We start from the raw sequence: 56,581 nt of genomic DNA, 5'->3' as shown, positions 1-56,581 counted from the left end.
GCAGGCCCACAGCATTTTCGGGGCGCGCACGGAGCCCATCGCGGTGCGCACGACCACGCGCTCGCCGTACTCGACGCTGAGCACGGGGCTGTTTTCGTAGATCCGCGCGCCGTGGCCCGTGAGTGCCTTGGCTTCGCCGAGCAGCAGGTTCAGCGAATGGACGTGGCCGCCGCCCATGTGCAGCAGCGCGCTGTCGTAGACGTCGGAGCCTACGACCTTCTGGACTTCCTTGCCCGTGTAGAGCTGGATGTCGGTATCGGGATCGACGGACTTGAAGCTCGCTTCCCAGGCGCGCAGCGTCTTTTCCTGGCGGCTGTTGAAGCCGAGATAGGCGTAGCCGTTGCGGAAGTCCGCATCGATGCCGTACTTCGCGATGCGGTCGCGGATGATGCCGGCGCCGAGGTTGCTGATCTTGAAGATCTCCTTGAGACCTTCCTCGCCGACGTGCTTGGCGATGGCGTCGAGATCGTGTCCGATGCCGGCCATGATCTGGCCGCCGTTGCGTCCCGTGCCGCCGTAGCCGAGGTGCTTCGCTTCGAGCACGACGATGTTCTTGATGCCGTGCTCGGCCAGCTCGAGCGAAGTGTTGATCCCCGAGAAGCCGCCGCCGATCACGACCACGTCGGCGTCGATGTCTTCGGTGAGCGTCGGGAAGCGCAAGTCGTATTTCTTCGTCGCCGCGTAGTAGGTGAGGGAGTCGAGCTTGTTCATCTTGCGAGAGTTTTTCGGAAAAAAGGCGCCCGGAGCGCCGGCGCCAATGCGCCGGTGCTCGCTGTCGTCATGCAGAAAGAAAGGGGTTAGACCTTCGAATTGCCGAGCTGGCTGAACATCAACGGGTTGCGCGTCCTGAGCCGGCCGGCGAGCAGCAGGCCCGCGATCGCAGCGATGGGCAGTGTGAGGGTCAGCGCATAGGAGACCGTCTTGCTCGCTCCCGTGAGCACCGAGAAGTTCGCGACGGCAAGCAGCAGCACGGCAGTGAGCGCGACGCCCGAGACGAGCGGCAGCACGAGCACGCGCAGCGCGCCTTCGTCCTTGGCGGTATCGACGTTGCGGAAATAGCGGATCACGGCGAACGAGGTCAGCGCCATCAGCGCGATCACGCACAGCGTGGCGACGTTGGTGAGCCACGAGAACAGCGTGAGCACCGGATCGGACTTCGCGATCACGAAGCCGAGCACGACCACGGCGGCGAGCGCGGACTGCAGCAGCGAGCCGTTGTGCGGGCTTTGATGAATCGGATGGGTACGTCCCAGCGCTTTCGAGAGCAGGCCTTCGCGTCCGCTCGCGAAGAAGTAGCGCGCGGCGGAGTTGTGGAACGCGAGCAGCCCCGCGTAGACGCTCGTGATGAAGAGCACGCTCATCGCGAGCGTGAGGCTCTTGTTCGCGTAGCGGTCGGAGAGCGAGTAGAGGAACGTGGTCGGGTCCTGCAGGGCGGAGATGATCTTCACGATCGAGTCGGCGCCCGCGCCCACCACCATGCACCAGACCGAGAACGCGTAGAAGCCGCCGATCAGGAGCACGGAGAGATAGGTCGCGAGCGGAATCGTGCGATGCGGGTTCTTCGCTTCCTCGCTATAGATGGTGGTCGCTTCGAAGCCGATGAACATCGCGAAGCAGAACAGCAAGCCGATCGCGGGCGTGCCGCTGAAGACCGCATGCTGCGAGAACGGCGCGAGCGTCACGCCGGCCTGGCCGCCGGCCTTCAGGATCGCGACGTCGAGCACGAGCACGACGAGGTATTCGCCGATCACGAGGATCGAGAGCACCTTGGCGGAGAGGTCGATCTGCCGGTAGCCGAACACGGCGATGCTCGCCATCGCCGCGAATGCGCAGGCCCACCAGGGCACGTCGACGCCGAGATGCTGCGCGAGAAAGCCCGAGGCGACCGTGCCGAACATCCCATAGAGCCCGATCTGCATCGTGTTGTAGCCGAGCAGGGCGAGCAGCGCCGCCGCGCCGCCGACGCTGCCGCCGAGCCCGCGCGCGGCGAACGCGTAGAAGCCCCCCGCATTCGTGACGTAGCGCGCCATCGACGTGTAGCCGGCCGAGAACGCCAGCAGGATCGCGACCGTGGCGACGATCAGAGCGGGCGTGCCCGCGCCGTTGCCGAGCATGATGCCGATCGGCACGCCGCCGGCGATGGCGACGAGCGGGCCGGCCGCGGAGATCACGAAAAAGATGATGAAGCCGAGTCCCAACGCTTCGCGCCGCAGTTCGGTCGACTCCTGCCCTTTGGTTGCGACAGTCATTTGTAAGGCTCCTCCAGGTTTCCGCAGGCTGCTTCGGATTGGCTTGCGAGGCCCGTCCCACAAGGCTGGACAAGGCTTGGCAGGCGACGTGGAGCCCAGTGTAGGGAGCCCAAAATGCGACAGATAGCCCAAATCGGCAATGCGTGAAACTACGCGGACTACGCGGCGAAGGCGAGCGTCGGCACGTCGACGGCCGTGGCGCCGCCGTCCGCCACGACCACCGCGCCGTTCATCGCGCCCGCGTCCGCAGAGGCGAGAAACGCGATCACCGAGGCGATCTCGCTCGCTTCGGCGGCGCGGCCGAGCGGCACGTCGCGCGTGGCGCGCGCGTAGGCTTCGTCGAGCGTCGCCAGGCCGTGCAGGGCCATCAGCGCGCGCATTTCGTCGTCGGCCATCTCCGTGCGCACCCAGCCCGGGCACAGCGCGTTGGTGCGGACGCCGCGGCGTCCGTAGTCGCGCGCAAGCGAGCGGGTGAGGCCGATCAGCGCGTGCTTGACGGTCACGTAGCCCGCTGCCTCCGGCCCGGCGGCGAGACCCGCGATCGAACTGACGACGACGATCGCCCCACGGCTTTCGAGCAGCATCGGCAGCGCTTCGCGCGTGGTCACGAACGCGGTGTCGAGGTTGGCGAGGCAGGCGCGGCGCCAGTCGTCGTCGCTCGTGTCGCCGACCGCGCCCAGGCCGAAGCCGCCGGCGTTGGCGACCACGACGTCGAGCCGGCCGTGGCGCTCGGCGATGTTCGCCAGCGCCGCGCGGACCTGGACCGGGTCCGCCGCGTCGGCGGGCAGCGCGATGGCGCCGGTGGCCTCGGCCACGGCGGCGAGCGGGGCCGCGCGCCGGCCGAGCACGTAGACGCACGCGCCTTCCTCGCGAAGGCGCGCCGCGGCGGCCGCGCCGATGCCGGTGCCGCCGCCCGTGACGAGCGCGACGCGCCCTGCGAAGCGCGGCGTCATGCCGGCACCGTCGTCGTGTTGAGCACGGTCGCGTAGGCGCCGACCGGGAAGTTGGCGAGCGCGCCGAAATCGTCGCCCGCGTAGCCGAAGATCTTGCCGGTGGTCTTGCGCGCGTCGAGGTCGATGACGATCACGCCGAGCGTCGGCACGATCTTCTCGCGCCAGACGAAGAGATAGAGACCGTCGCGGATCTTGCGGTAGTGGCAGCGGTCCGCGTCGGCGAGGCCTTTCTCGATGCCGGCGATGCAATGCCAGGCGTACATCGTGTCGTTCAGGTAGACGTGCTCATAGCACTCGTGCGGGCTGTAGCGGTACAGCACGCGCTTGCCGACGAGCTCGCCCGTCTCTTCGTGAACGGGCGAGGTGTGCTCGAACTTGCCGTCGATGACGCCTGCGAGCATCTCCACGCCGACGCTGGTCAGCTCGCGCTTTTGCCGCGCCAGCTCGACGGCGGGAACGCTCGCGCGCGCCTGGTCGGGCAGCGTGCCGATGACAGCCGTCGCGATGCCGCGCTGCAGGTCGAGCACGAGGCTCACCGAGGTCGCGCGCTGCGACGACTTCACGAAGTCGACGAGGTAGATGCCTTGGCGCGGCGAGGTCGCGCGATAGGTGTCGGTGCCCGATTCGCCGCTGCCTTTGACGTGCCAGCGCAGTGTCTCGCCGTCGACGAAGGTATGCGTGACGGTAAACGCGCCGAAATCGACGTCGTACGAATGGCCGGCGAGATCGTCGACGGGCGCGAGCGCATGGCTCGCAACGGCGAAGCTCGTGCCGAGGTCGCCTACGGAAATCCAGTTGGTGTCGTTCATGGGAGGTGTCGAGGTGGTTGCGTTCATGTCCCGGTCTCGCTCGATGGAGCCGGTTCGGAACGAGTATGGGAGCCGCCCGAGTGCGCTCGGGAACCGAAAACGGCAAAGGTGTCCGCGCGTCCGGCGTTGCCGGCACGCGGCGGCTCAAGCGAAACCGAACGCGGGGAAGCCCGAGCGCACCGCATAGCCGAAGTCGAGCACGGCCGCCGTGCCGTTGGCCGGCGCGCTCGCCGGCGACGCGTAGAACAGCACATGCCGCGCGACCTCGGCCGGCGCGATCGCGGGAATGCCGGTGCCCGCGAAGCCGCGCGCGTCGAGCCCGAGATCGCGGCGCGACATCGGCGTATCGACGACGCTCGGGCAGACGCTGTTCACGCGCACGGAAGGGTGGTCGACCGACAGCCCCTTGGCGAGCATCAGCGCCGCCGCCTTCGATGCGCAATACGCGCTCATGCCCGCGCTCGCGAACAGGCTGCTGTCGGAGGCGACGAGCACGATGGCGGCGCCGGGGCGCGCTTCGAGATGCGGCAGAGCGTGCTTCGCGCACAGGAAGACGCCGCGCACGTTGACGGCCATCACGCGGTCCCATTCGTCCTGCGCGATGGCGGTGACGGGCTTGCCGACCGGACCGGAGATGCCCGCGCTCGCGATCAGCGCGTCGATGCCGCCGAAGCGCGCGGCGACGGCATCGATAGCGGCGGCGACCGAGCGCTCGCCGGACACGTCGGCGGGCAGGAAGAGCAGGCCTGCGCCGCTATGTTCGGATGCGAGCGCCCGCCCTTGCGCGGTGTTCGCGTCGAGCACGGCGACGCGCGCGCCTTCGGCAAGCGCTGCCTCTACGCACGCCTTGCCGATGCCCGATGCGCCGCCCGTGACGACCAGTGTCTTGCCTGCGAGTCCCAGGTCCATGTTTCGATCTCCTGTGCGAAAACTGCGTCAGCGCGATGGCTGCGTTCGGCTGTCGAGCATGGGCCCGTCGCGGCGGGCGGCGGGAGCCGGGATCGGCAAAGCCGGTTCAGGCCGTAGCGGGCACTGCGCAAACCGGCGGCATGCGCGCCGCCCACGGCGCGGCTTCCTCCAGCTGCGCCGCGAGCGAGAACAGCAGCTCCTCCGCGCCGAACGCGCCGGCGAAATGGCTGCCGATCGGCAGGCCGCGTTCGTCCCAGTGGAGCGGCGCCGACATCGCGGGCTGCCCCGTCGCGTTGAACCACGCCGTGAACGGCGAGAAGCGGTGCGAGCGGTCGATGACGTCGGCGAGCGTCAGTCTGTCGTCGTCGATCGCGAGCGCGGCGGGCGCGAGCGGCGGCTGCGCGAGCGTCGGCGTGAGCAGCACGTCGTAGTGCTCCATCAGCCGCCCGAACGTGCGGCCGAGCGCGTGGACCCAGTCGACAGCAGCGGCATATTCCGCGCCCGTCACGCCGCCCTTGTCGCGCACGACGATGCGCGTGCGCGCCTCGATCTCGTCCTCGCTCACGGCGCGGCCGCGCTGGCGCGCGACGGTGTCGAGCAGCGAGCGCGTCTGCGCGCCGATGATCGTGAAGACGTGGTCGAAGAACGCTTCGGACGAAACGGGGCACGCGATCGGCTCGGCATGATGGCCGAGCGATTCCAGCAGCGCGACCGTACGCTCCAGCGCCGAGTCGCACGCGGGATTGGTCGGCCAGGGCGGCGCGCTTGCGATCACGCCGACGCGCAAGCGCGCCGGACGGCGATGCGTCGCTTCGAGGAACGTGCCGCCTTGATGCGGCGCCGCATACGGCGCGCCGGTATCCATGCCGGCGATCAGGTCGAGCAGGGCTGCGCTGTCGCGCACCGAGCGCGTGATCGCATGGTTGATGCCCATGCCCGCCCACCCTTCGCCGGCCATCGGCCCCATCGGCACGCGCCCGCGCGTCGGCTTCAGGCCGAATACGCCGCAGCACGAGGCCGGCACGCGCAGCGAGCCGCCGCCGTCGTTGCCGTGCGCGAACGGCAGCGCACGCGCGGCGACCAGCGCCGCCGCGCCGCCGCTCGATCCGCCCGCGGTCACGTCGGGATGCCAGGGGTTGCAGGTGCGCCCGAAACGCGCCGATGACGTGCAATACGACGTGCCGAACTCCGGCGACAGCGTCGTCCCGAAGATCGGAATGCCCGCGCGGCGAATGCGTGCGACGAGCTCGGCGTCGAAGTCCGGCCGGTACTCGCCGAACAGATGCGAGCCGTTCGCCATGCGGGCGCCGCGCACTGGCGCGAAGAGATCCTTGATGAGCGTCGGCACGCCGGCGAGCACGCTTTCGCTGCCGGTGACCGCTGCGGCGGCGGTGCGCGCCTCGTCGTCGAGCCGCTCGGCGACGGCGTTCAGCGACGGATCGATGGCGTCGACGTTGGCGAGCGCGGCATCGAGCAGCTCGCCGGGCGTGACTTCCCTGGCACGCACGAGCTCGGCCAGTGCGATGCCGTCGTGGGTGGCGAAGAGCGTTCGAATGTCTTTCATGAATGCGTGGTTCTGTTGATCGATGGGGAGGATGCGGCGCTAAGCGTCGTCGCGAGACTTGAGCGCCGCGATCAGCCACGCGAGCGCGATGGCCGCCGCGCCTGCTGCGATCGCGACGATCGCGGGCCTCAGTCCACCGAAGCCGGCGCTGCACGACAGCACGACGAGCGGGCTCACGAATTGCCCGAGATAGAGCGCCGAGGTGAAGCCGCCGAGGCCGCGTCCGCGCGTCGAGAGCGTCAGCTTGTGCATCAGCGGCAGGATCGCGTTGGGCACGAGAAGCCCCGCGCCGAGGCCATGAATGACGACGGCCACGAGAATCGCCTGCACCGTATGCGCCTGCGCGAGCAGATAGAGCCCGGCCGCGAGCATCGCGAGCAGCAGCGAATTGACGAGACGCCGGCCGATGCGCTCGCGCAGCCACGGCCATGCGATGGAGCCGCCGAGCGTCGCGAGCAGTCCGACGCCCGAGGCCATGCCGATCATCGTCGACGAATGCTCGCCGATCTCGATCATCAATTGCGGCATCTGCACGGGGACGACGAACGAGCAGACCATGCCGATGCAGACGAGCAGATAGCCGGTCGCGAGCAGGAACGCGAGCGAGGCGCCGGACAGCGCCGCCGGGCCTTCGGACAGCGCGGCGGCGGCAGGCGCGGCCCGCCGCTCGCGCAGCGGTTCCCAGAGCAGCGCGGCGATGGCCGGCACGAGCAGGAGCGGCAGCAGGTAGAGATAGAACGGGTAGCGCCACGAATGCTCGCCGGCCGCGCCGCCGATCACGAAGAACAGCGTGCCGACCACGCCGATCGTCACGACCTGGCGGTTCACGTAGCGCACGCGCATGTCGCCTTGCCAGTAGTCGCCGATCAGCGTGGTGCAGCAAGTCATCACGCACGCCTCCGCCGCTCCGAGCGCGAGCCGCGCAAGCAGGATCGAGCCGAGGCCGCCCAGCAGGGCGGGAGCCGCGCCCGCGAGGCCGTAGACGAGCGTGGCGAGCAGCAACAGCGCTTTGCGGCCGATGCGGTCCGCCAGCCACCCCGCAAGCGGCGCGACGATGGCGATCGCGAGCGCGGGGCCGGTCGCGACGAGCGGCACGAGGCCTGCGGCGGCGGGATTGCCCGGCACGAACTCGGCCGCGAGCTTCGGCAGGATCGGCGCGATCATCACGGCGCCCATGATCGTGAGACTGCTGCCGAGCAGGAGCACGGCGCCTTGCGCGGCGCCCGCCTTGGGATGGCTCGCGGCGGCCGCCGGATCGCTCAATGTGGAGAGCTGGTTCATCGCATGACTCCTCGCTCGTGACTCAGAAGGAAATGGCCGCGCGCAGCGCGATCTGGTAGCCCTGGCTGCGGTTGTGCGCGTCGAACTCCTTGTACGCATGCAGCCACACGGCGGGCTTGCCGGGCTCGAAGAAGCTGAACGCCGGGCCGAGCGCGTTGACGCTCGAGCGGTTGCCGTCGACGTTCGGGCCGTGGTCGTTGGAGAGCTGCCGGTACACGTAGCCACCCACGCCCGCCGTGAACGGCCCGATGTGCTGGCCCGCTGCGAACTCCTGGCGGTACTCGGTGCCGCTGCGGTAATCGGTGGCGCGGTTGGTCGTGTTCTGGTCGATCTCGATGCTCGTCGAGACTTCGAAGCCGCCGTTGGTGATGTAGGTCGCGCCCAGGATCGGCGAGAACGTCCAGTGGTTCGAGCCGGGATTGAAGAGCCGCGACGCCTGGTACGAGCCCGTCGGCGCCTGCACTTGGAACGCGACGTTGACGAACAGGTTGCGCGAGGACCACGCGAGAATCAGCGGCTGGAAATCGGCGTCGCCGATGTTGGTCGGGCTGGCGGAGAGCGGGAGCGCGCCGAAGGGCGTCTGCGCCGTCAGGTGGCCGTTCATGCTGAGGAACGGCACGATCGTCCCGAAGCCGACGTTCGCGCCGAACAGCTTCACGTTCGTCATGCGGATGTACGCGAGGCTCAGCGACGAGACCGTGAGGCCGAAGTTGTTCGGCACGCTGTTGCCGTTGTTGTCTTTCAGCGTATGGGCCGTGTAGAACGCGTAGCGCGTCGCGAAGGTGCCGTCCGGCGTGGGCGGAGGCATGATGCCCGCGCCGAAGTCGAATACGCCGAAAGACGTGGTGGGCGCGCCGTTCTCGGTGGCGTGGGCGGTGCCGGCCGCAAGCACCCCGAACAGTGCGGCGGCGGCTGTCGCGGCCTTGGCGAGGCGTGCGCCCGCGCGCGGTTGTCTACTGCTTTCCATCGTTCCTTTCCCCGTAGTGAGAGTGTGTACGGGGAGTCTAGGAACGTCGAAATTTTGGGCGTTATCCGCTTTTGGTAATTCTCGGCGGGCCCCTTGGTAATTACCTAGGCGGGCGTTTGAGGGTCGCCGAGGGCAGTTCGCCGAACAACTGCCGGTAGTGCGTCGCGAAGCGGCTCAGGTGGCAGAAACCCCAGCGGAACGCGATGTCGCTCACCGACGCGGTGTCGCTCGCGTGGCGCGCGAGCTCGCGGCGCACGGCGTTCAGGCGCAGCACGCGCAGGTAGTACGCGGGGTGTGTGCCGAGCATTTCCTCGAAGCAGTACTGCAGCTTGCGGCGGCTCGTGCCGACCGTGCGGCAGATGTCGAGCACGGTGAGCGGCGCGTCGGGCCGCGACATGACCAGCTCGCGCACGCGCTCGACGAGGCGGCGGCGCGCCGTTTCGTCGAGGCGGACCACGCCGTCCTCGGCGCTCGTGATGTCGGCGAGTTCGAGCATGACGGCGTCGTGCAGCGCCTTGCGTGCTTCCGGATAGGCGAGCGCGGTGCTGTCGGCGTCGAAGCTTGTGAGCAGGAAGGTTTTCAGCGCGTCGTAGCGCGCGCTTGCCAGCGGGACGAGGCGCAGGCTGTGAGCCGCGGCGCGCGGTTCGCCTGCGTGCTCGTCGAGCGACGCGAGCGCATCGAGCGATTGCTTCGAGAGCGCGAGCACGGCGATGTCGTGCGAATCGGGCGTACGCAACTCCGGCAGCGAGTCGGCGTCCGAGACGAGCAGCATGCGCTCCGGCATCGCGGCACCGCCGCAATAGCCGGCGCCTTCGACTTCCAGCGGAATGCTGAACGACAACGCGCCTCGCCAAGCGGCGCCGCGCTTGAGCAGCGCGCGGTTGACGCGCTCGCGCAGCAGCTGCACGCCGTCGACGCGGATTTCCTGAAGCGAGCCGTGGAAGGGTCCTGGCGAGAGCTGGTCGAAATGCAGGTTCCAGCCTTCCATGGAGCGGGCGTGCTCGTCGACGTCGTCGCTCTCGAAGCGCCGGATCACGCAGGATTCGTGCGCAATGGCGCGAGCGGAGAACGGTAGCGGTTGACGGGCATTCATGAGCGGCGGTTCCAGGGGGCAGGACGAAATGAGGCGGATTGTCCGGGCAATGGTCCGTATATAACAGCAGTTTTCGACAGTAGGCAATCGAGCGTCGGGTTCAGCATTGCGTAGCGTGAACAGGCCCTAGCTTCGTGCGGCCTTCGCCCGGTACGCGTCCAGTCCTTTTCTTGCCTGAGCCCGGATCGCGTCTTTCATGAACGGTGTCCAGCCGAGCAGCGCGCCCTTGATGCCCAGCGCCTGCCGCGACCACGTCCATAGATCGAAAGCGTCGTGTTGCTCGACGATGCGGCCGTCGCGAAACAGGAAGCGCGAATGCACGCGATTGACGACCGGCCGTTTGCTTTGCGTGAAGATGTAATTTGCCACCCAGTTCGCGCTGCCGGCCTCGGCAGTCGCTTCGACGCCGCTGAAAGAGACTGAAAAGCCCTGCGCGCGTTGCGTGAGCATGCGCCACATATCGCCAATCTCATTGCCGCGCAGCTCGCCGAACACGGGGTCGCGGAACAGAGCGTCGCCGGCATAGCAAGCGTTCATGCCTTCGGCGTCGAGCTGTTGAAATGCTGTGTAGAAGCGCTCGATCAGCGCGGCGTTGGCATGGCTCATTGTCTGATTTCCCCGTTGGCGCACTATGCGGCGCGGAGCGACACGGATGTATCGCACGCCGCAAAGGTTGCCTGCAACGTTCGCGGCTGTCCAGCGTGGCGAGTAAACAAATTATCGGGTTCTGGAGCCCGTATTGTGTGCGGTTCCATGTATGTTCGAGGCTCTGAGGAGAGGAGAGGAGAGAAGCGAATGAGTGATCAGCCCTTCGGACGTTCGCGCCGCGATTTCATGCGTGTCGCGGCGGCCGGGCTGCCGTTCAATGTCGCGGTCGAGGCGTTCGGATCGGAACTGCAGCTTTCGCTGGTGGCGCGCGGGCTGGGCATCGGGCTCGCGGTGCCGGAGGCGCTCGCGCGCAGCGCGCACCGCGAGTCGCTGCAGCGCGTCGATGCAGCGGATTTCCGCAACGTGCTGCGTATCCGGCTCGTGCATGGCGCGCCGTCCGGACGTCTGGTGCGGCCCGTCGCGTTGGTCCGCGATGCGCTGATGGAGAAGCTGGAGAGCGATGCGATCGTTCAGCCTATCGAGGATCCGATCGCATGAGGTGAATCGTGCTGCGCCCGGTATCTCTCCACCGGGCGCAGCGGTTCGGGCTATCGGGTCACAGTGCGGAGAACTCGCCGTCAGAACGCGACATAAGGCCCCGTTCCACCCGGCGTCGACTTGCCCTGGATAGCCGTGTACACCGTCCGCCCGTAGAAGAACGGCAGCCCCAGGTCCACGAGCTTGCCCGAGCCGAACGTTGTCGTCAGCGTCGTCGATACATTCGCGCCCAGCCCGTTGAGCGCCCAATTCCCCGTCCCGATCAACGTCGCTTCGCTGGCGATGGAGAAGCTCACCGTCTTGGTGTTCCCGCTTACGCCTTGCAGCGTCGCCGTCAGCGACTGCGTCGAGGACGGGCAGAACCAGCCGGTGCTGCCGCTGCACTGCGTAATCCCTGTGTTCGGCAGGAAGTAGCCGTTCGAGCCGCTGTCGATGATCGTGAACGGCGTCGTCGTGCTGCCCAGGGTCGAGTTGAAGAACGACGTGTCCGACTGCGTCGTGAAGATCGTCGCCGATCCGAGCGTGTTGTTCGACGCGGTGCCGATGCCGAAGGTCATCGTGCCCGTGACGGACGCCGCTGTCTGCGTCACGGCCGGCAACTGCACCACGACGCCGTTGTTGTCGGTCGAGAAGGCGGCCACCGGGTTGATGACTTGCGCGGTCAACGGCGTTGCGGTGAGCGTGCAAGCCGTCGATGACGACGCGCACGAGTAGTAGGTGGTGTTGTTCGCCGTTGCCGTGCAGCTCGGACAGTCCTGCGCGAGATTGCCGATGCCGAGAATGCCGTTGGCGTTCATGTTCGCCGGCGTGTCCATTTCCGTGGCGCCCGTGCAGTTGCTGGTCGGTATCGGGCCGACCGAGTCGCCGGCCACCTGGATCGGAATGTTCGACGCCGTTTCGCCGCCGATCTTCACATCGGCGTTGCGCACCGAGCCCCAGGTGAAGCCGCTGCCGAACTCCATGCACTCGGCGAGCGTGCCGCCGCCCGTCGCGGTCGCGGCCGTGAGGCCGATCGACAGCACCGACGACTGGATGCGCAGGCCGGACGAGCCGGTGTCGACGAGGATGTTGTCGATCGTCTGGCAGGTCGTCGTGCCGGGGACGCAGATCGTCACGCTCGTCATCGGCGCATTGGGCACGCTGAACGGGTTGGAGCCGATGGTGAACGTCTGCACGTTGGCGACCGTCGTGGTGGTCGAGGTGCTCGACGAGGACGACGAGGACGTCGACGAGTTCGAGCTGGTGCCGCTGCTGCCGCCGCCACCGCCGCCGCATGCGGTCAGGGCAAGCGCCGTCACGAGCGCGGCGAGGGACCAGAGTAGGCGTGTCGGTTTCATGTGCGCGCCTCCTTATTGAATGGCGTCGGCGGAGACGCCGGACGGCAATGCGCGGGGCAGATAGGCGCGCCCGCTGAAGGCGCCCGCCCGGCCGCCGACCTGCGCGAACAGCGTCGACTGGTCGACGACGACCATGCTCAAGCCGCCGTTGGCGTTGCGGTAGGCGGCTGCGCCTTGCTGGAGCTGCGTGTAGTAGCTGCCGAACAGCTCGCCCAGGCTGGGCATGGTCGCGCCGCTCCAGCTCGCGCCGAACACCGTGCCGCTCGCGATGTATTCGCGCACGACGAGGCCGTCGCTGAACGTCGTGATGTTGATCGAATAGCCGGCCTCGGTTTGCGTCGCGACGGTTGCGGTGGCGGTGGGGTGGAGGTCGTTGGAATAGGAGGGGGTGCCTCCCAGGGCGGCGTGCGCCGCCGGCGTCAAGCAAAACGCTGCCATCGCGGCACAAGCCGCGGCTTCTCTAAAGCGCATGAAAAACCCTCGTAAAGCCGTTTGTTTTGTAAAGGTCCGCCCGGTGTCGAACGGGGCCTGATGGGGTATTACGGCGAGGGTTTTGGAATATTTAGGGTGAGATCTGGAAAATAGTCTGAGGATTGGCTGCAATCCATCGATCGCAACTAACTGTCAGCCCCGGCCTCCGCCCGCGAATCTGTCGATGGCTTGCGCGGCGAGCCAGGCTCGCGCGCCTATTCAAGGCTTACAGGGGCGTGCGCCGATAGTTCGTTCAACGATTGCCGTCAAGCAGGTCGCCCAGTATTTCATCGAAGGCGGCTTGTGCGTCTTCGAGTTCCTGCAAGGCGGCATCGAAGGTCTGCAGCGCGAATTGAGAGGGGTTGCCCGCGCCTTGCGGCGGGAACTGCGACTGTAGCGACGCGAACGCAGTCTGGACCTGCCGCGTCGCATTGAGGACGCGCTCCATCGCGCGGGTTTCTTCGGCTCGGGCCTGTTCGTGGTTCATCGGGGAGACTCCATGGTTCGTTGGCGCCGCCACTATGCCATGGGTGGGGGAGGGATGCAGGCCTTCGATCGGCTGGGATCGACGGGTAGCCGGAATTCGCCATGAATTGTGGAAAATTGGCGGAAAGCGCCAAGCAAGCTGACTAAGCCGTGAAAAATGGCCAGAAATCGCTCCGCCCCTGATTGCAAGATAGAGCCCGTTTTCCCCTTTCTCATCGCAGGCCCGCATCATGGTTTCCAGTCATTTGCTGATCGTTTTCATCGCCGCGCTGGTGGTCGTCTACGCCGTTCCCGGGCCGGACATGGCGCTTGTCCTGCAAACCAGCATCGGACGCGGCGCGCGCTCCGGGCTCGCCGCCGCGGGCGGGCTGGCGGTATCGCGGGCGACGCACGTGACGCTGTCGGCGTGCGGCGTCGCGGCGCTGCTGCAGAGCGCGCCGTGGCTCTATGAGGCGGTGCGCTACGGCGGCGCCGTGTATCTGGCCTATGTCGCCGTGCAGATTTTCCGCTCCCCCGTGTTCGCGCTGCCGGCCGGAGAGGACGCGGATCGCTCGGCGCGTCCGATGGGCGCGATGTTCGTCAAGGGCTTGCTGACGAATCTGCTGAACCCGAAGGCGCTACTGTTCTGCTCCGTGCTGCTGCCGCAGTTCGTGCGGCCGGAGGCGGGGCCGGTCGCGCTGCAGGTGGCGGAGCTCGGCATCCTGCTCGTCGCGATAGGGGCATGCTTCGATGCGGTTTACGCGATCGGCGCCGCGCGGATCTCGGACTGGATGCGCTCGCATCCGCTCGCACAGACGCTGCAGCGCTGGACGTTCTCGGCCGCGCTGATCGGCTTTGCGTTGCGTTTGTCGCTCGATTGATGCGTCGCATTGATGCAATGCCCACGCGGCGTCGCGTCCCGCTAGCGAATGGTTCGGATCGATAGGGAATCCGAACGAGCCGGTTCGGCTTGCGATGGCTTAGTTGCCGTCGAGCCGGCCTTCGAATTTTCCACAACGCCGGCTCGCCGCGGCTTGCGCCCGGCGCGATGGTTGCGCGCGCATTCCTGTGCGCCGCGCAAAGCCGCCGCGAAGCGCTCGAGCGCGGACACCGGGCCGCACACGCTTTGATAGATTTCGTTGCCGATGCGGCCGTCGAGGATGACTTGCATGCCCGATGCGCGTGCCAGGTCGATGATGTCCATGTGCGCCCCCACTCTTGAGTTTCACTTCCCTTGATTGGTAAACCCGGCGTCGTGTTCGATTATTCCGCTTGGGGTATGGCTTTCCTTTGCGGTGCGGGCGCGCTTCGGTGGCGGCCTTCATTCCGTCAAGACGAATGCCGCGTTGCGGCTTTTCAAAGGCAGGGGGCGGGAGAAGCGAGGACAAGGCGATGCGCCCCCGGTCGCGGGGCGCATGCCGTGATGCCCGGCTATGAGCCGTGCGCTTCGCTCAGCCGAGCTTGCCGAGGAAGTCCAGCTTGCCGAGCTCGACGCCGTTGTGCCGCAGGATGTCGTACGCGGTCGTGATGTGGAAGTAGAGGTTGGGCAGCACGAAGTACGAGAGATAGTTCACGCCCGTGAACTCGATCGGCCCGGTCCGCATCTTGAGGACGATGGTGCGCTCTTCGGAACCGTCGATCTGCGCGGCAGTGAATTCCTTCAGATAGGCGACGGTCTTGTCGATCCGCTCGGCGAGCTCGTCGAACGTGACTTCGACGTCTTCGAACTTCGGCGCCTCGACGCCGGCCAAGCGGGCGACGCAGCCCTTCGCCGTGTCGGTGGCGATGTGGATCTGCCGGTTGAGCGGCAGCATGTCGGGAAAAAGCCGGCTGTTGATGAACACCGACGGATCGACCTGCTTCTCGGCGGCGTGCGCCTGGGCCTTGCCGAGAATGGCTTTCAGATTGGTCAGGCCGTGCACGAGCACGGGCACCGAGGCTTGATACATGGACAGGGTCATGGAAATGTTCCTCGAGTTCTTCTCTTCGACAGGCGCAGCCGATGTGCGCCGGTTGCAACGAAGCGGCGGAAAAAGCCGCCGCCCGCATGATATGTCGAAGCGGCGCGGCGCGTGAGCTTCCAAATCGGCCGCGATGATTCGTCCAACGTTTGTCGGGGCCGCGCGCATGCCGGTCGAGTCGCGGCTGGCGCGCCGAGCAAGGCCGCGCGACGCCGCGCCATGTATCTCGGAACTGCGCGCGGGCGCTATTGTCGGAGCTTTGGCGTAGTCCTCGAAATGGCGGCAGGGTGCGGGTTTCGGCGCGGCAGCGTCCGGTGCCCGCGCCGGCAGATGTCCGCTTGTGCAACCGCACCGCCGCTCGTTGCGGCGCCGCATGGCGCGTCGCCGGCGCCTGCCGCACCGGTGGTGCATACAGGAGCGTCAAACCATGGCAAGACATCCACTGGCCGGCAGCGAACGCGCGGTGGCCGAGGGATCGAAGTGTCTCGGGCAATGCGACCCGGGCGAGACGATTCAAGTGGTCGTGATGCTGCGCCGGCAATCGGAAGCGGCCCTTCATGCGCTATTGGGGGAAATCGGCAAGGGCGCGAGCGTCGCACCGCTCTCGCGCGATGAGTTTTCGCAGCGCTTCGGCGCATCGGCCGAAGACATCGCCAGAATGCGCGCCTTTGCGGCGCAACACGGGCTCGCGGTCGTGCGCGCCAACGCTGCGGAAAGCACGGTCGTGCTGTCGGGCACGATCGCCCAGTTCCAGACTGCCTTCGACGTCAAGCTCGAGCGCTACGAGCATCATGCGATCGGCGCGTATCGCGGCCGCACGGGCGCCGTCAGCCTGCCCGACGAGCTGCACGGCGTCGTCACCGCGGTGCTCGGGCTCGACAACCGGCCGCAGGCGCGGCCGCATTTCCGGAGGCGTCCTCCCTTCCTTGCCGCGCAGGCTGCCGCGGAATCGTTTACGCCGCTGCAGATCGCGTCGCTCTACGACTTCCCCGCGGGCGACGGCAGCGGGCAATGCATCGGCATCATCGAGCTCGGCGGCGGCTACGAGAGCAGCGATCTGCAAGCCTATTTCTCCAACCTCGGCGTACCGCTGCCCAAGGTGGTCGCGGTGCCGGTCGACAACAACGGCAATGCGCCGAGCGGCGACCCGAACGGCCCCGACGGCGAGGTGACGCTCGACATCGAAATTGCCGGCGCGATCGCGCCGGGCGCGACGATCGCCGTCTATTTCTCCTCGAACAGCGACGCCGGCTTCATGGACGCCGTCAACCGCGCGGTGCACGATACGGTGAATCGTCCGTCGGTCATCTCGATCAGCTGGGGCGGGCCGGAATCGGCGTGGACCCAGCAGTCGGCGCAGGCGTTCAACAGCGTGCTGCAGGCGGCGGCAGCGGTCGGCGTGACGATCTGCGCGGCGTCGGGCGACAGCGGCTCGAGCGAGGGCGTCGCCGATGGCGCCGATCATGTCGACTTTCCGGCGTCGAGCCCCTACGTGCTTGCTTGCGGCGGCACGCGCATCAGCGCATCGAGCAGCGCCGCGGGCGGGATGATCAAGAGCGAAGCGGTATGGAACGACGGCGCGTCAGGCGGCGCCTCGGGCGGCGGCGTGAGCAGCCTGTTCGCGTTGCCGTCGTGGCAGGAAGGGCTGACGGTGACGCGCGTGAACGGCGGCGCCGCGCCGCTCGCCATGCGCGGGCTGCCCGATGTGGCGGGCGATGCCTCGCCCAATTCGGGCTATGTGGTGCTCGTCGACGGCAGCGAGTCGGTGATCGGCGGCACGAGCGCCGTCGCTCCGCTCTGGGCCGCGCTGATCGCGCGCATCAACGCGGCCAAGGGCGCGCCGGCGGGTTTCGTGAACCCGAAGCTCTACCAGGCGGGCGGCGCGTTCCGCGACATCAAGAAGGGCAACAACGGCAGCTTCGCGGCATCCCCCGGCTGGGATGCCTGCACCGGGCTCGGCAGTCCCGACGGCCAGAAGGTGGCTGCTGCTCTATAGCCCGTTGGCGTTTTATTTTGTATACCAAATGCAGCACACGGCATACCGCATACCGAATGCGGTATGCCGAGACAGTCGAGAAGCGCGATACGCAGCAAAAGCTCGCAGGAGCAGGGCAGTTCAGTTCGTCAAACGCAGTCCACCCGGCAAAGCACTGAAACGACGCCAGGCGTCGCTAACGAAATCGATGGAGCGGTCACGATGAATACCGATTCAGGGTCCGGCAGCACGCAATCGCATCACTCGCCTCATAACTCGCATGCCTCGCCCGCGTCCGGGGTGATGTCGATGGCGCATGCGCTCGGCCATGCCGACGGCGACCAGCCGTTCTTCGATCCGGTCGCTTACGGCAACGGTCCGAACGATTCGGTCACGGACACCACCGAAGGCGCGGCTATCACGCATCATTCGGTCGTGATCGGCGGCCGCAAGATCGCCTATACGGCGACGGCGGGGCACCTCGTCACCGTCGACGAAAGCAGCTCGCAGCCGAACGCGAAGATGTTCTACGTCGCGTTCACCGAAGACAACCAGAAGGAGGAGACGCGGCCCGTCACGTTCTTCTACAACGGCGGGCCGGGCTCGTCGGCGGTGTTCGTGCTGCTCGGCTCGTTCGCGCCGCGCCGCATCAAGACCGCGATGCCGAGCTTCACGCCGCCCGCGCCTTACGCGATGGAGGACAACCCCGACAGCCTGCTCGACAAGAGCGATCTCGTCTTCATCAACCCGGTCGGCACCGGGTACTCGGCGGCGGTGGCGCCGCACAAGAACATCGACTTCTGGGGCACCGATCCGGATGCGGTCTCGATCAAGCAGTTCATCAAGCGCTTCCTGACCAAGAACAACCGCTGGAATTCGCCGAAGTTTCTGTTCGGCGAGTCTTACGGCACGGCGCGCAGCTGCGTGCTCGCCTACTTGCTGCACGAGGACGGCATCGACCTGAACGGCGTCACGCTGCAATCGTCGATCCTCGACTACACGCAGGCGGGCAATCCGGTTGGCGCGCTGCCGACCGCGGCCGCGGACGCGTGGTATCACAAGAAGCTCGGCGTCTCGCCGACGCCCGCCAACCTCGGCGCTTTCGCCGAGGAAGTCGCGCAGTTCGCGCGCGGCGACTATCTGCAGGCGCTGCGCAAGTTCCCGCAGACCGACGACGCCACCATCGAGAAGCTCAGCGAATACACGGGCATCGACAAGACGACGCTGATCGCCTGGAGTCTCGACATCGCGGGCTACGACAGCCACGGCAATTCGCTGTTCCTGACGACGCTGCTCAAGTCGAAGGGCCTCGCGCTGGGCGCCTACGACGGCCGCGTGACCGGCATCGAGACCGGCATCGCGGGCAAGATCGACCCGAACTCGGGCGGCAACGATCCCACGATGACGGCAGTCACGGGCGTCTACACGGTGATGTGGAATACGTATCTCAACGAGCAGTTGAAATACACGTCGAACTCCGCGTTCACGGACCTCAACAACCAGGCCTTCCAGAACTGGAATTTCAGCCATATCGACCCGACCGGCGCGCAAAAGGGCGTCGATGCGCAAGGCAACGTGATCCTCTACACGGCGGGCGACCTGGCTGCGGTGATGGCGCTGAACGTCGACTTGAAGGTGCTGTCGGCGAACGGCTTCTATGACTTCGTCACGCCGTTCTACCAGACGGTCATCGATCTGCAGCAGATGCCGCTGATCGAGCAGCAGGTGCGTGCGAACCTGTCGGCGCGCTTCTATCCGTCGGGACACATGATCTATCTCGACGGCAACTCGCGCACGGCGTTGAAGGGGGATCTCGCGAAGATGTACGACGCAGCGACCGGCGACGAGCCGGCGATGGGGCGCATTCGGGCATTGCAGCAGCGGCACAAAGCGTAGCGTGCGAGGGAGGCTCTGCGCGTCCAGCGGGGCTGGCCGGGTTGTTCCGGTCAGCCCCGCCGGCGTTTGGGCGGAATGCCGTTTCAGCAATTCCGATCAAATCCGCGTCCGGCGATGCCGCTATAAATCCATCATGCCTTGACCGAGAGACCGTATGAATCCCGTGGGACGCGCGTTGTGGTTCATCGAAAGCCATTTTTCGAGCGACATCACGCTCGACGACATCGCGAGCGCAGGCTGCGTGTCGCGCTTTCACCTCTCGCGCGCTTTCGGCGTCGCGACCGGACGATCGATCATGCGGTACGTGCGAGGGCGCCGGCTGACCGTCGCGGCGAAATCGCTGTCGATGGGCGCGCCGGACATCCTGGCGATCGCGCTCGAAGCCGGATACGGCTCTCACGAGGCATTCACGCGTGCGTTTCGCGAGCAGTTCGGGGTCACGCCCGAGCAGGTTCGCGTGCAACGCCGTGTCGACAACCTCGACCTCGTGGAGCCGATGAGAATGGACGAAGACCTCAACACCGACCTGGAGCCGCCGCGTTTCGAAGACGCGAAAGCATTGCTGATCGCCGGACTGGGCGAGCGCTACACCTGCGAGACCGTCGCCGGGATTCCGGCGCTCTGGCAGCGTTTCGGGCCGCATATCGGCCGGGTGCCCGGGCAGCTCGGGCGCGTGACGTACGGCGTGTGTTGCAACGGCGACGGCGCCGGCAATTTCGACTACATCTGCGGCGTCGAAGTATCGGACTTCGGGCGCCTGCCCGCCGAGTTCGCGCGCGTGCGGCTCGCCGCGCAGCGCTATGCCGTGTTCTCGCATCGCGGGCACATCTCGACGATCCGGCGCACCTGGAACACGATCCTCAGCAAGTGGCTGCCCGACTCGGACTTCAAGGCCGCCGACGCGCCCGACTTCGAGCGCTACGACGAGCGTTTCGATCCGGTGACGGGCAACGGCGTGGTGGAGATCTGGGTGCCGGTCAACGGGTGAGGCGCTGCTGCGACGCGGCAAGGTCGCTGTGGGTGCTGCACCCGGACCGGCAGGTTACGCCATGGGCGGGCCGCTATATCGTGGTGGTCGACTCGGAGCGAAAGACGCGCCCGTGTGTCCGAGGCTTCCGACACGGCCGATCGAGGGGGCGATCGCCGCCTCACGACCTCGCCAGCAACACCCCCGCGAGCGCGACGGCAAAGCCGGCGATCTGCGCGGCCGACAGCGCCTCGCCAAACCCGGCATAGCCTTGAAGCGCCGCAAGCGGCGGCGCGAGAAAGAGCAGGGCGGTGGCGCGCGATGCGCTGCCGCGCCGCACCATCCGCGTGAGGAGCGTCATCGAGACGCCCGAGAGCATCACAATCCCCCAGGCCAGCGAAATCCAGAGCGTGGTCGACGGTATGCAATATTTTTCATGCAGTATGCCGACGAGCGCGGCGGCGACGGCCGCCGCGCCGAGGTTCTGCACGGCGCTCGCGCTGCGGATGTCCGCTTTCGCGAGCGACGTCTTCTGAAACAGCGTGCCGGCCGTGAATGCGACGACCGCCAGCACCGCGACGGCGGCGACCAGCCACGACGGCGCATGACCCGGCTGCACCGGGGCCGCCGTGGCGAGCTTCGGCGCCAGCACGAGCGCGACCCCCGCGAGCCCGAGCGCCATCCCGCTCCAGCCGCGCGGCGAGACGCGCTCGTCGAAGAGCGGCGCGGCCAGCGCCGCGGTCAGGAGCGGCTGCAAGGCGCCGAGCAGCGCCATCGCGCCGGCGGAGAGGCCTTGAGCGACAGCCCAGTAGCCGCCGCCGAGATAGATTCCCTGCAACAGCGCGCCGGCGCACAGGTGCTTGCCGAGCTCGCGTCCGCGCGGCCATGCGGCGCGGGCCGCCCATGCGGCGAGCGCGAACATGAGCGCCGTGCCGCCGAACCGCATCAGCAGGAACAGATTGGGATCGGCGTACGGCTTGATTGCGCGGGCAACCACGAACCCGGTCGACCAGAGCGAAATGAAGACGGCGGCAAGCAGGGTGGCGAACATCGCGGATCGGCGTCGGCGCAAAAAGGAGCCGCAGTATCGCGCCAGCCAACCGGCGTGTCTTGTTCGAGACTGCAACCCGGGACGGCGACTCTGGATGACGACTTAAGGCGGCAACCCGCGGCCGTAACCCGCCATGCTCGGGAAAACCCGCGTTTTGGCGGCGCGGCAGGTGCGGCTTAATCACGGAGGTGCGCCGTTCCAAGGCGGTGCGCGAGTTGTCGCCGATGCATGGAGTTGGTGCGTGACGGCGGTGTTGCTTTGCGATAAGTCGTCTCTCTGGCGATCCGCGAGCGCGCCGCACGCACGCGAGCGGTGCGGTAGATGCTTGATTGCGCGCAGCGCCGCACAGCTCGGATGTAAGATTCTGTCTTCGGCATGGAAGTTGCGTATGCAACTTTCGACGCCTGGTTGCCTCGGCGTCGCGACACCCGCTGGATGTAAGACACGGCGGGTGTCGCGACGCGGCGAGTGAGCGGTCCAGCGGGAACGGGCCGCATGAGCGATGTTCCGATCGGGCGCGAAGTACGCTGTGAGCTGCACTGGCTTTCCGCCGGATGGCGCTGGATGCTCGGCCCAGACCTTGTCCGGCCGGCGCCAGGCGGCAAGCGCCAGCGCATGTGCGGCTCGATCGGAAGAACGCGAAGCGACGAATTGCGGGTGCAACCAGGCCACCTTGGGGACGCACAACAAAACGGGTACCGCTTATGACGCAAGCTTTCTTCAACGAGATGTTCGAGCGCGGCGAGATCGATGCCCGCGGCGCGACGGCCGCGGCCTTCTTGAAGTCCGGCGAGCCCCGCACGCATTACCGCCAGCTCTTCGACTGGATGCAGAGCCAGAGCGAGCAGCAGATCCGCGACAAGCGGGCCGAGGCCGACCTGATCTTTCGCCGCGTCGGCATTACGTTCGCGGTATATGGCGCACAAGACGAGAGCGGCGTCGGCACCGAGCGCACCATCCCGTTCGACGTGATCCCGCGCATCTTTCACGCCGACGAGTGGGCCGCGCTGGAGCGGGGCTTGCGGCAGCGCGTGAACGCGCTGAACCAGTTCATCCACGACATCTATCACGAGCAGAACATCGTGCGCGCCGGCGTGGTGCCGGCCGACCAGATCGTCGGCAACGCGCAGTATCGTCCCGAGATGCAGGGCGTGACGGTCGCGCGCGACATCTACGCTCATATCGCCGGCATCGACATCGTGCGGGCCGGCCAGGGCGAGTTCTACGTGCTCGAGGACAACCTGCGCGTGCCTTCGGGCGTCTCCTACATGCTCGAGAACCGCAAGATGATGATGCGGCTCTTCCCCGAGCTGTTCTCGCGCAACCGCGTCGCGCCCGTCGCGCACTACCCGGACCTGCTGCTCGACACGCTGCGCGCCGCGGCGCCCCAAGGCGTCGACAACCCGACCATCGTCGTGCTGACGCCGGGCATGTACAACTCGGCTTACTTCGAGCACGCGTTCCTCGCGCAGCAGATGGGCATCGAACTCGTCGAGGGGCAGGACCTGTTCGTCGAAAACGACTTCACCTACATGCGGACCACCCAGGGCCCGCAGCGCGTCGACGTGATCTACCGCCGCGTCGACGACGACTTCCTCGATCCGAACGTGTTCCGCGCCGACTCGACGCTCGGCGCAGCGGGCCTGATGTCCTCCTATCGCGCGGGCAACGTGACGCTGTGCAACGCGGTCGGCACGGGCGTCGCCGACGACAAGTCGATTTACCCCTACGTGCCCGACATGGTGCGCTTCTACCTCGGCGAGGAGCCGATCCTGAACAACGTGCCGACCTGGATGTGCCGCAAGCCCGACGACCTCAAGTACGTGCTCGACCATCTGCCCGAGCTCGTCGTGAAGGAGACGCACGGGGCGGGCGGCTACGGGATGCTGGTCGGCCCGGCGTCGACAGCGGCCCAGGTCGAGGAATTCCGCGCGGTGCTTGTCGCGCACCCCGAGAAGTACATCGCGCAGCCGACGCTCGCGCTCTCCACGTGCCCGACCTACGTCGAGGCCGGCATCGCGCCGCGCCACATCGACCTGCGTCCGTTCGTGCTGTCGGGGCACGAGGTGAAGATGGTGCCGGGCGGCCTGACGCGCGTCGCGTTGCGCGAAGGTTCGCTCGTCGTCAATTCGTCCCAGGGCGGGGGCACGAAGGACACCTGGGTGCTGGAGCGCTAGCGCGGCCAGTGCCTCGCCTGCAAGAACGCTAAAAAAATCGAATCAACGACGAACCAAGCTTTGGGAGTTGTCATGCTGAGCCGCACTGCCGACCACCTCTTCTGGATGGCGCGCTACACCGAGCGCGCCGAAAACACCGCGCGGATGCTCGACGCGAATCACCAGCTTTCCCTGTTGCCGCAATCGGACGAGTTCGCCAAGCAGGGCTGGCGCGCGATGCTGTCGATCTCGGAGCTCTCCGGCGCGTACGAGGCCGAGCACGGCGGCTGGACGAGCCGCGACGTGATCGAGTTCATGTCGCGCGACCGCAATAATCTGTCGTCGATCGTGAGCTGCCTGCGCGCCGCGCGAGAAAACGCGCGCGCTGTGCGCGGCTCGATCACGACCGAGCTCTGGGAAACGATCAACACGACCTGGCTCGAATGCCAGAAGCTGCTGGCCGACGGCATCCTCAGACGCGATCCGAGCGAGTTCTTCGAGTGGGTCAAGTTCCGCTCGCACCTGTTTCGCGGCGTGCAGCTCGGCACGATGGTGCGCGACGAGGCGTTCTACTTCATGCGCCTCGGCACCTTCATCGAGCGCTCTGACAACACCGCGCGCATTCTCGACGTCAAGTTCGAGATGCGCGAGCAGTTCGGCACGCCCGGCGGCACGCAGTCGCTCGACTACTACCACTGGACGGCGCTCTTGCGCTCGGTGTCGGGCTTCGAGGTCTATCGCAAGGTCTATCGCGACGTGATCACGCCGGAGCGCGTCGCGGGCCTGCTGATTCTGTTCGCCGACTGGCCGCGCTCGCTCGCGGCGAGCCTCGACGAGGTGCGCGACGTTCTCGGCCGCGTGCGCAATGCGCGCTCGGCGCAGACGGAGCGGATGGCCCAGCAGCTGTTCGACGACGTGCGGCGCGGGCGTATCGGCGACATTCTCGATGCCGGCTTGCACGCGTATCTGACCGAGTTCCTCGCGCGCATCAACGATCTGGCGAGCGGCATCAGCCGCGATTTTCTCGTGCCGCTCGCGCCGCAGGAGCCAGAAGCCGTTGCTGCGTGAGCGCGTGAGCCTAACTCTTTGGAGCCGAGGTGAGGATCACGCGATGCACGAAGCGCAGCTTGTCGACGACGGGGGGCGGCAGCGTGAACGGGTAGCCGTCGGGCATGCCGAGGCTGCGGTTCAGGCTGTTCAGCACGTAGGTGAGCGGAAACCAGCGCGCCATCAGGCTATCGAAGCCGGCGTCCTCGACGGGCGTCTGGTCGACGAGCGTCGGCTCGTGCGGGCTGTCCGGCAGCAGCGCGAGCCCGCACGACACCGCGGTATCGAGTGTGTCCACGATGTGCAGGTAGTGCGCCCACGTCTCCGCCCAGTCCTCCCACGGATGCATCGTCGCGTACGCACTGATGTAGGACTGCGCCCAGTCGGCGGGCGGCCCGTTCTTGTAGTAGGTGTCGAGCGCGGCGGCGTAGTCCGCGGTTTCGTCGCCGAAGCGGCGGCGAAAGAGCGGCAGCCAGCGTGTCCGGCCGACGAGGCGGTCGAAGAAGTAATGGCCCGTTTCGTGCCGAAAGTGGCCGAGCAGCGTGCGGTACGGCTCGCCGAGCGAGGAACGGGTCTCTTCGCGATAGGCGTCGTCGGCCTCGGCGATGTTCAGCGTGACGATGCCGCTGTTGTGGCCCGTCATCACGAGGTCGTCGCCGCTGCTTTCGAGGAAGTCGAACTGCAGGCCGCCTTCGGGGTTCTCGGTGCGCGACTCGAGCGTGAGGCCGAGCGCCATCAGCGTATAGAGCAGCCGGCGCTTGGCGGTTTCGAGCCGGTACCAGTAGACGCGGTTCTCCGGCGTCTCCAGGTTCGGGGTCGCGCCGTTGAAGCGGCACGAGCGGCACAGCGTGTCGGGGGAGCCGGAGGGGATCATCCAGTTGCAGACGTTTTCGACGGCATAGTTGCGGCACTGGCGGAAGAGCGCCGTGCCGGCGCCGGGATGGAGGCTGCGCCAGAGGCCGTCGCCCGCGCTTTCGAACGCGCTGATCTCTCCGAGCTCAGGGACGTAGCCGAGCAGCGCGTTACAGCGCTCGCAGAGCACGTTCTCGAAGAACACCTGTTGCTGGCAGCGGTTGCAGTGGAAGGTTTTCATCACGTGGGTTCCCGTGCATGGGTCGAGCTCGCGTGAGCGCCGTTTCGCAAACTTTATGCCGCGTCGTGCGGCCGTGTCACGCGTTTCACTTCGAGCGCGCGCATGATGGGCGGCGTGCAGCGCCGCCCGGCAGGGCGCCGCGATGGTTTTTTCTGCTGTCTTTTTCTTCGGTTCACGATCTAATCAGGAGCCCTGTGTGTCTATTCGAGTCGCGCTGAACCACGTCACGCATTACCGCTACGATCGCCTGGCCGGGCTGTCGCCGCAGGTCGTCCGGCTACGGCCCGCGCCGCACTGCCGCACGCCGATCATTTCCTATTCGATGCGCGTCGAGCCGGAGCAGCACTTCATCAACTGGCAGCAGGACGCGTTCGCCAATTATCAGGCGCGGCTCGTGATTCCCGAGAAGACGCGCGAGTTCAAGGTGACGGTGGACCTCGTCGCCGAGATGGCGGTCTACAACCCGTTCGATTTCTTCCTGGAGCCGGACGCCGAGAAGTTTCCGTTCGTCTACTCGGACGATCTCGCTCACGAGCTCGCGCCGTATCGCATCAAGCGCGAGCCGACGCCGCGCTTTGCGCAGTTCCTCGCGAGCATCGACCGCACGCCGAAAAAAACCATCGATTTCCTGGTCGAGCTGAACCAGCGGCTGCAGCACGACATCAGCTATCTGATCCGGATGGAGCCCGGTGTGCAGACGCCGGAAGAGACGCTTACGCTCGGCTCGGGCTCGTGCCGCGACACCGGGTGGCTGCTCGTCGAGACGCTGCGGCAGCTTGGGCTTGCGGCGCGCTTCGTGTCCGGCTATCTGCTGCAGCTCGCGCCCGATACGAAGTCGCTCGACGGCCCGAGCGGCACCGAAGTCGATTTCACCGACCTGCACGCGTGGTGCGAGGTCTACCTGCCGGGCGCGGGCTGGATCGGCCTCGATCCGACCTCGGGGCTGCTGGCAGGCGAGGGGCATATTCCCGTCGCCTGCACGCCGGAGCCGGGCAGCGCCGCGCCGATCTCGGGCGCGGTCGACGACTGCGAGGTGGACTTCTCGCACGTGATGTCGATCATGCGCGTGCTCGAGACGCCGCGCGTGACGAAACCCTACAGCGAAGAGGACTGGGCCGAGATCGTGAAGGTGGGCACCCACGTGGACGCGCAGCTCGTGGAGCAGGACGTGCGTCTGACGATGGGCGGCGAGCCGACCTTCGTCGCGGTGCGCGACCGCGACGCGCCCGAGTGGAACACGGACGCGCTCGGCCCGACCAAGCGCGGCTACGCGGTCTCGCTGATGAGCAAGCTGCGCGAGCGCTACGGCACGAACGGTTTTTTGCATACCGGGCAGGGCAAGTGGTATCCCGGCGAGCAGTTGCCGCGCTGGGCCATGTCGCTCTACTGGCGCGCCGACGGCGAGCCGTGCTGGCACGATCCGTCGCTCTTCGCGGACGAGCGCGACCCGGGCGTCTACACGTCGGCCGATGCCGAGCGCTTCATCCGCCACGTCGCGGTGAAGTTGCAGGTCGACGCGAAGCACGTACTGCCGGGCTATGAGGACGTCTGGTACTACCTGTGGCGCGAGCGCCGCCTGCCGGTGAACGTCGATCCGTTCGATTCGCGGCTCGACGACGAGATGGAGCGCGTGCGGCTGCGCCGCGTGTTCGGCGCGGGGCTCTCGGCGGTGACGGGCTACGTGCTGCCGCTCGATCGCGAGAACGGCGGGCCGGCGCTCGCGGGCCCGCGCTGGGTCAGCGGGCCGTGGTTCTTCCGCGACGAGCGGATGTACCTGTTCCCCGGCGATTCGCCGATGGGCTACCGCCTGCCGCTCGATTCGCTGCCGTGGGTGTCGAAGGGCGACTATCCGTACCTGCACGAGCACGATCCGTTCGCGCCGCCGTCGCCGCTGCGCTCGGCCGCAGAATTGCGTATGCAGTATGCGGTGGACGGTATACCGAATGCCAAATCGGGAATCGCGGGACAGGGCGGCGAGGGCGCCCATGCGCGCTCAGGAGACATCGCCGCTGCGGCAGGCCACGGCGAGAGCCCGGCATCCGCTTCCCAACGCGTCCCCGCGCGCGGCGAATCGGCGGCGTGGATCCGGCGCACGGCGCTGTGCGTCGAAGCCCGCGATCCGGCGCGCGCGGCCGGCCCGAAAGTCGAGGCCGACGCTTTTGGCCGCGGCCGTCAGCTGCTGCACGTTTTCATGCCGCCGCTCGCCGAACTCGACGACTATCTCGACCTGCTCGCGGCCGTCGAGTCCACCGCCGCCGAGCTCAAGATGAAGGTCGTGATCGAAGGCTATCCGCCGCCCCGTGACCCGCGCCTGAAGGTGCTGCAGGTGACGCCGGACCCGGGCGTGATCGAGGTGAACATCCATCCGGCCTCGAACTGGGACGAGCTCGTCGATCACACGGAATACCTCTATCAGGCCGCGCACGAGTCGTATCTGTCGACCGAGAAGTTCATGCTCGACGGCCGCCACTGCGGCACCGGCGGCGGCAATCACTTCGTGCTGGGCGGCGCGACGCCGGCCGACAGCCCGTTCCTGCGCCGTCCCGACCTTCTCGCGAGCCTGATCGCGTATTGGCACAACCATCCGTCGCTGTCGTACCTGTTCTCGGGGCTCTTCATCGGGCCGACGAGCCAGGCGCCGCGCGTCGACGAGGCGCGCAACGACCAGGTCTACGAGCTCGAGATCGCATTCCGCGAGTTGCAGCACCAGCTCGACCTGCTCGGCGGCATCGACGGCATCGGCAACGGCAATGGCAGCCAGATCCCGCCGTGGCTCATCGACCGCACGCTGCGCAACATCCTGATCGACGTGACCGGCAACACGCACCGCGCCGAGTTCTGCATCGACAAGCTGTACTCTCCCGATGGCCCCACCGGCCGCCTGGGCCTCCTGGAGCTGCGAGGCTTCGAAATGCCGCCGCACGCTCGCATGAGCCTCGTGCAGCAGCTGCTGCTGCGCGCGCTCGTCGCGCGCTTCTGGCGCACGCCGTACACGACGCGCCTCACGCGCTGGGGCACGGAGCTGCACGACCGCTTCCTGATCGGCACCTTCGTCCAGATGGATTTCGACGACGTGCTCGCCGACCTGAACGAAGCCGGCTTCGCGTTCGAGCGCCACTGGTTCGCGCCGCACTTCGAGTTCCGCTTCCCGCTCGTCGGCGAACTGCACACGGGCGGCATCTCGCTGACCGTGCGCAACGCGCTGGAGCCGTGGCACGTAATGGGCGAGGAGGGCTCGGCGGGCACCACGGTGCGCTACGTCGATTCGTCGGTCGAGCGGCTCGAGGTGCGCGTGCTCGGCCTGAACGACAACCGCCACGTCGTGACCGTCAACGGCGCGCCGCTGCCGCTGCAGCCGACCGGGCGCGTGAGCGAGCACGTGGCGGGCGTGAGGTTCCGCGCGTGGGCGCAGTCGTCGGCGCTGCATCCGACGATCGGCGTGCACGCGCCGCTCACGTTCGACCTCGTCGACACCTGGACTGGACGCTCGCTCGGCGGATGCCAGTATCATGTCGCTCATCCTGGCGGTCGCAATTATCAGACGTTTCCGGTCAACGCCTATGAGGCGGAGAGCCGGCGGCGCGCGCGCTTCTTCACGATTGGCCATACGCCTGGCCCACTCGACGTGAAGGTGTCCGAGCGCACGCTGGAGTTTCCGTTCACGCTCGATTTGCGTCATCGTTGATTGGAAACGGCCTCGACCGAGGGAGACCGGCCGCCAAGCTTTTGAACGACTCGAACCAATACGACCTTGTCTTTCCAAACGACCTTGCCGTTCGACGCCACGACGCTCCATGCGGACGCCGTGGCGCGTCTGCGCGCGCTGCCGGCGCGCGAGGGGCGCTGGGACGAACTGCGCGACGCGTTGGGGCTGCTGCGCGAGCCCTGGCGGCAATTCTTCGAACTGCTCGGCGACGACGGCGTCGCCGGGCTCGACCAGGCGCGCGCCTCGCTCGCGCAACAGGTCCGCGACAACGACATCAGCTACAACGTCTACGCCGACAAGGGCGAACCGCGTCCGTGGTCGCTCGACCTGCTGCCGTATCTGATCGACGACGGCGAATGGGCAGAGATCGAGCGCGGCGTCGCGCAGCGCGCGCATCTGCTCAATGCGATCGTCGCCGACATCTACGGCCCGCAGACACTGCTCGCGCACGGCCTTCTGCCGCCCGCGCTGGTGTTCGGCCACCCCGGCTACCTGCGCGCCGTGAAGGGCTTCACGCCGCCGGGCGGGCGCTATCTGCAGATCGTCGCAGTCGACCTCGTGCGCGCGCCCGACGGCGTGTGGACGGTGATGTCGCATCGCACCGAGGCGCCTTCGGGCCTCGGCTACGCGCTCGAAAACCGGCTGATCGTCTCGAGCCTGTTCGCCGAGCCGTTCCGCGAGATGCGCGCTAGCCGGCTCGCCGCGACCTACTCGCAGCTGATCGCGACGCTCGCCGACGATGCCCGCTCGACGATGCGCGGCGGCGAGCCCGGCGAGTCGCCGCACATCGTGCTGCTCACGCCCGGCCCGTTCAGCGAGACCTACTTCGAGCACGCGTTCCTCGCGCGCTACCTGGGCATGACGCTCGTCGAAGGCAAAGACCTGACGGTGCGCGACGACAAGCTCTACCTGAAGACCTTCGCCGGCCTGGAGCGCGTGCATGCGGTGCTGCGGCGCCTCGACGATTCGTTCTGCGATCCCGTCGAGCTGCGCGCCGATTCGACGATCGGCGTGCCGGGCCTGCTGCAGGTGATGCGCGCGGGCAACGTCATGGTGTCGAATGTGCCGGGCGCGGGCTTTGCCGAATCCGCGGCGCTGCACGGCTTCATGCCGGGCATCGCGAAGGCGTTGCTGAACGAGCCGCTTGCGCTGCCGAGCGTGGCGACCTGGTGGTGCGGCGAGGACGCGGCGCGTGAAGCTGCGTTCGCGCAACTCGACGAGGCGTTTCTCCTGCCGACCTGGCCTGCGGGGCAGGGGGGCGGCGCGCCCGGCATGGCGCAGGGGCGGCAGCGGCTTGCCGCGTGGCGCGAGCGCATCGATCTTGCGCCCGACGCCTACACGATCCAAACCCCGCTGCCGTATTCGCATACGCCGCGCTACGAGGAGGGCACGCTCTCGGGGCGGCCCGCCGTGGTGCGCGTCTACGCGATCGCCGATTCCGTCGGCGGCTGGCACGTGATGCCCGGCGGCTTCACGCGTCTGGCCGCGGAGCGGCAGTCGAGCGTGTCGATGCAGTTCGGCGGCAGCAGCGTCGATACCTGGGTGCTGTCGAGCGAGCCGAGCTCGACGCTCACGCTCCTGCCGCAGCCGATTGCGCCGGGCGACCTCGCGCGCAAGCATCGCCGGATCGTGTCGAGCCGCGCGGCGGAAAACCTTTTCTGGTCGGGCCGCTACGGCGAGCGCGCGGAGAACGGCGTGCGCCTGTGCCGCCTGATCCTCGGTTCGCTCGAGAGCAATGACGACGAAGCGATGCTCGAGACGCTCGTCGATCTCGCGTCACGCTTCGGCCTGCTCCCCGACGACGACGAGCCCGAGAAGCTCACGCCGAACGCGTTCGAGCGCGCGCTCATTGCGGGCCTTGGCGAGCACACCCACGCGGCGAGTATCGGCAATAGTCTCGCCAGCCAGGCGCGCGCGGGCGGCGAGGTGCGCGCGCGCTTGTCGAACGATCACTGGCGCACGATCCTAGCGGCGCGCAACGATTTTCGCGACGCGCTCTCCCGCTTCACGCATGCGGGCAACGGCGCCCGCTACGATCGCGTCGCGCTGATGGACGCGCTCGAGCACCTTGCGACGCAGCTCTCGGCGATCAGCGGCGCGCAGGGCGACCGCATGACCCGCGACGAAGCATGGCGGCTGCTGTTCGCCGGACGGCACATCGAGCGCGTCTGGGCGATGTCGACGTTCGTGCGCGTGGTCGCCACGCACGGACGGCTCGCGCGGCCGGAGAGTTTCGAGCTGCTGCTTCAGCTCTTCGACAGCACGCTCACCTATCGATCGCTCTATCCCGGGCGCTTCGAAGTGCCTGCGCTGCTCGATCTGATCGTTGTCGACACAACCAACCCGCGCGGGCTTTATGGTGTCTATTCGCGGCTGTGCAAGAAGCTCGACGAGATCGCGGCAGCGGCGGGCAGCACGTGGCGCCTGCCGTTCGCCGAGCTGATGCCGGGCGTCGAGACGCTGCCGCCACTCGAGCGCCTGTGCGCGACCGATGCGAACGGCGCCTACGCCGAGCTGTGCGATGTCTGCGACCAGATCGGCATGTACGTCGCGGCGGCATCGAACGAGATCAGCGCCCGCTACTTCAGCCACGCCAATACGTTTGCAGCACAGGTGTCGTCATGATCGCCCACCGTACCGTGCTGTCGGTCCTGCACCGCACGACTTACCGCTATTCCACCTACGTCGAGACGGCCCAGCATCTCGCGACGATCCGGCCGCTGTCGTGCGCGTGGCAGCACGTGATGTCGCACGAAGAGAAGATCGAGCCGAAGCCGTCGTACCAGACGAGCCGCCTCGACGCTTTCGGCAACGACGTCCTCTATTTTTCGCTCGACGCCCCGCACGACAGCCTGCACATGACGAGCGAGACGATGGTGCACTTGCTGCCGCGCTGGGCGTCGCTGGACCCCGGGAAGACACCCGCCTGGGAGGAAGTCGCCGAACGTCTGCGCTATCGCGTGGGCGCGCCGTTTCATCCGGAGGCGGAGTTTTGCTTTGCGTCGCCGAACATCCAGCCGCGTCCCGAATGGCGCGCCTATGCGCTGCCGAGCTTCGCGCCGGGCACGCCCGTGGTGGCCGGCGCGATCGACCTGATGCACCGCATCCACGCGGACTTCGAGTATCAGCCCGCCGCGACCGCCTTCGATACGCCGGCTTCGCGCGCGTTCGAATTGCGCCGCGGCGTGTGCCAGGATTTCGCGCAGGTGATGATCGGTTGCCTGCGCTCGCTGGGTTTGCCGGCGCGCTACGTGAGCGGCTATCTGCGCAACGATCCCGCGCCGGGGCAGCCGAGGCTGATCGGCGCGGATGCGTCGCATGCGTGGGTGTCGGTGTTCTGCCCGGAGAGCGGGTGGGTCGATCTCGATCCGACCAATGACGTGCTCGCCGATCTCGATCACGTGACGCTCGCGGCGGGGCGCGATTACAGCGACGTGTCGCTGCTGCGCGGGATGATTCTCGGCGGCGGGCAGCATCAGGTCGAGGTGGGGGTGACGGTGTTGGCGATCTGAGCCGGCGGGGGAGGCGGCCATGCCTCCCCGCCGCCTTCACCCCGCGACGGACATCGAATACCGGAGCGTCATCCTCGGCCACGCCGGCCGTCTTGGTACGGACACGTCGGCGAGCGTGTAGTGAAATTCGCGCAAGGTCCGTTCGATGGACGACTCGATTTCCTGCTCGGCGCCGCGGTAGCGGAAGCGTCCCAGGATGTCGTCGTAGCCGCCCTTGCCATTGAATACATGGTTGCGCTTCGGCACGACCGCGCCGTACAGCGCCGGAATGCCGGCCGGCACATCGCTTCGCACCAGCCGGCAGCCGACCGGCTCGGGCAACATCAGGAAGCCGCCGCGCACGTGTGTCGACCCGCTGAACATTGGCGCTCGCGGCGCCGGAGCGCGGTTTGACGATCACCGGAAAGCTCAACGCATCGAGCGCGCGCCCAAGGTCCGGGCTATCGAGTTCGACGAAGCGTGGCGCTCTTACGCTGGCCGCGGCCACCGCGCGCTTCATCACGGTCTTGTCGCGGAATCGCGCAACCGCGTCAGGACGGTCGCCCGGGATGCGCTTTCCGCGGCGTCTGCTGATGGCGGAGCGCGTGGCGGATGGATGCGGGAAACGTGAGAGGCGCGGCGGGCGGGCTGAAAACGTGCGCCGCCGGAAAGATGACAGCGGCGCCGTCAGGCGGGCGGGCAAGCGTGCAGCCGGGGAGCGGGCGAGCCGCCCCCGTCACGCCGAAGGGCTTTCCTGCATGCTCGCGAGCGCGAAGTTGAAGGGGGCGATCGCCGTTTCGCTCGGGGCGCCGATGGCGCGCAGGTGCTTGCTGCGGATGTTCAGATAGTCGCCGAGCGCATGGAGCGCGGAAGGCACGCGCTGCAGGTGTTCGTCGCCGCTCATCATCTGCTGGTCGGTCATCAGCGCGGCGAGCAGCTCCAGCGCATCCGCGACGGCTTCCAGATCTCTTAGGCCGAGTGCGAACTCGGTGGTGTCGACCAGCGTGTAGTCGCTCGCAAACGAGGCATTTTCCATGGTCGCATGCTCCGCTCTATTGATCGGCTGTGGACAGATGGAAGGGCGGCCGGAGCGTCCGGCGCGCGGCGCTCGTCATGCGTTGCCGTCCAGGGCGCCCAGGCCGTCGAGGCGCTCGTCCGGATCGACATCAACGAAAACATGGGAAGGCATCGAGCGGTCAGGTCACCGCGTGGCCATCTCACCGGCCCGCGTCCTCGCTCGGCAGCGGAGAATTCCGCCTATTTCTGCACCGCTGCCCCGATACTCGCGGCAACGACGCACAGCGTCCCTCCGATCTGCAGCGCACTCATCGGCTGGCCGAGCACGATGAAGCCGATCACTGCCGCGATCGCGGGCTCGGCGCTCATCAAGGGCATTCCGCTCGCGACCTGGCAGCACCCGCTCAACTGGGTGGGTGGCTTGGCGGCGGAAGTAGGGAGGGACGATCCTGTTCTGCCGATCGTCGCATTCGGCGGGACGTGTCCGTGGCAGGAGAAGTTGTTCGCGGCTCTGCGGCTCGCGGGGATTCCCTGGCGTGTCGTGTGCACCAGCACGAGCCTGTCGGCGATACAGGCGGCGGTCGAGGCGGAGCTTGGCATCGCGGTGCTGCCCGAGTGGACCATCCGGCGCGCCACGATGCGCACGCTCGATCCGCACGCGAGTGGCCTGCCGCAGCCGCCGCTCGCCGATTTCGGGCTGTTCAGCCTAGGCGGGGCGAACGACGTGACGTCGGCTGTCCAGACGCTGCAACGCTTCTTGTTCCATGCCCTGCGGCTGGGCTCCGCCGACGAGCCTGCTTCGGGCGACGTCCCGGCGGTGCAGTCCGAGCGGACGCATGAGGCCGCGGCGCCGTTGCCCCCTGTCGCGATCGGACGCTAGCGCGTCAGCCACATCGCGCCGGCTCCCAATAGCCCGCCGCACACCGCGCACGCCCACAAGAGCACGCGCGTGCGCCGGTATTCGCTCTGCAGCTCACGCGCCCACGCGGCCGTATCGAAGTGCGAGCGATGCCGGTCGTGATGCTGTTGCAGCCGCCGCATCACGAGCTGCGGCAGTCGCGGCACGATATGCGCGAGATGCGGCAGCTCTTGTGAGAGGCGCTTGATCCAGCCGCGATGGTCGAGATCCTTGCGTGCGATCTCGCCGAGCGCCTCCTTGGCGAGGTTCCACGTATCGACGCCCGGATGCAGCGTCCGCGCCAGCGTTTCGGCTTGTGCGAGCGACTTCTGCGCAGCGACGAGACGCGGCGAGACGTTGCCGTCGAATGCGTGCGCCGCGCCGAGCAGATGCTGCAGCAGGCCGCTTGCGGAGCGCTCGTGCGTCTGAACCGCGAAGTGCGCCTCGCTGCGCCTGCGCAATTCCGCTTCGAGTATTTCAGTGCGGGTCGTGTGCGGAACGTGGCCCGCATCGCGATGCATTTCGGCAAGCCGTCCGTAGTCCTGCTCGAAGAGCGCCGTCGCGCCATGCACGAAAAATTCGCGCTCGGGCGCGGATAGGCTCGACATGATCGAGAAGTCCGCGAGCACGAGGCGGCCGAGCGTGGCCGGCTCGACGCTCACGCGCACGCGACGCGCGTCGAGCGCCGCATGAAAGAAGCCGTGTTCGAACGCCTGCTGCGCGATCACTTCGACGATATGCGCCGCCAGCCGCGCGACGTTGACGCGGTGCGCGTGCAGTCCGTCGATATCGGTGATGGCGAGCGTATCGATGCGCTCGGTGACGAGGGTGCTCGCGGTGACGAGATCCCATACGATGTCGGGCACGACGATCCGCGCATCGCCTTCGAAGTGGCGGCCCGTCTGCGAGAGATTCGCCGCTTCGGTGCGCGGGTCGAAGCGGCGCAGCACGTCGGCGGCGAACGATTCGGCGAGCGCGTGCAAGCGCAGCTTGCGTGCCGCGCCCGAGAACGCCTCGGCGAGCCGCGCGGCCCAGCAGAGGAGCGCGGCCTCGTCGCCGATCTGCTGCACCTGCTTCATGCGCAGGAGCTTGATCGTCACGTCGATGTGACCATTGTCCGGTTTCCGCAGGCGGGCGGCATGGCTTTGCTCGGCAAAGCCGCTTTGCACGGGAACGAGATCGATCGAAGTGAACAGTTCGGCGAGCGGATGGCCAAACGCGGCCTTCAGAGCGTGCTCGGTGTCGGCGGGAGAGAGCGGCGCCTCGAGATGGCTGACGGCATCGATGGCGTCGTGCAGCGTGCGGGTGGCGAGCTCGGGATGTTCGCTGAGGCTTTCGGCAAACGCGCTCGCCAGCGGACCGAGCTGGGGCAGCGCGCGATGCAGGCTCGCGCGCGCGCCATCGGATGCGTGCATGTCTTTGACGAGGGTCGCGAACCAGTGCAGCTTGTGGTCTTGCGGCGCCGCGAGCCAGATCAGGCGCGCGCCGTACCGCAGCAAGCAAAACAGCAGCAACAGCCGACGAAACAAGGTACGCATGAACAGAGGGGCTGGGCGACTTGGGCGGGCAGGTCGCCTAGGTTAGCAGGGATGCACAGCAAAGGGGAGCGGGCGCATCGCGGGCGTACCGGATGTAAGCTGCAGTCCTGCCGAATGTAAGGGTTGTCTTACGGCCTAAAGCATTGCCGCGTAATACAATACGCGCGCCCCCTTTTGATCCCACGCGCCGTTTGCAGGCCGCTTTTCGCAATGCTCGCAGAACAACGACATCAATACATCCTGTCGCAATTGACGAAGACCGGCGCGCTGTCGGTGGCCGAACTCGTACAGGCGCTCAACGTTTCGCGCGAGACCGTTCGCCGCGATCTCAACGCGCTCGCCGAGCGCGGCCTCATCATGACGACGCACGGCGGCGCGCTCGCCGCGGACCGGCGCGAGCCGAGCCTGGAGGCGCGCGAAGCCGCCAACGCCGCCGCCAAGCGCGCGATCGGGGCGCGCGCGGCCGAACTGGTGCCGGACGGCGCATCGCTGATCGTCGATTCCGGCACGACGACGCACGCCGTGGCGCGCGCGCTCGCGGATCGCCATCAGCTCACGGTCTATACCAACGACTGGCGCATCGCGCAGGTGCTCGCGCGCCGCAACGGCAACCGCGTGACGCTGCTCGGCGGCGAGCTCTCGGACGACGAGGACGCCACGTTCGGGCTCGATACGGTGCAGCAGCTCGCGCAATATCACGTCGACTTCTCGTTCGTCGGCGCGGGCGGCATTACCGCCGACGCGCACCTGACCGACTACACGCGGATGGCGGCGGAAGTGCGCAGCCGGATGATCGCGTCGGCGAGCGTCGCGGTGATCGTCGCCGATCATTCGAAGTTCGGCCGCGTGACGCCGGTGCGCGTCAACGGTTTCGAAAACGTTCGCTATCTGGTGACAGAGCTCGCGCCGGACAAGGCGCTGCGCAAGGCGCTCGCGGCGCGCGGGCCGGAGTTGCTGATCGCCTGATTGGTCGGGATCGCGACGTTGGCGATCGACGTGTCGAGCACGTTCATGAACGTGGCGAGGCCCCGCGAACGGCGTGCTGCGAAGCGAAAAAGAATACGCGCTTTACGCGGTGTCTGCCGATGGCGGAACGCGTGGCGGATGGATGCAGGAAACGCGAGGGGCGGGCTGGGAGCGTGCGTCGCCGGGAAGGTGACGGTGGACGCGGGCAGGGCGGGCAAGCGTGCGGGCGGGGCGCGGGCGGGCCGCACCCCCCTCACGCCGAAGGGCTTTCCTGCACGCTCGCGCGAGCGTAGCTGTAGGTGGAGATCGCCGTTTCGCCCGGGGCGCCGACGGAGCGCAGATGCTTGCTGCGGATGTTCAGATAATCGCCCAGCGCATGCAGCGCCGACGGCACGCGCCGCAGGTGTTCGTCGTCGATCGCCGGCTGGTCGTTCATCAGCGAGGCGAGCAGCTCCAACGCATCCGCAACGGCTTCCATATCCCTCAGGCCGAGTGCGAACTCGGCGGTGTCGACCAACGTGTAGTCACTCGTAAAGGCGGCATTTTCCATGATCGATTGCTCCGCTCGATTGATAGGCTGGACAGTAAGGAGGGGCCGGAGCGTCCGGCCCGCGGCGCTCGTCAGGCGTCGCTGCCCAGGGGCCCCAGGCTGTCGAGGCGCTCGTTAGGCGCCGGTTCGGCATAGGTCTCGCCCGACACGCGCATCGCCACCGCGGTGGCGACCGTACTCGCGTAGACGTTGAGCGCGGTGCGGCCCATGTCGAAGAACGCGTCGACGCCGAGGATCAGGACGACGGCTTCGGGCGGCAGTCCGATCGCCGTCAGGATCACCGTGATCGCCACGACCGCGCCCGAGGGTACGTTGGCGGCGCCGTCGATCGTGATGATCGTCAGCACGGCGATCGTCACGAGGAGCGGCACGCTCCAGGTCAGGTGATAGGCATCGGCCAGATAGCCGACCGCGAGCGCGGTATAGAGCACGGCCCCGTCGCGGTTGAATATGTAGGACAACGGCAGGACCGTCGACGCCAGCGACTTCGGCACTCCCATTTCCGTCAGCCGCTTCAGATGCACGGGGAAGGTGATCTCCGACGAGCGCGTCGTGAAGGCGAGGATCAACGGCTCGCTCACGCGCCTCGCGAGCGCGATGGGCGACTGCCCGGCCAGCTTGACGATCAGCGAGAGCAGGAGCGCCAGGATCGCCATGCCGAGATAGGCCACGCCGAGCAGCTTGAGGAGCGGCGTCATCGCGGCGAGCCCCTTCGATCCCAGGAGCGCGGCGAGCGCAGCGAAGATCGCGAGCGGCGAGAGCGAAATGATCCACTCCGTCATCTTGAAGAGCGCGGCCAGCATCGACTCCAGCACCGCGATCATCGGCGCCGCGCGCTCTTGGACCGCCGACAGCGCGCAACCCAGCAGCACGCCGAACACGAGCACGGGCAGCGCGTTGCCGGAGGCCAGCGCGCCGACGATGTTGGTCGGCACGAGGTCGACGAGGAAGTCCATCCAGTCGATGCCGCTCGCGAGATGCGCGGGCATCGCGGCGGTCTGGGTCATGCTGGCGCCGAGACCGGGGCGGAAGAACATGTTCAAGGCGAGCCCCAGCATGCTTGCGACCAACGTCATCGCCGCGAAGAACGCGATGGAGAGCAGCACGGTCTTGCCGAGCCGGCCGCGCTGCACGCCCACGCGGAACATGCCGACCGTCACCGAGAACAGGATCAGCGGCATGACGACCATCTTGATTGCGTGGCCGAAGAGCGTCGCGATGAAGGCGAGCTTGGTGCCGGCCGACGGCGCGAGGATGCCGAACAGGATGCCCAGCACGAGCCCGGCCACCATCTGCACGGGAACGGAGATGCGCTTACGACGGGGTTGATTCATCTTCGCCTCGGATGATTTTGATGCGCGCGTCGGTGCCGTCGACGATGTGATTCCACATGTGCCGTCGCGCGGCTTCGGCTTCGTTGGCCTGGATCGCCGCGTAGATGTCGAGGTGCTCGAGCGTGCCCCGGCGAACCGTCGCGACGTCGCTGCGCTGCAGTTCGTTGAGCGCCAGGCCGGTTTGCATGCGCAGCATCTTGTACGTCGTGAATAGACGTGCGTTCTGCGAGGCTGCGAACATTTCCTGATGGAACGTCCAGCCGATGCGCTGCTCGACCATCAGGTCGTCCGAGTCGTCGTCGACGAGCCGCTGGAGCTGTTCCGCGGCGGCCGTGAGCCCCGGCGTCGCGCCGCTCACCGCGGCGAGGTACGCGGCCGTGCTTTCGAGCGCGAGCCGCACTTCAAAGATTTCGCGCAGATCGTCGTTGGTCGGGGCGGCCACATAGGTTCCCTTCCTTGGCACGACCTCGACCAGCCCCTCTACGACGAGGCGCTGGATTGCGGAGCGCACGGGCGTGTGGCCGAGCATCAGCTCGTCGGCCATCGAGGATGCGCGAGCGGATCTGGACATACGCCGACTGCGTATCGGATGGATTGTTCTCGAGCATCTGAGATCTCAGGTGTCTTAAAAGTGCGGAATGAAAATAGGACAAGTCCGAGAATACTCAGTCGATCTCAGTTGCACACCTGTCAGAACTAAGAGGTAAGGCGCCAAAATTGAGAAAAAATGGCCGCTCGTGTTGCAAGCGTGTGAAAGACTCGGTAGCGTGCACGCCATTCACGGTTCGACCTCGGCCAGCGAAGAGACCCGCGGCCGTCGAAAACAGAACCGGTCGATCCACTGCAGCGGGGTAGCGCCGACTCATGTCCGACCATCACATGCTTTACTCCATCTGCTCCGTTCCCGCGGAGCGCGTGCTTTCCCTCCGAAGCGAAGTCTTGCTGGACGGCAACGCTGAATCTTCCCGATTTGTCCACGACGACGAGGTTTCGACACTGCATCTGGCGGTCTGCGAGCACGAAGAAATCGTTGCGGTCGCAACCGTCTGCCGGGAAGCGCTGCCCGGGTCCACGAGCGCCAAGGAGTGGCGGCTGCGCGGGGTCGCCGTGGAGCCGCGGCTGCGGGGCTACGGATTCGGACGCCTGCTGATCAAGCTGTGCCTCGATCACGTGCAGAAAGAGGGCGGGCGGACCGCTTGGTGCACGGCGCGCGAGAGTGCTCGCGGCTTCTACGAGGCGCTGGGGTTCGCTTCGTCCGCGCCGCCGTTCCAGTTGCCCTCGCGCGGCGACGTTCTGTTTCATGAAATGCAGTACGTTTTGTCTGGCGAAGCGATATCGGATACCGAGTAAAAGCGCTCGCGCACGAAACGCCAACCCGGCGTATGCTCCCGCCTGTGCGCAATTTTCCGCCAACCGCTGCGGGGTTGGAGACGCCCATGAACTGGACCCGTTTCGAACACGGCCGGCGCTGCGCCCCGCTCGAGGGGCCGGCGCAGTCGCTCGTCGCGCTGCTGCATGGCGTGGGCGGCAGCTCGCTCGATCTCCTGGCGCTCGCGGAATCCTGGCGCGAGGCGCTGCCCGACACGGCTTTCGTGTCGTTCGACGGCAGCGAGGCGTTCGATGGCGGCGGCGCCGGGCGGCAATGGTTCAGCCGGCGCGATATCGATGATCTGCGCCGTCCGCTGCGCGTGGCGAATGCCTATCCTGCCCTCCACCGGATGCTGAGCGACGAGCTTGCGCTATACGGCCTGGACTTCGATGCGCTCGCGATTGTCGGCTTTTCGCAAGGTTCGATCATGGCGCTGCATCATGCGGCGGTGAATCCGGCGGGCGCGGCGGTGGTGGTCGCCTATTCGGGGCGGCTCGGCTCGCCGATCGCCGAGAGGAACCGCACGCCGCTCACGCTCATCCACGGCGCCGACGACGAAACGATCCCCGTGCTCGAACTCGAGCGCGCCGCGCATGCGTTCAGCGACGCGGGCTACGCGGTCGAGGCATACGCCTTGCCTGCGGTCGGCCACGCGATCTCCAGCGAGGGCGCGCTGCTCGGACGCGACGCGCTGGTGCGCGCGCTCGTCGAGCGTCCGCGCGTGCTCGCCCACCTGCGCGCGAGGAAATCGCCCGGCGCGCACAAAATCTTATGAAGATTGGGTTTTCCCTGACCTAAAGTATTGGCTCGGAGCGCCGTAATCGTATACAGCGGGACTTGGCGTAGACCGTTCTGCTCTGCCGCGGCGGCAGCCTGCTCTCCGGAAGCGAAAAACAAGCTGCCTGCGAGCGAGTTATTTCCAAGCCAACGATGTCGCACACACCCTTCTTCGGACGACTGTTTCAGCAAAGCGTCGCGGTCGATCTCGGCACGGCGAACACGCTCATTTATCTGCGCGACAAGGGCATCGTGCTGAACCAGCCGTCGGTGGTCTGCTTCCAGAAACAGTACACGGCCGGAGAGGCGCGTGTGGCGGCTGTCGGCACTCAGGCCAAGCAATTGCTCGGACGCTCGCCGGGCAATCTCGAAGCCGTGCGGCCGATGCAGCACGGCGTCATCGCCAATTTCCCCGCTGCGGAGCGGATGTTCCGCGAGTTCGTCGACATGGCGCAGTTGCGCTCGCTCTTCGTGCGGCGCGCCGAGTTCACGGTTTGCGTGCCGTCCAATGCGACCGACGTCGAGCGCCGGGCGATCCGCGAAGCGGCCATGGCAGCCGGCGCGTCGAAGGTGAGCCTGATCAACGAATCGCTTGCCGCCGCGGTGGGGGCGGGGCTGCCGGTCGGGCAGCCGCGTGGCTCGATGGTGGTCTCGATCGGCGGCGGCACCACGGAGGTCGGCGTGATCGCGCTGGGCGGCGTGGTCTATAACGTCTCGGTCCGGGTGGGCGGCGACCAGTTCGACTCGGCCATCATCAACCACGTGCGCAACCTCTACGGCGTCGTGCTCGGCGACCAGACGGCGGAGTATTTGAAGAAGACGATCGGCACGGCCACCTACAACGTGCCGCCGCAGTCGATGCGCGCGACGGGCCGCAGCCTCGAAGACGGCTTGCCGCGCACGATCGAGCTCTCCAATCACGACGTGGCCGATGCCCTCGCGGTGCCGCTCAAGGAGGTGATCGGCGCGGTCAAGGCGGCGCTCGAGAATGCGCCGCCCGAGCTCGTGACCGATATCGCCGATAGCGGCATCGTGCTGGCGGGCGGCGGCGCGCTGCTCGCGAATCTCGACCAGCGGCTCGTCGAGGAGACCGGGCTCGAGGTGCGCATCGCCGATGAACCGCTGACTTGCGCGGTGCGCGGCGCGGGCGCGGAACGGGTCGACCGGGTCGCGTTCGCATAGCGCCTGCGCGCGGCCCGGCAGCGGGTGCTACCATCGCGGCTCCCAGCCGTTCTCCTCGCATTGCTCCATGCCAGCCATCTCCCAGCTCGTCGTCTATCCCATCAAGTCCTGCGCCGGAATCGCCTTCGACACGGTCCGCCTGCTGCCGACCGGCCTCGAATACGACCGCAACTGGATGCTCGTCGACGCCGCGGGCAAGTTCATCACGCAGCGCACTTATCCGCGCCTCGCGCTCGTCGAGGTCGAGATCGGCGTAACCGAGCTCATCATGCGCGCGCCGGGCATGGACGAGTTGCGCACGCCGCTCGCGGCTTCCGCTTTGCGCGCTGCGCCGGCCGTCGCCGCGACGGTCTGGGGCGACACGGTCGCCGCGCTCGATACCGGGCCGCAGACGGCGCGCTGGTTCTCCGCGTTTCTCTGCGCGCCGGTTCGGCTCGTGCGCTTCGACCCGTCGGCGCAGCGCGTTGCGGACCGCAAGTGGACGGACGGCCGCGAGGTGACGACCCAGTTCGCCGACGGCTTCCCGTTGCTCGTGATCGGCCAGGCCTCGCTCGACGACCTGAACGAGCGCCTCATGCGCCGAGGCGCCGCCGCGATTCCGATGAATCGCTTTCGTCCGAACATCGTCGTGAGCGGGCTCGAGGCCTACGAAGAGGACTACGTCGAGACCTTGCGGAGCGTTGACGGCGGCGCGATCGAGCTGCGCGTCGTGAAGCCTTGCGCGCGCTGTCCGATGCCGACCATCGATCAGGCGACGGGCGCGCCCGACCCGCGCTCCCCGAACGAGCCGACCGACACGCTTGCCACCTACCGCGCGAACAGCCGGCTCGACGGCGCGCTGACCTTCGGCCAGAACGCGATCGTGATCGCCGGCGCGGGCGGGCAGCTCGCGGTCGGCCAACGCTTCGACGCGGAGCTGGGCTTTGGCGACTGACCCGGCCCCGTCCCGTTTTGCCGACGCGGCCGATCCCTCACAGCGCGAAATCGAACTGTCGAGCGGCTTGCGGATGCCATACGTCGAGCGCGGCGAGGGGCCGCTTCTGCTGTTCGTGCACGGATCGCTCTGCGACTACCGTTACTGGCAGCCGCAGCTCGACGGTTTGTCGCCGCGCTACCGGTGCGTGAGCGTGAGCCTCACGCACTACTGGCCGCTCGCGGGCTTGCCGCGCGAGATTCCGTTCAGCTGGAGCCGCCATGCCGACGAGCTGGCCGAATTCGTCGAGCGGCTCGGCGAGGGCCCTGCCCATGTCGTCGGACATTCGCGCGGCGGCTGCGTGGCGTTTCATTTCGCGCGGCGCCACGGCGTGCACGTGCGCACGCTGACGCTCGCCGACCCGGGCGGCCCGCTGCAGATTCCGGGGCGTCCCATCGCGCAAATGCCCGAAACCGTCAACGCGCTGCGCGCCCGCGCGGCGCAGCTGATCGAGGCGGGCGAGACCGACGCCGGCTTGCAGCTGTTCGTCGATTCGGTGAGCCGCCCTGGCTTCTGGGCGAAGAGCACGAAGGCGTTCCGCACGATGGCGATCGACAACGCCGGCACGCTGCCGCCCCAGTTCCAGGACCCCTTGCCGGCCTACACGGCCGAGGAGGCCGCCGAGGTGCGCTGCCCGGTCCTCCTGATCGACGGCGAGAAGAGCCCCGCCATCTTCCATCGCACGGTCGCAGCGCTCGAAGCGTGGCTCGCCGGCGCGCGGCGGCAGACCGTGCGCGGCGCCTCGCATGGCATGAATCTCGCGCATCCGTCGGCCTTCAATCGCTATGTCGACGAATTCATTCGCAGCGTGGCGTGACGCGAGCGCAACGCTTGGTTGAATCGATCCGCCGTTGAACTTCCGCTTTCCGCATACCTCTCTACAATCGGAACGAAGTCAACCGCTGTGGGCCTAGAGTAAGCGCTGAAGCTCCAACTCTGGTCGACAGGACGACAGGAGGCAAGACGATGCTGGACCCTGAAGCACTTGGCGGACTGAGCCACGACGAGCTGCCCGAGCACGGGCACGAAGCGGACGGTGCGTTCATCCCGACCGAAAACCCGAATATCGCAAGCGCAAGCCAATACGTCCTGAAGTCGGGCGACGCCTTCGTCGTCAACGATCCGCTCGGCGACATCATCGGCCACGACGACGGCCTGTTCGTCAACGACACGCGCGTGCTGTCGCAATTGCGGCTGACCTTCGGCGGCCGCGCGCCGTCGCTCTTGTCGGGCAACGTGAGCAGCGACAACACCGCGTTCACCGCGCACCTCACCAACCGCCCGCTGCCGCCCCTGGGCGGCGCCGAGACGCCCGAAGGCGTGATCCACGTCGAGCGGCTGCGCGTGCTGTGCGGCACGATTCTTTACGAAGCAATTACGCTGACCAACTACGGCATGACCGATGCGGTCGTGCCGCTTTCCGTCTCGTTCGCGAGCGACTTCAAGGACATGTTCGAAGTGCGCGGCCTGAAGCGCGAGAAGAAAGGCGCCATCGAGGCGCCGCGCGTCGAGGGCGGCGAGGTGGCGCTCGGCTACGTGGGGCTCGATCGCGTCGAGCGCGACGTGCGGATCGCGTTCGAGCCGCAGCCGGACAAGCTGCTCGCGGGCCGCGCCGACTATTCGGTGCAATTGCCGGCGCAGGCGTGCGTGTCGATCTATTTGTCGGTGGCGGTGCAGGCGCGCGCGCTGCAGGCGGCGGAGGGCGGTGCGCCGGGCGCCGACGTCGCGAAGCCGCCGCACAGCGCGAGCTCCGCGCACCTGACCCAGATCGACGCCGCCAAGCCTCGCGTGGGCCGCGCCGCCGTGCGCGCGGCGCTCGTCGATGCGCACTTGTCGATGCGCGAGCGGCGGCGCGCCACGGCGCGCGTGCGCTCGAGCAATCCGCTGTTCAATGCCTGGATCGACCGCTCGTTTTACGACCTGGGCTTGCTCACCACCGATCTCGCGACGGGGCCCTACCCGTACGCCGGCATTCCGTGGTTCTCCACGCCGTTCGGCCGCGATGCGGTCATCACCTCGCTGCAGACGCTCTGGCTTCAGCCGCTCCTCGCGCGCGGCGTGCTGCGCTTTCTCGCCGAGCACCAGGCGAAGGAGGACTCGGCGTTCCGCGACGCGTCGGTCGGCAAGATCATGCACGAGATGCGCAAGAGCGAGATGGCCGCTACGGGCGAAGTGCCGTTTGCGCTCTACTACGGCGGCGTCGATACGACGCCCCTGTTCGTCGTGCTGGCGGGCGCCTACGCGGCGCGCACCGGCGACATGGCGCTGATCGAAGAGCTCTGGCCCGCGCTCGAGCGCGCGACGCAGTGGGTGGCGGGCGTCTGCGACAAGAACCGCTTCGGCCTGCTCGACTACCAGCGCGCCTCCGATGGCGGTCTCGCGAACCAGGGCTGGAAGGACAGCCACGATTCAGTCTTCCACGCCGACGGGCACTTTCCCGAGGGGCCGATCGCGCTCGTCGAAGTGCAGGCCTACGCCTGCGCCGCGTTCGACACGATGGCGCACTTCGCGACGCTGCGCGGGCATCCCGCCGACGCGGTGCGCTACAAGGCGCGCGCCACGGCGCTGCGCGAACGCGTCGAAGAGCAGTACTGGATGCCGGAGGAAGGGTTCTACGGCATCGCGCTCGACGGCAAAGGCGAGCTGTGCCGCGTGATGGCGTCGAACGCGGGGCATCTGCTCGCCTTCGGCCTGCCGTCGCGCGAGCGCGGCGAGACCGTAGCGCGGCACCTGGAATCGACGATCTTCCACACCGGCTGGGGCGTGCGCACGCTCGCGGCGAACCAGGCGCGCTTCAACCCGATGGCCTACCACAACGGCTCGGTCTGGCCGCACGACAACGCGCTTTGCGCGCGCGGTCTCGCGCGCTACGGCGACAAGGCCGCGGCCGTGCGCCTGTTGCAGGCGCTGTTCCAGGCGGCGGTCAACTTCGACATGCGCCTGCCCGAGCTGTTCTGCGGCTTTCCGCGCCGGCGCGGCGAGCCGCCGACGGCCTACCCGGTCGCCTGCCTGCCGCAGGCGTGGGCGGCGGGCGCGCCGTTCATGATGCTCGAGGCGTGTCTCGGCATGACGATCGACGCCGAGCGTCACGAAGTGCGGATCGAGCAGCCGGCGCTGCCCGAGGGCATCGACTGGCTCGAGATCGGCGACCTGCGCGTCGGCGACAAGACCGTGTCGATCATGTTCAGCCGCGTGGGCGGCAAGGTCGTGGCGTCGGCGGAGCAGGGCGACGTGAGGGTGGTGGCGTTGCTGTAACAGAGCCCGCAAGCGGCGAATAAAAACGGGGACTGCATGGATTACATCGAAAGTTTGCGGGTTTTCCGCTCGGTGGTCGAAACGAAGAGCTTCACGCGAGCCGCGGACATCCACGGCTTGACGCGGCCCGTGGTCTCGCGCGCGATTGCCGCGCTGGAAGAGCGAATGGGCTGCCGCCTCCTGAACCGCACCACGCGGCAGGTGTCGCTGACGGAGGCGGCCGAGCGCTTCTACGAAGGCTGCGCGCGCATTCTCGACGATCTGGACGCGCTCGAAGCCGATGCGGCCAGCCAGACCCGCGAGGCGGGTGGCGTGCTGCGGCTCGTCGCCCACACGACCGCCACCTTGAACCGGCTGGTGCCGCTGATTGCGAGCTTCAAGCGCGCCCATCCCAAGGTCGGCCTCGACGTCACGCTGACGGAGCGGCCGGTCGATCTCGTCGCCGACGGCTTCGATCTCGGCATCGTGTTGCCCTACATGCTGACCGCCGAGACGACTGTGGTGCGTCTGCTCGCGCGCATCCCGGTTGTCATCGTCGCCACGCCTGGCTATTTGCAGGCGTCGTCGACGCCGCGCCATCCGTCGGAGCTCGCCGATCATGTTTTCGTCGCCATGTCGCCGTCCATTCGCCGGCCGAGCCTTGGCTTTCGCAACGGCGACGAGGAGCTGACGATTCCGATTCATGGCGACATTTCCTCCAACAGCCCGGTATTCAACCGGGAAATGGTCCTGCAGGGCTTCGGAATCGGCGTGGTGCCAGCCGCGCTCGTCGAACAGGAGCTGGCGTCGGGCAGGCTCGTGAGGGTGCTTGCCGACTTCGAGCTGATCGAAGGCGCCATCGAGCTCAGGCTTGCCTACAGCAGCCGGACCCTGCAGCCTGCCAAGGTGCGTGCGTTCATCGAGCATGCGGCCGCCTTCTTCGAGGCGGAGCAGATGCTCAGCTGATATCCCCGCCGAGTCCTTTCAAAAGGGCTCAAATGCGATTGTTGCCGCGAGCGGCAACAATCTGGTGGCGCGCGCGGCATCGCTTTGCGCCCGGCACACCGCTAACCTGCGCGCATGCACATTTTGTGCATATACACAGGCAAACCGATGAATACTTCCGTCTCCTCCCAGAAGACCGCCGTCGCAGATGCTGCCGCGACGCGGACCCGCCCGTTCCCGTGGATGAAGCTTGCCGTGTCGGCAGTGGCTGTCGTGCTCGCCGCGGCCGGGACCTATTGGTACACAGTCCTGCGTTTCGAGCAGACGACCGACGACGCCTACGTCGGCGGCGACGTCACCGTCATGGCGCCGAAGGTCACCGGCTTCGTCGACGACATCGAGGTGACCGACAACCAGCGCGTGAAGGCGGGGCAGGTGCTGATCCGCCTCGATGCGCGCGACTACGACGCGCAGCTCGCGCAGGCCACGGCGGAGGTCGGGCGCGCCCGCGCGGTGGTCGACGAGCTGCAGGCCAAGCAGACCTTGCAGATCTCGGTGATCGCGCAGCAGAACGCGGAAAAGAGCGCCGCGGCCGCGGAGCTCACGCGCACCACGCTGGACAAGACGCGCTATCGCGAGCTGGTCAAGGACGACGCCGTGTCGAACCAGATCGTCGAGCACGCCGATGCGGACTATTCGAAGGCGCAGGCGGCGGTGCAGCGCAGCGATGCCGGCGTGTCGGCGGCGCAGCGCGAGCTCGACGTCATCGGCGCGCAGCTCGCCGACGCCCGGGCTCAGGTCGACACGGCGCTGGCCGCGCAGCGCGTCGCCGAATTGAACGTCGAATACACGACCATCCGTTCCCCGGTCGACGGCTACATCGGCAATCGCACGGCGCGCGTGGGCGTGCTCGCGAAAGTCGGCGTGCCGCTGCTCACCGTGGTGCCGGGCAACGGCCTCTGGATCGACGCGAACTTCAAGGAAGACCAGCTCAAGACCATGCGCGGCGGCGATGCGGTCGACGTGTCGCTCGATGCTTCCAGCCGCTCGTTCCATGGCCGCGTCGAAAGCCTGGCGCCGGCCACCGGCGCGACCTTCAGCGTGCTGCCCCCGGAGAACGCGACCGGCAACTTCACGAAGATCGTGCAGCGCGTGCCCGTGCGCATCCGCCTCGACCCGCAGCCGGGGCTCGGCGACGTGCTGCGCCCGGGGCTTTCGGCGGTCGTCACGGTCCATACGGGCAAGTAACGGGTTCGGGAGACAAGCATGCAAACGACTCATCCCGCCGATCCGTCGGCGCAGCCGATGCGGCAGCGCGTGTTCGCGTTCGGACTGATGTGCCTCGGCTTCTTCATGGCGACGCTCGACATCCAGATCGTGGCGTCTTCGCTGCGCGACATCGGCGGCGGCTTGTCCGCGAGCCAGGACGAACTGTCGTGGGTGCAGACGGCCTATCTGATTGCCGAAATCCTCGTCATTCCGATGTCGGGATGGCTGTCGAAAGTGTTCTCGACGCGCTGGCTTTTCGTGGCGTCGGCGGTCGGCTTCACGATCACCAGCATGCTGTGCGGCATGGCGTGGGACATCAATTCGATGATCCTCTTTCGCTGCCTGCAGGGCGCGCTCGGCGCGGCCATGATCCCGACGGTCTTCACGACGGCCTTCGTGCTGTTCCCGGGCAAGCAGCGGCTCGTCGCTTCCACTACCATCGGCGCGCTGGCGTCGCTTGCGCCGGCCATCGGCCCGGTCATCGGCGGCTGGATCACCGACCAATGGTCGTGGCACTGGCTGTTCTACCTGAACCTCGTTCCCGGCATCGCCGTCGCGGCGCTCGTGCCGAAGTACGTGCACATCGACGAACCCGACCTATCGCTGCTGAAGAAAGGGGACTACCTCGGCATCGTCCTGATGTCGGGCTTCCTCGGCTGCCTTGAGTACGTGCTCGAAGAGGGGCCGCGCAAGAACTGGTTCGGCGATCACATCATCGTCGCCTGCACCTGGATCTCGGCCATCTGCGGCTTCCTGTTCCTGGTGCATGCGCTGACGGCGAAGGACCCCATCGTCGATCTTCGCGCCATGGTGGTCCGCAACTTCGGCATCGGCAGCCTGCTGTCGTTCATCACGGGGATCGGCATCTTCGTCGCGGTGTTCCTGACGCCGCTGTTTCTCGCCCAAGTCCGCGGGCTGAATTCGCTGCAGATCGGCGTCGCGCTGCTCTCGGTCGGCGCGTTCCAGCTGCTCGCGCTCGTGGCCTACGCGATCGCGGCGCGCTACATCAGCATGCGCGTGCTGCTGATGTTCGGGCTCGTGTGCTTCGGCGTCGGCTGCTACCTGTACACGCCGCTCACGCACGACTGGGGATGGCAGCAGCTGCTGCTGCCGCAGGCGCTGCGCGGGATCGGCCAGCAGTTCTCGGTGCCGCCCATCGTGACGATGGCGCTCGGCTCGCTGCCCCAGTCGCGTCTCAAGTCGGCGAGCGGCCTCTTCAACCTGATGCGCAACCTCGGCGGCGCGATCGGCATCGCGGTCAGTGCGACGATGCTCAACGACCGGCTGAACTTCCACTACTTGCGCCTCAATGAAAGCGTCACGGCGGGGCGGCCGCAGGTCGACGCGGTCCTCGACGGACAGACCGAGCATTGGGCGAACGTAGCCGGCGACGCCTTGAACGCGGCGCAGTCCGGGCTCGCGAACCTGCATGCGCTGATTTACCGGGAGGCGCTGACGCTGACTTACGCGGACACCTTCTACGTGCTGTCGCTGTGCTTCCTGGCCGCCATCGTCGCGGTGCTGTTTTCCAAACCCATTTCCATGACGGCGCCGCCGCCGGATGCGCACTGAGCGCACATCGAGGTCATCATGAAAAAGCTATTGATTGCCGTTGCAGCCAGCCTGTTCGTGTCCGCCTGTGCGGTTCAGCCGGCGCGGCACGACGGTCTTCCGGCGTCGGTGTCGAACGTCGCGCCGCAAGGCTGGAGCGTGGAAGCGCCGCCGGCGGGCGTCGATGCGAAGACCTGGTGGGCGCAGTTCAACGACCCGGTTCTCGACCAATTGATCGACATCGTCCTGACCGGCAACCTCGACTTGCAGGCCGCCATGGAGCGCGTGAAGCAGGCGCAGTCGCTGACAGTGCAAAAGCGCGCGGTTCTTCTGCCCGAGCTCGACGCCACGGCACAGGGTTCCTATTCGCGCCAGAACATACCGCCGCCCGTGGGCTATGTGAAAGAGGGGGGCGTGGGGCTGGCGCTCGCCTGGTCGCCCGATGTCTTCGGCGGCGAGCGGCTCGACCTGCTTGCGGCCCAGGCGCAACTGGTCGGGCAACGGCACGCCGAAGATGCGGTTGGGCTCGCGCTCGCGGCCAACACGGCATCGGCCTATGTCGATTTGCGCTGGGCCCAGTCCGAGCTGCGGATCCTGCAGGACAACGAGCGCATCCGCGAGCGCGCGCTGCAGCTGACGCAGGAGCGGCTGAAGTTCGGTCTTTCGACTCAGCTCGACGTCACGCGGGCGCAGAACCAGCTGGACGCGCTCAAGGCGCGGATTCCGCCGGCACAGGCGGCGATTCAGCACCAGTTGAACCTGATCGCGGTGTATTCGGGGAGAACGCCCGAGTCGGTCGACAAGCTCGTGCTGGCGACGCCCGCGCCGATTCCGGCGCCTGGGCCGACCGTGCCCGAGACCTTGCCCTCCGAGGCGCTGCTGCGGCGCCCCGACGTGCTGACCGCGTATGCGCAGGTCGAAGAGCGGGCGGCTCAGGTCGGTGTCGCTAAGGCGGAGCGGTATCCGAAGTTTTCGCTGAACCTGTCCGACGGATTGCTTGCCGCGTCGTACCTCGGCTTGCCGACTTTGACCGACAACCTGTTCAGCGCGGCGCTGAGCGCGGCGAGCCCGATCTTCAACGCCGGCCGTATCACGGCGCACATCGATCAGAGCGAGAGCAAGATGCGCGAATCGGAGCTCGGCCTGCACCAGACCATGCTGCAGGCGTTGCGCGAGGTCGAGGATTCGCGCGCCGATCTCGTCAGCTCGACGCAGGAGGCGCAGCGGCTTCAGGATGCGTTGAGCGCGTCGGACAAGTCGCTCAAGCTGGCGAACGAGCTCTACAAGGGCGGCGCGACGGACTTCCTCGATGTGTTGTCCGCGCAGGAGGCGTATCTGCGCGACTCGGACGCGCTGAACCAGGCGCAACGCGAGCATGCGCTGTCGGCGGTCGCGTTGTATCGCTCGCTTGGCGGCGGTTGGAGCCGGAACGAAGCGGTGGCTGCCGCGACGCCTGAAACGGTGGCGGCGAAGTGAGGTCAGCGCCTGCGCCGCGCTGCTTTCGGCTCTGATTCTTCCTCGGCGTCGTCACCGCCGATGACGCCGAGCATCTTGGAGACGCGCAGCGCGGCGGCCTGGAGTGTCGGGACGAGCAAGGCGACGTCGTCCAGCGACTTGCGCGCCTTGGGCGCCGAAATGCTCAGGCAGGCCACGACGCGGCCGTTCCGGCCCGCAATGGGCACGGCCGCGCCGACCACGCCGATGGCGAACTCGGAATCGTTGGTCGCGAAGCCCTGCTTGCGCGCGAGGTCGATTTCCTGCCGCAGGCGATCGGGGTCGACGATCGTGTAGGGGGTGATCGGCTCCCACGGGCCGCTCAGCATGTACGCGTCGAGTTGCTTTCGCTCCATGTTGGCGAGGAAGACGCGTCCGCTCGACGTGCAGTGGGCGGGCGCGCGGTGCCCTTTCTGGAAGTTGAGCGTCAACGGCGAGTTGCCGATGGCGCTGTCGATGTACACCACCTCCGAGCCGCGCATGACCCCGAGGCTCACGGTCTCGGCGGTCCGCCGCGAAATTTCCATCAGCAGCGCGTGAATCGGCCCATGAGTGGTGGACGCGGCGAGGATGTTGGTCGCCAGCTCCAGCAGGCGCGGGCCGACCTGGTATCGGCCGCGCTCCATGCCGTGCTCGAGGAAGCCGAACTCCTCGAGGTTGCTCACGAGCCGATGCGCCGTGGTCTTGGGGATGCCGAGCGCGGCGACGATATCGGCCGTCGAGACCCTGCCGAGCTGAGCCGTCATTTCGACGACGTGAAACGCCCGCTCGGTGGGCGATGCCTCGGCTTCCGGCGTTTCCGGGACTGGGATGTCTTCTACCTTGCGCATGGCTTCAGCAATCTCACGCTCTGCGGACAAGCGCTGGCGCTTGGTCGATTGGGTTTGCTCGATGACGGGACGCATAAGAATACCTGAATTCGATGTGGACACTTTTGCTTGCATCATCACGATATTTTAGTTCCAAAAAACGGAACGTATTTTACCGATGGATGGGGTTTGTGGTAGGTGTTTACGCTTAACAGCTGGTCCTGCCGCTGCGTGTGAAATCCGGTGGTTGCCTTAATCGTTTTGGAATCCAGGGCGATTGCCACACAATCGTCTGCCGATTGCCGTTCGTATATGTCCTTGACAATGGAATTTTGAAATCCAAAAAATGGAACATACACAGCGGGGTGCCAACCATGAAGCGCAATCGACTCTCCACCTGGATCTTCGCCGGCCTGATTGCCGGCATCGTCGTCGGATCCGTCATTCATGCAGCCACGGGTTCGCCGGAACTCGACAAGCAGATCGCCGGCTACTTTTCGATGCTGACCGACATCTTTCTGCGTCTCATCAAGATGGTCATCGCGCCGCTGGTGTTCACCGGTGTGGTGGCCGGCATGGGGCACACCGGAACGCCGGGAGACGTGGGCCGCATCGGCGTGCGAGCGATTCTCTGGTTCATCGCGGCGTCCATCCTTTCCCTGGTCCTGGGCCTGGCGCTGTCGAACCTCATGGGGTTGGGCGTCGGCGTCGAGGTGCCGCACGGCGGCGCCTCGACGGACGTGAGCACGGCGGCGTTCAGCCTCAAGAACTTCGTCTCCCATATCGTTCCGCAGAGCATCTTCCTGGCCATGGCGCAGAACGACATCATCGCGATCCTGGTCTTCGCGCTCTTCTTCGGCTTCGCCGTGTCGGCGCTGCGCGAGCGGGAGCCGGCCATGCAAGCGCTCGGCTCGGCGATCGAGGGGGCGTTCAAGGCCATGCTCAAAGTGACCGACTACGTGATGCGCTTTGCTCCGCTGGGCGTGTTCGCGGCCGTCGCGTCGGTGGTTACGGTGCAAGGTCTGGGCGTGCTCAGCGTCTACGGCAAGTTCATCGGCGGCGTCTATAGCGGGATGGCGCTGCTGTGCTGCCTGCTGATCGGCATCGGCTTTCTGTTCATCGGCTCCGAAGTGTTCCGCCTGCTCGGTCTCGTCAAGGAGCCGATGCTGATCGCGTTCTCGACTTCGAGCAGCGAGGCGACGTTCCCGAAGATGCTCGAGCAGCTCGAGGAGTTCGGCATCTCGAACAAGATCACGGCCTTCGTTCTGCCGCTCGCGTATTCGTTCAATGCCGACGGATCGATGATGTATCAGGCGTTCGCCTCGGTGTTCCTGCTGCAGGCCTACGGCATTCACATGAGCTTCGTGCAGCAGGTGGGCATGCTGTTCGTGATGCTCGTTTCCAGCAAGGGAATTGCGGGCGTGCCGCGCGCATCGATTGTCGTCGTGGCCGCCACGCTGCCCCTGTTCGGCATTCCGGTTGAAGGCATCGCGCTGCTGCTGGCAGCCGATACGTTCATCGACATGGGGCGCACGGTCACCAACGTGATCGGCAACAGCATCGCAGCCGCCGTCATTGCGAAGTGGGAGCTGCGGCGGGCTGCGCGCCCGTCGAACGCCGTTGGCGCTTTCAAGCTGTAAATCAAGCTGCAACCACTATGAGATCGACGATGAACGCAACTGAAAAGCTCGCCGCCGTGCGGAGCCAATTCCCCGTGACGAAGCGGATGGTTTACCTCGATTCGGCCTTCCAGACTCCGCTCTCGACGAACGTTCGCACAGCGCTCGAGGAGTTCTATGCGGAAGGGCATGAAACGGCCGGTCCGAAGTCGGTCTGGCTGCGGCGTGTCGAGCGGACGCGAGAGCAGGTGGCCAGGTTCTTGAATGCGGCGCCGAACGAGATCGCTTTCACGAAGAACACCTCGGAAGGATTGAACATCGCGGCAAACGCGGTGCCTTTGACTGCGGGCGACAACGTCGTGCTGATCGAGGGCGACCATCCGAACAATGCCTATGCGTGGCTCAATCTGAAGCGCAAGGGCGTGGAAGTGCGCTTTGCCAGGCTCGCGGACACCGAAGTCGCCACGGCAGCCACATTCGCTTCGTATATCGATGAGCGCACCAGGGTCGTGACGCTGTCTCACGTCACCTTTCACGCCGGACAGGTACATGAACTGGGCAGTATCGGGCGGCTGTGCAAGGAGCGCGGCATTTACTTCGTCGTGGATGCGATGCAGTCGGTCGGCGTGGTTCCGGTGGACGTCAAGGCGCTGGGCATTTCGGTGCTGGCGGCGGGCACGCACAAGGGGCTGCTGGTGCCGCAGGGGCTTGGCATCCTGTACGTCCAGGATGGCTTGACCGAGCTGCAGCCCGCTTATCTCGCGATGTCCTCGATGGCGAGGCCGCCGGCGGACTACATCGCGCGCCCCGACGACATGGAGACGCGCCATGACGCGTGCCGCTTCGAGTTCGGCAACGTCAATCTGCCGGACCTGCATGCGTTGTCGGCCGCGATCGAGCTGATCGAAAGCGTCGGCGTGCCCGAGATCCAGAGGCACGTGCTCGCGCTCGGCGACCGTTTGATTGGCCGCCTGGACCGGCTCGGCGTCGAGTTGGTCGGCCCGCGCGAGCGAGGTCAGCGCTCCCACATCTATGTGCTCGCCTTGCCCGTGCAGAAGTGGGCTGACCATTTCGCGCGCAACCAGGTTCGTGTTTCGCCGGAGCGCGGCGGCATCCGCATTTCGTTCGGCATGTTCAACACGGTCGACGATGTCGATCGCCTTGCCGACGTGATCCGGGATGGGCTGAAGGAAGAGACTTCCAATGCGATGGCGCATGTGGACTGAGTCTCGGGGCACCGACCTTTGGTCAACATGCACTGCATTTTCGCCAACGCGGGCTGAAATAGCGTTGTTGGTGACGGTCGTAGTGGATGATTTCGGCTGGTCGTAGCTTGAGTGACGAGGAGATATGAAGACACGAGCCGCTATCGCATGGAAGGCAGGCGCACCGCTGACGATCGAGGAAGTCGATCTGGAAGGGCCGCGCGCGGGCGAAGTGCTGATCGAGGTGAAAGCGACAGGCATCTGCCACACCGACTACTACACGCTTTCGGGCGCGGACCCGGAAGGGATTTTCCCGGCGATCCTCGGGCATGAAGGCGCGGGCGTGGTGGTGGACGTGGGCCCGGGCGTGGGCACGTTGAGGAAGGGCGATCACGTGATTCCGCTTTACACGCCGGAGTGCCGCGAGTGCAAGTTCTGCCTGTCGCGCAAGACGAACCTGTGCCAGAAGATCCGCGCGACGCAAGGCCGCGGCCTGATGCCCGATGCGACCTCGCGCTTTTCGGTCGGCGGCAAGCCGGTCTTTCATTACATGGGCACCTCGACCTTCTCGAACTACATCGTCGTGCCGGAGATCGCGGTGGCGAAGATCCGCGAGGACGCCCCGTTCGACAAGGTCTGCTACATCGGCTGCGGCGTGACGACGGGCGTCGGCGCCGTCGTCTACACGGCGAAGGTGGAGGCGGGCGCCAACGTGGTGGTGTTCGGGCTCGGCGGCATCGGCCTGAACGTGATCCAGGGCGCGAAGATGGTGGGCGCGGACAAGATCATCGGGGTCGATCTCAACCCGGGCCGCGTCGAACTCGCGAAGCAGTTCGGCATGACGCACTTCGTCAACCCGAAGGACGTGGAGAACGTCGTCGACCACATCGTGCAGCTCACCGACGGCGGCGCGGACTACTCGTTCGAATGCATCGGCAACGTGAAGACGATGCGCCAGGCGCTCGAATGCTGCCACAAGGGCTGGGGGCAATCGATCATCATCGGCGTGGCGGCGGCGGGCGAGGAGATCAGCACGCGGCCGTTCCAGCTGGTGACGGGCCGCGAGTGGAAGGGCTCGGCGTTCGGCGGCGCGCGCGGACGCACCGACGTGCCGAAGATCGTCGACTGGTACATGGAAGGCAAGCTCAACATCGACGACCTCATCACGCACACGCTGCCGCTCGAGAAGATCAACGACGGCTTCGAGCTGATGAAGAAGGGCGAATCGATTCGCTCGGTCGTGCTGTATTGAGCGGGAGGCGGG

Annotated in this window: 47 protein-coding genes and 2 pseudogenes (1 of these 49 cut by a window edge); 25 read left to right on the top strand and 24 right to left on the bottom strand. The window is 67.0% G+C overall.

Translation table 11 applies throughout. From position 1 onward, the window contains the following. The 10 genes from FAZ69_RS13055 to FAZ69_RS13010 all read right to left on the bottom strand — a co-directional run. On the bottom strand, positions 1–711 hold the 5' portion of the coding sequence (locus FAZ69_RS13055; protein WP_136895069.1) for an NAD(P)/FAD-dependent oxidoreductase. It extends 588 nt beyond the left edge of the window; the window shows 711 of its 1,299 coding nt (coding positions 1–711); its start codon is at positions 709–711; its stop codon lies off the left edge, out of view. 86 nt (positions 712–797) lie between these two features. Further along, on the bottom strand, positions 798–2,249 hold the full coding sequence (locus tag FAZ69_RS13050; RefSeq protein WP_136895067.1) for an APC family permease: 1,452 nt from the start codon (positions 2,247–2,249) through the stop codon (positions 798–800). Between the two features lie 158 nt (positions 2,250–2,407). Beyond that, a complete protein-coding gene (locus FAZ69_RS13045) occupies positions 2,408–3,202 on the bottom strand; it encodes an SDR family NAD(P)-dependent oxidoreductase (RefSeq protein ID WP_136895065.1) in 795 nt (264 codons plus the stop codon). Further along, positions 3,199–4,038: a molybdenum cofactor biosynthesis F family protein gene (locus FAZ69_RS13040; protein WP_240702212.1), complete on the bottom strand. Its 840-nt coding sequence runs from the start codon at positions 4,036–4,038 to the stop codon at positions 3,199–3,201. The genes FAZ69_RS13045 and FAZ69_RS13040 overlap by 4 nt, the downstream gene beginning before the upstream one ends. Before the next feature lie 117 nt (positions 4,039–4,155). Then, positions 4,156–4,920 carry an SDR family NAD(P)-dependent oxidoreductase gene (locus FAZ69_RS13035; RefSeq protein ID WP_136895063.1) on the bottom strand — a complete coding sequence of 255 codons (765 nt, stop codon included), beginning with the start codon at positions 4,918–4,920 and terminating at the stop codon, positions 4,156–4,158. Between the two features lie 106 nt (positions 4,921–5,026). Next, the gene (locus FAZ69_RS13030; protein ID WP_136895061.1) at positions 5,027–6,484 is read right to left on the bottom strand and encodes an amidase; all 1,458 of its coding nucleotides are present in this window, start codon (positions 6,482–6,484) and stop codon (positions 5,027–5,029) included. A 39-nt stretch (positions 6,485–6,523) separates the two neighbouring features. Continuing rightward, positions 6,524–7,765, bottom strand: a complete 1,242-nt coding sequence (locus FAZ69_RS13025; RefSeq protein WP_136895059.1) for an MFS transporter — start codon at positions 7,763–7,765, stop codon at positions 6,524–6,526. A gap of 22 nt (positions 7,766–7,787) precedes the next feature. Further along, a complete protein-coding gene (locus FAZ69_RS13020; RefSeq protein WP_136895057.1) occupies positions 7,788–8,732 on the bottom strand; it encodes a SphA family protein in 945 nt (314 codons plus the stop codon). A gap of 100 nt (positions 8,733–8,832) precedes the next feature. Next, the gene (locus tag FAZ69_RS13015; RefSeq protein WP_136895055.1) at positions 8,833–9,825 is read right to left on the bottom strand and encodes a helix-turn-helix domain-containing protein; all 993 of its coding nucleotides are present in this window, start codon (positions 9,823–9,825) and stop codon (positions 8,833–8,835) included. A 126-nt stretch (positions 9,826–9,951) separates the two neighbouring features. Beyond that, the gene (locus tag FAZ69_RS13010) at positions 9,952–10,431 is read right to left on the bottom strand and encodes a nuclear transport factor 2 family protein (RefSeq protein ID WP_136895053.1); all 480 of its coding nucleotides are present in this window, start codon (positions 10,429–10,431) and stop codon (positions 9,952–9,954) included. 234 nt (positions 10,432–10,665) lie between these two features. On the opposite strand from FAZ69_RS13010, the pseudogene FAZ69_RS13005 reads away from it, so the two are divergent. After that, a pseudogene (locus tag FAZ69_RS13005) lies at positions 10,666–10,971 on the top strand (type 2 periplasmic-binding domain-containing protein); the annotation flags it as partial. Positions 10,972–11,051: 80 nt separating this feature from the next. On the opposite strand, the gene FAZ69_RS13000 reads toward FAZ69_RS13005, so the two are convergent. The 3 genes from FAZ69_RS13000 to FAZ69_RS12990 all read right to left on the bottom strand — a co-directional run bounded on the left by FAZ69_RS13000 (position 11,052) and on the right by FAZ69_RS12990 (position 13,266). Further along, a complete protein-coding gene (locus tag FAZ69_RS13000; RefSeq protein ID WP_136895051.1) occupies positions 11,052–12,308 on the bottom strand; it encodes a DUF3443 family protein in 1,257 nt (418 codons plus the stop codon). Between the two features lie 12 nt (positions 12,309–12,320). Then, complete coding sequence (locus FAZ69_RS12995; RefSeq protein ID WP_136895049.1) at positions 12,321–12,779, bottom strand: DUF2844 domain-containing protein; 459 nt, start codon at positions 12,777–12,779, stop codon at positions 12,321–12,323. Between the two features lie 253 nt (positions 12,780–13,032). Then, on the bottom strand, positions 13,033–13,266 hold the full coding sequence (locus FAZ69_RS12990) for a hypothetical protein (RefSeq protein ID WP_136895047.1): 234 nt from the start codon (positions 13,264–13,266) through the stop codon (positions 13,033–13,035). Between the two features lie 229 nt (positions 13,267–13,495). Between FAZ69_RS12990 and FAZ69_RS12985 the strand changes: the two genes are divergently transcribed. Beyond that, positions 13,496–14,125, top strand: coding sequence for a LysE family translocator (locus tag FAZ69_RS12985; RefSeq protein WP_136895046.1), 630 nt, complete (start codon positions 13,496–13,498; stop codon positions 14,123–14,125). 41 nt (positions 14,126–14,166) lie between these two features. On the opposite strand, the gene FAZ69_RS12980 is transcribed toward FAZ69_RS12985, so the two are convergent. Together FAZ69_RS12980 and FAZ69_RS12975 are read right to left on the bottom strand one after the other, a co-directional pair. Further along, positions 14,167–14,448: a hypothetical protein gene (locus FAZ69_RS12980; RefSeq protein ID WP_136895044.1), complete on the bottom strand. Its 282-nt coding sequence runs from the start codon at positions 14,446–14,448 to the stop codon at positions 14,167–14,169. Positions 14,449–14,695: 247 nt separating this feature from the next. After that, a complete protein-coding gene (locus tag FAZ69_RS12975) occupies positions 14,696–15,205 on the bottom strand; it encodes a DUF1993 domain-containing protein (RefSeq protein ID WP_136895042.1) in 510 nt (169 codons plus the stop codon). Between the two features lie 427 nt (positions 15,206–15,632). On the opposite strand from FAZ69_RS12975, the gene FAZ69_RS12970 reads away from it, so the two are divergent. The 3 genes from FAZ69_RS12970 (at position 15,633) to FAZ69_RS12960 (ending at position 20,064) form a co-directional block, all read left to right on the top strand. Next, positions 15,633–17,201: a S53 family peptidase gene (locus FAZ69_RS12970; RefSeq protein WP_136895040.1), complete on the top strand. Its 1,569-nt coding sequence runs from the start codon at positions 15,633–15,635 to the stop codon at positions 17,199–17,201. Positions 17,202–17,402: 201 nt separating this feature from the next. Beyond that, positions 17,403–19,076, top strand: a complete 1,674-nt coding sequence (locus FAZ69_RS12965) for a S10 family peptidase (RefSeq protein WP_136895038.1) — start codon at positions 17,403–17,405, stop codon at positions 19,074–19,076. Positions 19,077–19,230: 154 nt separating this feature from the next. Continuing rightward, positions 19,231–20,064 (top strand): AraC family transcriptional regulator, encoded by an 834-nt coding sequence (locus tag FAZ69_RS12960; RefSeq protein WP_136895036.1) that lies wholly within the window; start codon positions 19,231–19,233, stop codon positions 20,062–20,064. Between the two features lie 160 nt (positions 20,065–20,224). Here the strand turns inward: FAZ69_RS12960 and FAZ69_RS12950 are convergent, their stop codons facing one another. Next, positions 20,225–21,094, bottom strand: a complete 870-nt coding sequence (locus tag FAZ69_RS12950; RefSeq protein WP_136895033.1) for a DMT family transporter — start codon at positions 21,092–21,094, stop codon at positions 20,225–20,227. Between the two features lie 704 nt (positions 21,095–21,798). Here FAZ69_RS12950 and FAZ69_RS12945 point away from each other — a divergent pair. Both FAZ69_RS12945 and FAZ69_RS12940 read left to right on the top strand, forming a co-directional pair. After that, positions 21,799–23,271 (top strand): circularly permuted type 2 ATP-grasp protein, encoded by a 1,473-nt coding sequence (locus FAZ69_RS12945; RefSeq protein ID WP_136895031.1) that lies wholly within the window; start codon positions 21,799–21,801, stop codon positions 23,269–23,271. 72 nt (positions 23,272–23,343) lie between these two features. Continuing rightward, complete coding sequence (locus tag FAZ69_RS12940; protein ID WP_136895029.1) at positions 23,344–24,318, top strand: alpha-E domain-containing protein; 975 nt, start codon at positions 23,344–23,346, stop codon at positions 24,316–24,318. A 10-nt stretch (positions 24,319–24,328) separates the two neighbouring features. Here the strand turns inward: FAZ69_RS12940 and FAZ69_RS12935 are convergent, their stop codons facing one another. After that, complete coding sequence (locus tag FAZ69_RS12935; protein WP_136895027.1) at positions 24,329–25,390, bottom strand: zinc-binding metallopeptidase family protein; 1,062 nt, start codon at positions 25,388–25,390, stop codon at positions 24,329–24,331. A 196-nt stretch (positions 25,391–25,586) separates the two neighbouring features. Here FAZ69_RS12935 and FAZ69_RS12930 point away from each other — a divergent pair, with 196 nt between their 5' ends. The 3 genes from FAZ69_RS12930 to FAZ69_RS12920 all read left to right on the top strand — a co-directional run bounded on the left by FAZ69_RS12930 (position 25,587) and on the right by FAZ69_RS12920 (position 32,608). After that, positions 25,587–29,075 carry a transglutaminase family protein gene (locus FAZ69_RS12930; RefSeq protein ID WP_136895025.1) on the top strand — a complete coding sequence of 1,163 codons (3,489 nt, stop codon included), beginning with the start codon at positions 25,587–25,589 and terminating at the stop codon, positions 29,073–29,075. A 66-nt stretch (positions 29,076–29,141) separates the two neighbouring features. Beyond that, positions 29,142–31,721 carry a circularly permuted type 2 ATP-grasp protein gene (locus FAZ69_RS12925; protein WP_136895023.1) on the top strand — a complete coding sequence of 860 codons (2,580 nt, stop codon included), beginning with the start codon at positions 29,142–29,144 and terminating at the stop codon, positions 31,719–31,721. Next, entirely contained in the window at positions 31,718–32,608 is an 891-nt protein-coding gene (locus FAZ69_RS12920) for a transglutaminase family protein (RefSeq protein ID WP_136895021.1), read from the top strand. Before FAZ69_RS12925 ends, FAZ69_RS12920 begins: the two co-directional genes overlap by 4 nt. 36 nt (positions 32,609–32,644) lie before the next feature. On the opposite strand, the gene FAZ69_RS33585 is transcribed toward FAZ69_RS12920, so the two are convergent. After that, positions 32,645–32,971: a hypothetical protein gene (locus FAZ69_RS33585; protein ID WP_206171195.1), complete on the bottom strand. Its 327-nt coding sequence runs from the start codon at positions 32,969–32,971 to the stop codon at positions 32,645–32,647. A 352-nt stretch (positions 32,972–33,323) separates the two neighbouring features. Then, positions 33,324–33,623, bottom strand: coding sequence for a hypothetical protein (locus FAZ69_RS12910; protein WP_136895019.1), 300 nt, complete (start codon positions 33,621–33,623; stop codon positions 33,324–33,326). Between the two features lie 309 nt (positions 33,624–33,932). Here FAZ69_RS12910 and FAZ69_RS33855 point away from each other — a divergent pair, with 309 nt between their 5' ends. Continuing rightward, positions 33,933–34,484, top strand: a complete 552-nt coding sequence (locus FAZ69_RS33855; RefSeq protein WP_240702211.1) for a LysR substrate-binding domain-containing protein — start codon at positions 33,933–33,935, stop codon at positions 34,482–34,484. On the opposite strand, the gene FAZ69_RS12900 is transcribed toward FAZ69_RS33855, so the two are convergent. Continuing rightward, positions 34,481–36,040 (bottom strand): ABC1 kinase family protein, encoded by a 1,560-nt coding sequence (locus FAZ69_RS12900; protein ID WP_136895016.1) that lies wholly within the window; start codon positions 36,038–36,040, stop codon positions 34,481–34,483. The genes FAZ69_RS33855 and FAZ69_RS12900 overlap by 4 nt on opposite strands. A gap of 210 nt (positions 36,041–36,250) precedes the next feature. On the opposite strand from FAZ69_RS12900, the gene FAZ69_RS12895 reads away from it, so the two are divergent. Then, entirely contained in the window at positions 36,251–37,006 is a 756-nt protein-coding gene (locus FAZ69_RS12895; protein ID WP_136895014.1) for a DeoR/GlpR family DNA-binding transcription regulator, read from the top strand. A gap of 253 nt (positions 37,007–37,259) precedes the next feature. Here FAZ69_RS12895 and FAZ69_RS12890 read toward each other — a convergent pair whose 3' ends face one another. The 3 genes and pseudogenes from FAZ69_RS12890 to FAZ69_RS12880 form a co-directional block, all read right to left on the bottom strand. Beyond that, positions 37,260–37,556, bottom strand: a complete 297-nt coding sequence (locus FAZ69_RS12890) for a hypothetical protein (protein ID WP_136895012.1) — start codon at positions 37,554–37,556, stop codon at positions 37,260–37,262. Positions 37,557–37,627: 71 nt separating this feature from the next. Continuing rightward, the gene (locus FAZ69_RS12885; protein WP_240702210.1) at positions 37,628–38,890 is read right to left on the bottom strand and encodes a dicarboxylate/amino acid:cation symporter; all 1,263 of its coding nucleotides are present in this window, start codon (positions 38,888–38,890) and stop codon (positions 37,628–37,630) included. Further along, positions 38,871–39,498, bottom strand: a pseudogene (locus tag FAZ69_RS12880) (GntR family transcriptional regulator). The gene FAZ69_RS12885 and the pseudogene FAZ69_RS12880 overlap by 20 nt, the downstream one beginning before the upstream one ends. A 256-nt stretch (positions 39,499–39,754) precedes the next feature. Between FAZ69_RS12880 and FAZ69_RS12875 the strand changes: the two are divergent. The 10 genes from FAZ69_RS12875 (at position 39,755) to FAZ69_RS12830 (ending at position 51,666) form a co-directional block, all read left to right on the top strand. Continuing rightward, positions 39,755–40,240, top strand: a complete 486-nt coding sequence (locus tag FAZ69_RS12875) for a GNAT family N-acetyltransferase (protein ID WP_136895010.1) — start codon at positions 39,755–39,757, stop codon at positions 40,238–40,240. 86 nt (positions 40,241–40,326) lie between these two features. Next, entirely contained in the window at positions 40,327–41,034 is a 708-nt protein-coding gene (locus FAZ69_RS12870) for an alpha/beta hydrolase (RefSeq protein WP_136895008.1), read from the top strand. Positions 41,035–41,189: 155 nt separating this feature from the next. Continuing rightward, complete coding sequence (locus FAZ69_RS12865; RefSeq protein ID WP_136895006.1) at positions 41,190–42,218, top strand: rod shape-determining protein; 1,029 nt, start codon at positions 41,190–41,192, stop codon at positions 42,216–42,218. A gap of 67 nt (positions 42,219–42,285) precedes the next feature. Continuing rightward, positions 42,286–43,152 carry an MOSC domain-containing protein gene (locus tag FAZ69_RS12860; protein ID WP_136895004.1) on the top strand — a complete coding sequence of 289 codons (867 nt, stop codon included), beginning with the start codon at positions 42,286–42,288 and terminating at the stop codon, positions 43,150–43,152. 73 nt (positions 43,153–43,225) lie between these two features. After that, complete coding sequence (locus FAZ69_RS12855; protein WP_136895380.1) at positions 43,226–44,008, top strand: alpha/beta fold hydrolase; 783 nt, start codon at positions 43,226–43,228, stop codon at positions 44,006–44,008. Between the two features lie 149 nt (positions 44,009–44,157). Further along, on the top strand, positions 44,158–46,446 hold the full coding sequence (locus FAZ69_RS12850; RefSeq protein ID WP_136895002.1) for an amylo-alpha-1,6-glucosidase: 2,289 nt from the start codon (positions 44,158–44,160) through the stop codon (positions 46,444–46,446). 36 nt (positions 46,447–46,482) lie between these two features. Beyond that, positions 46,483–47,391, top strand: a complete 909-nt coding sequence (locus FAZ69_RS12845) for a LysR family transcriptional regulator (RefSeq protein WP_136895000.1) — start codon at positions 46,483–46,485, stop codon at positions 47,389–47,391. Positions 47,392–47,538: 147 nt separating this feature from the next. Continuing rightward, the gene (locus tag FAZ69_RS12840; protein ID WP_136894999.1) at positions 47,539–48,618 is read left to right on the top strand and encodes an HlyD family secretion protein; all 1,080 of its coding nucleotides are present in this window, start codon (positions 47,539–47,541) and stop codon (positions 48,616–48,618) included. Positions 48,619–48,636: 18 nt separating this feature from the next. Continuing rightward, the gene (locus tag FAZ69_RS12835; RefSeq protein ID WP_136894998.1) at positions 48,637–50,211 is read left to right on the top strand and encodes a DHA2 family efflux MFS transporter permease subunit; all 1,575 of its coding nucleotides are present in this window, start codon (positions 48,637–48,639) and stop codon (positions 50,209–50,211) included. Between the two features lie 18 nt (positions 50,212–50,229). Continuing rightward, positions 50,230–51,666, top strand: a complete 1,437-nt coding sequence (locus FAZ69_RS12830) for an efflux transporter outer membrane subunit (RefSeq protein WP_136894997.1) — start codon at positions 50,230–50,232, stop codon at positions 51,664–51,666. A gap of 2 nt (positions 51,667–51,668) precedes the next feature. Here FAZ69_RS12830 and FAZ69_RS12825 read toward each other — a convergent pair whose 3' ends face one another. Then, on the bottom strand, positions 51,669–52,514 hold the full coding sequence (locus FAZ69_RS12825) for an IclR family transcriptional regulator (RefSeq protein WP_169708628.1): 846 nt from the start codon (positions 52,512–52,514) through the stop codon (positions 51,669–51,671). A 353-nt stretch (positions 52,515–52,867) separates the two neighbouring features. On the opposite strand from FAZ69_RS12825, the gene FAZ69_RS12820 reads away from it, so the two are divergent. The 3 genes from FAZ69_RS12820 (at position 52,868) to FAZ69_RS12810 (ending at position 56,569) form a co-directional block, all read left to right on the top strand. Further along, on the top strand, positions 52,868–54,133 hold the full coding sequence (locus tag FAZ69_RS12820) for a dicarboxylate/amino acid:cation symporter (RefSeq protein WP_136894995.1): 1,266 nt from the start codon (positions 52,868–52,870) through the stop codon (positions 54,131–54,133). A gap of 29 nt (positions 54,134–54,162) precedes the next feature. After that, positions 54,163–55,338, top strand: coding sequence for an aminotransferase class V-fold PLP-dependent enzyme (locus FAZ69_RS12815; protein WP_136894993.1), 1,176 nt, complete (start codon positions 54,163–54,165; stop codon positions 55,336–55,338). Positions 55,339–55,462: 124 nt separating this feature from the next. Next, complete coding sequence (locus FAZ69_RS12810; protein ID WP_136894991.1) at positions 55,463–56,569, top strand: S-(hydroxymethyl)glutathione dehydrogenase/class III alcohol dehydrogenase; 1,107 nt, start codon at positions 55,463–55,465, stop codon at positions 56,567–56,569. The last annotated feature ends 12 nt before the right edge of the window (positions 56,570–56,581 follow it).

The organism is Trinickia terrae, assembly GCF_005144415.1.
GTDB classification, from domain to species: domain Bacteria; phylum Pseudomonadota; class Gammaproteobacteria; order Burkholderiales; family Burkholderiaceae; genus Trinickia_A; species Trinickia_A terrae.
The sequence above is the reverse complement of the archived record's forward strand: the minus strand, read 5'-3'. Positions and strand labels throughout refer to the sequence as shown.

Excerpts from the sequence above, each read along its gene's own strand:
- FAZ69_RS13050 (WP_136895067.1), bottom strand. The coding sequence starts at position 2,249 with ATGACTGTCGCAACCAAAGGGCAGGAGTCGACCGAACTGCGGCGCGAA.
- FAZ69_RS13045 (WP_136895065.1), bottom strand. The coding sequence starts at position 3,202 with ATGACGCCGCGCTTCGCAGGGCGCGTCGCGCTCGTCACGGGCGGCGGC.
- FAZ69_RS13040 (WP_240702212.1), bottom strand. The coding sequence starts at position 4,038 with ATGAACGCAACCACCTCGACACCTCCCATGAACGACACCAACTGGATT.
- FAZ69_RS13035 (WP_136895063.1), bottom strand. The coding sequence starts at position 4,920 with ATGGACCTGGGACTCGCAGGCAAGACACTGGTCGTCACGGGCGGCGCA.
- FAZ69_RS13030 (WP_136895061.1), bottom strand. The coding sequence starts at position 6,484 with ATGAAAGACATTCGAACGCTCTTCGCCACCCACGACGGCATCGCACTG.
- FAZ69_RS13025 (WP_136895059.1), bottom strand. The coding sequence starts at position 7,765 with ATGAACCAGCTCTCCACATTGAGCGATCCGGCGGCCGCCGCGAGCCAT.
- FAZ69_RS13020 (WP_136895057.1), bottom strand. The coding sequence starts at position 8,732 with ATGGAAAGCAGTAGACAACCGCGCGCGGGCGCACGCCTCGCCAAGGCC.
- FAZ69_RS13015 (WP_136895055.1), bottom strand. The coding sequence starts at position 9,825 with ATGAATGCCCGTCAACCGCTACCGTTCTCCGCTCGCGCCATTGCGCAC.
- FAZ69_RS13010 (WP_136895053.1), bottom strand. The coding sequence starts at position 10,431 with ATGAGCCATGCCAACGCCGCGCTGATCGAGCGCTTCTACACAGCATTT.
- FAZ69_RS13000 (WP_136895051.1), bottom strand. The coding sequence starts at position 12,308 with ATGAAACCGACACGCCTACTCTGGTCCCTCGCCGCGCTCGTGACGGCG.
- FAZ69_RS12995 (WP_136895049.1), bottom strand. The coding sequence starts at position 12,779 with ATGCGCTTTAGAGAAGCCGCGGCTTGTGCCGCGATGGCAGCGTTTTGC.
- FAZ69_RS12990 (WP_136895047.1), bottom strand. The coding sequence starts at position 13,266 with ATGAACCACGAACAGGCCCGAGCCGAAGAAACCCGCGCGATGGAGCGC.
- FAZ69_RS12985 (WP_136895046.1), top strand. The coding sequence starts at position 13,496 with ATGGTTTCCAGTCATTTGCTGATCGTTTTCATCGCCGCGCTGGTGGTC.
- FAZ69_RS12980 (WP_136895044.1), bottom strand. The coding sequence starts at position 14,448 with ATGGACATCATCGACCTGGCACGCGCATCGGGCATGCAAGTCATCCTC.
- FAZ69_RS12975 (WP_136895042.1), bottom strand. The coding sequence starts at position 15,205 with ATGACCCTGTCCATGTATCAAGCCTCGGTGCCCGTGCTCGTGCACGGC.
- FAZ69_RS12970 (WP_136895040.1), top strand. The coding sequence starts at position 15,633 with ATGGCAAGACATCCACTGGCCGGCAGCGAACGCGCGGTGGCCGAGGGA.
- FAZ69_RS12965 (WP_136895038.1), top strand. The coding sequence starts at position 17,403 with ATGAATACCGATTCAGGGTCCGGCAGCACGCAATCGCATCACTCGCCT.
- FAZ69_RS12960 (WP_136895036.1), top strand. The coding sequence starts at position 19,231 with ATGAATCCCGTGGGACGCGCGTTGTGGTTCATCGAAAGCCATTTTTCG.
- FAZ69_RS12950 (WP_136895033.1), bottom strand. The coding sequence starts at position 21,094 with ATGTTCGCCACCCTGCTTGCCGCCGTCTTCATTTCGCTCTGGTCGACC.
- FAZ69_RS12945 (WP_136895031.1), top strand. The coding sequence starts at position 21,799 with ATGACGCAAGCTTTCTTCAACGAGATGTTCGAGCGCGGCGAGATCGAT.
- FAZ69_RS12940 (WP_136895029.1), top strand. The coding sequence starts at position 23,344 with ATGCTGAGCCGCACTGCCGACCACCTCTTCTGGATGGCGCGCTACACC.
- FAZ69_RS12935 (WP_136895027.1), bottom strand. The coding sequence starts at position 25,390 with ATGAAAACCTTCCACTGCAACCGCTGCCAGCAACAGGTGTTCTTCGAG.
- FAZ69_RS12920 (WP_136895021.1), top strand. The coding sequence starts at position 31,718 with ATGATCGCCCACCGTACCGTGCTGTCGGTCCTGCACCGCACGACTTAC.
- FAZ69_RS33585 (WP_206171195.1), bottom strand. The coding sequence starts at position 32,971 with ATGTTCAGCGGGTCGACACACGTGCGCGGCGGCTTCCTGATGTTGCCC.
- FAZ69_RS12910 (WP_136895019.1), bottom strand. The coding sequence starts at position 33,623 with ATGGAAAATGCCTCGTTTGCGAGCGACTACACGCTGGTCGACACCACC.
- FAZ69_RS33855 (WP_240702211.1), top strand. The coding sequence starts at position 33,933 with ATGAAGCCGATCACTGCCGCGATCGCGGGCTCGGCGCTCATCAAGGGC.
- FAZ69_RS12900 (WP_136895016.1), bottom strand. The coding sequence starts at position 36,040 with ATGCGTACCTTGTTTCGTCGGCTGTTGCTGCTGTTTTGCTTGCTGCGG.
- FAZ69_RS12895 (WP_136895014.1), top strand. The coding sequence starts at position 36,251 with ATGCTCGCAGAACAACGACATCAATACATCCTGTCGCAATTGACGAAG.
- FAZ69_RS12890 (WP_136895012.1), bottom strand. The coding sequence starts at position 37,556 with ATGGAAAATGCCGCCTTTACGAGTGACTACACGTTGGTCGACACCGCC.
- FAZ69_RS12885 (WP_240702210.1), bottom strand. The coding sequence starts at position 38,890 with ATGAATCAACCCCGTCGTAAGCGCATCTCCGTTCCCGTGCAGATGGTG.
- FAZ69_RS12875 (WP_136895010.1), top strand. The coding sequence starts at position 39,755 with ATGTCCGACCATCACATGCTTTACTCCATCTGCTCCGTTCCCGCGGAG.
- FAZ69_RS12870 (WP_136895008.1), top strand. The coding sequence starts at position 40,327 with ATGAACTGGACCCGTTTCGAACACGGCCGGCGCTGCGCCCCGCTCGAG.
- FAZ69_RS12865 (WP_136895006.1), top strand. The coding sequence starts at position 41,190 with ATGTCGCACACACCCTTCTTCGGACGACTGTTTCAGCAAAGCGTCGCG.
- FAZ69_RS12860 (WP_136895004.1), top strand. The coding sequence starts at position 42,286 with ATGCCAGCCATCTCCCAGCTCGTCGTCTATCCCATCAAGTCCTGCGCC.
- FAZ69_RS12855 (WP_136895380.1), top strand. The coding sequence starts at position 43,226 with ATGCCATACGTCGAGCGCGGCGAGGGGCCGCTTCTGCTGTTCGTGCAC.
- FAZ69_RS12850 (WP_136895002.1), top strand. The coding sequence starts at position 44,158 with ATGCTGGACCCTGAAGCACTTGGCGGACTGAGCCACGACGAGCTGCCC.
- FAZ69_RS12845 (WP_136895000.1), top strand. The coding sequence starts at position 46,483 with ATGGATTACATCGAAAGTTTGCGGGTTTTCCGCTCGGTGGTCGAAACG.
- FAZ69_RS12840 (WP_136894999.1), top strand. The coding sequence starts at position 47,539 with ATGAATACTTCCGTCTCCTCCCAGAAGACCGCCGTCGCAGATGCTGCC.
- FAZ69_RS12835 (WP_136894998.1), top strand. The coding sequence starts at position 48,637 with ATGCAAACGACTCATCCCGCCGATCCGTCGGCGCAGCCGATGCGGCAG.
- FAZ69_RS12830 (WP_136894997.1), top strand. The coding sequence starts at position 50,230 with ATGAAAAAGCTATTGATTGCCGTTGCAGCCAGCCTGTTCGTGTCCGCC.
- FAZ69_RS12825 (WP_169708628.1), bottom strand. The coding sequence starts at position 52,514 with ATGCGCAAGGTAGAAGACATCCCAGTCCCGGAAACGCCGGAAGCCGAG.
- FAZ69_RS12820 (WP_136894995.1), top strand. The coding sequence starts at position 52,868 with ATGAAGCGCAATCGACTCTCCACCTGGATCTTCGCCGGCCTGATTGCC.
- FAZ69_RS12815 (WP_136894993.1), top strand. The coding sequence starts at position 54,163 with ATGAACGCAACTGAAAAGCTCGCCGCCGTGCGGAGCCAATTCCCCGTG.
- FAZ69_RS12810 (WP_136894991.1), top strand. The coding sequence starts at position 55,463 with ATGAAGACACGAGCCGCTATCGCATGGAAGGCAGGCGCACCGCTGACG.